The organism is Gordonia sp. 852002-50816_SCH5313054-c, assembly GCF_001665925.1.
GTDB lineage: Bacteria > Actinomycetota > Actinomycetes > Mycobacteriales > Mycobacteriaceae > Gordonia > Gordonia jacobaea.
This window is the reverse complement of the sequence record NZ_LZTE01000009.1, coordinates 1-57,671: the sequence shown is the minus strand read 5'-3', so window position 1 is coordinate 57,671 and position 57,671 is coordinate 1. Positions and strand designations below refer to the sequence as shown.

The 57,671-nt window shown below is 65.4% G+C and carries 43 protein-coding genes and 1 tRNA gene (1 of these 44 running past the window's edge); 14 read left to right on the top strand and 30 right to left on the bottom strand.

Going from position 1 to position 57,671, the window contains the following annotated elements:
• Nucleotides 1–972 carry the 5' portion of a UDP-N-acetylglucosamine 1-carboxyvinyltransferase gene (murA, locus tag A5788_RS00535; protein ID WP_049700971.1) on the bottom strand. It extends 285 nt beyond the left edge of the window, so 972 of the gene's 1,257 nt are visible here — the first part of the coding sequence; its start codon is at nt 970–972; its stop codon lies off the left edge, out of view.
• Nucleotides 973–1,042: 70 nt separating this feature from the next.
• Here murA and A5788_RS00530 point away from each other — a divergent pair, with 70 nt between their 5' ends.
• Nucleotides 1,043–1,639: a cob(I)yrinic acid a,c-diamide adenosyltransferase gene (locus A5788_RS00530; protein WP_064869979.1), complete on the top strand. Its 597-nt coding sequence runs from the start codon at nt 1,043–1,045 to the stop codon at nt 1,637–1,639.
• 37 nt (nt 1,640–1,676) lie between these two features.
• On the opposite strand, the gene A5788_RS00525 is transcribed toward A5788_RS00530, so the two are convergent.
• From A5788_RS00525 to rpmE, 15 genes are all read right to left on the bottom strand, one after another.
• Nucleotides 1,677–2,120, bottom strand: a complete 444-nt coding sequence (locus tag A5788_RS00525; protein ID WP_064869978.1) for a DUF2550 domain-containing protein — start codon at nt 2,118–2,120, stop codon at nt 1,677–1,679.
• A 236-nt stretch (nt 2,121–2,356) separates the two neighbouring features.
• Nucleotides 2,357–2,734, bottom strand: a complete 378-nt coding sequence (locus A5788_RS00520; protein ID WP_005205722.1) for a F0F1 ATP synthase subunit epsilon — start codon at nt 2,732–2,734, stop codon at nt 2,357–2,359.
• A 9-nt stretch (nt 2,735–2,743) separates the two neighbouring features.
• Nucleotides 2,744–4,192 (bottom strand): F0F1 ATP synthase subunit beta, encoded by a 1,449-nt coding sequence (atpD, locus tag A5788_RS00515; RefSeq protein ID WP_064864365.1) that lies wholly within the window; start codon nt 4,190–4,192, stop codon nt 2,744–2,746.
• Between the two features lie 47 nt (nt 4,193–4,239).
• Nucleotides 4,240–5,178 (bottom strand): F0F1 ATP synthase subunit gamma, encoded by a 939-nt coding sequence (locus A5788_RS00510; RefSeq protein ID WP_005179406.1) that lies wholly within the window; start codon nt 5,176–5,178, stop codon nt 4,240–4,242.
• Nucleotides 5,179–5,240: 62 nt separating this feature from the next.
• Entirely contained in the window at nt 5,241–6,869 is a 1,629-nt protein-coding gene (atpA, locus tag A5788_RS00505; RefSeq protein WP_005179408.1) for a F0F1 ATP synthase subunit alpha, read from the bottom strand.
• 78 nt (nt 6,870–6,947) lie between these two features.
• On the bottom strand, nt 6,948–8,300 hold the full coding sequence (locus A5788_RS00500; RefSeq protein WP_064869977.1) for a F0F1 ATP synthase subunit B/delta: 1,353 nt from the start codon (nt 8,298–8,300) through the stop codon (nt 6,948–6,950).
• A 2-nt stretch (nt 8,301–8,302) separates the two neighbouring features.
• Nucleotides 8,303–8,806, bottom strand: coding sequence for a F0F1 ATP synthase subunit B (locus A5788_RS00495; protein ID WP_064862744.1), 504 nt, complete (start codon nt 8,804–8,806; stop codon nt 8,303–8,305).
• Nucleotides 8,807–8,855: 49 nt separating this feature from the next.
• Complete coding sequence (locus A5788_RS00490) at nt 8,856–9,113, bottom strand: F0F1 ATP synthase subunit C (protein WP_005179417.1); 258 nt, start codon at nt 9,111–9,113, stop codon at nt 8,856–8,858.
• Between the two features lie 86 nt (nt 9,114–9,199).
• A complete protein-coding gene (gene atpB, locus A5788_RS00485) occupies nt 9,200–9,970 on the bottom strand; it encodes a F0F1 ATP synthase subunit A (RefSeq protein WP_005205732.1) in 771 nt (256 codons plus the stop codon).
• Nucleotides 9,967–10,383 (bottom strand): hypothetical protein, encoded by a 417-nt coding sequence (locus A5788_RS00480; protein WP_005205734.1) that lies wholly within the window; start codon nt 10,381–10,383, stop codon nt 9,967–9,969. The genes atpB and A5788_RS00480 overlap by 4 nt, the downstream gene beginning before the upstream one ends.
• Nucleotides 10,384–10,722: 339 nt before the next feature.
• Nucleotides 10,723–11,940, bottom strand: coding sequence for an MraY family glycosyltransferase (locus A5788_RS00475; RefSeq protein WP_005205736.1), 1,218 nt, complete (start codon nt 11,938–11,940; stop codon nt 10,723–10,725).
• A complete protein-coding gene (locus A5788_RS00470; protein ID WP_064862745.1) occupies nt 11,940–12,593 on the bottom strand; it encodes an L-threonylcarbamoyladenylate synthase in 654 nt (217 codons plus the stop codon). Before A5788_RS00470 ends, A5788_RS00475 begins: the two co-directional genes overlap by 1 nt.
• 35 nt (nt 12,594–12,628) lie before the next feature.
• Nucleotides 12,629–13,477: a peptide chain release factor N(5)-glutamine methyltransferase gene (gene prmC, locus A5788_RS00465; RefSeq protein ID WP_005205740.1), complete on the bottom strand. Its 849-nt coding sequence runs from the start codon at nt 13,475–13,477 to the stop codon at nt 12,629–12,631.
• A gap of 80 nt (nt 13,478–13,557) precedes the next feature.
• Nucleotides 13,558–14,664, bottom strand: coding sequence for a peptide chain release factor 1 (prfA, locus tag A5788_RS00460; protein WP_064864361.1), 1,107 nt, complete (start codon nt 14,662–14,664; stop codon nt 13,558–13,560).
• A 165-nt stretch (nt 14,665–14,829) separates the two neighbouring features.
• Complete coding sequence (rpmE, locus tag A5788_RS00455) at nt 14,830–15,057, bottom strand: 50S ribosomal protein L31 (RefSeq protein WP_005179448.1); 228 nt, start codon at nt 15,055–15,057, stop codon at nt 14,830–14,832.
• Nucleotides 15,058–15,612: 555 nt separating this feature from the next.
• On the opposite strand from rpmE, the gene A5788_RS00450 reads away from it, so the two are divergent.
• The 4 genes from A5788_RS00450 (at nt 15,613) to A5788_RS00435 (ending at nt 24,527) form a co-directional block, all read left to right on the top strand.
• A complete protein-coding gene (locus tag A5788_RS00450; protein ID WP_442902889.1) occupies nt 15,613–20,883 on the top strand; it encodes a glutamate synthase-related protein in 5,271 nt (1,756 codons plus the stop codon).
• Between the two features lies 1 nt (nt 20,884).
• Nucleotides 20,885–22,756: a sulfite reductase subunit alpha gene (locus A5788_RS00445; protein WP_005205752.1), complete on the top strand. Its 1,872-nt coding sequence runs from the start codon at nt 20,885–20,887 to the stop codon at nt 22,754–22,756.
• A gap of 35 nt (nt 22,757–22,791) precedes the next feature.
• Nucleotides 22,792–23,790 (top strand): heme transporter, encoded by a 999-nt coding sequence (locus A5788_RS00440; RefSeq protein WP_331710798.1) that lies wholly within the window; start codon nt 22,792–22,794, stop codon nt 23,788–23,790.
• A 197-nt stretch (nt 23,791–23,987) separates the two neighbouring features.
• Entirely contained in the window at nt 23,988–24,527 is a 540-nt protein-coding gene (locus tag A5788_RS00435) for a CGNR zinc finger domain-containing protein (protein ID WP_039855515.1), read from the top strand.
• Nucleotides 24,528–24,584: 57 nt separating this feature from the next.
• Here the strand turns inward: A5788_RS00435 and rho are convergent, their stop codons facing one another.
• From rho to A5788_RS00400, 7 genes are all read right to left on the bottom strand, one after another.
• Entirely contained in the window at nt 24,585–26,603 is a 2,019-nt protein-coding gene (gene rho, locus A5788_RS00430) for a transcription termination factor Rho (RefSeq protein ID WP_005205755.1), read from the bottom strand.
• 399 nt (nt 26,604–27,002) lie between these two features.
• Complete coding sequence (thrB, locus tag A5788_RS00425; protein ID WP_174273049.1) at nt 27,003–27,941, bottom strand: homoserine kinase; 939 nt, start codon at nt 27,939–27,941, stop codon at nt 27,003–27,005.
• Nucleotides 27,942–27,960: 19 nt separating this feature from the next.
• Nucleotides 27,961–29,055, bottom strand: a complete 1,095-nt coding sequence (gene thrC / locus A5788_RS00420) for a threonine synthase (RefSeq protein ID WP_005205757.1) — start codon at nt 29,053–29,055, stop codon at nt 27,961–27,963.
• Nucleotides 29,048–30,355, bottom strand: coding sequence for a homoserine dehydrogenase (locus A5788_RS00415; protein WP_039855539.1), 1,308 nt, complete (start codon nt 30,353–30,355; stop codon nt 29,048–29,050). The genes thrC and A5788_RS00415 overlap by 8 nt, the downstream gene beginning before the upstream one ends.
• A gap of 78 nt (nt 30,356–30,433) precedes the next feature.
• Entirely contained in the window at nt 30,434–31,852 is a 1,419-nt protein-coding gene (lysA, locus tag A5788_RS00410) for a diaminopimelate decarboxylase (RefSeq protein ID WP_005205759.1), read from the bottom strand.
• Complete coding sequence (gene argS / locus A5788_RS00405; RefSeq protein ID WP_005205760.1) at nt 31,849–33,501, bottom strand: arginine--tRNA ligase; 1,653 nt, start codon at nt 33,499–33,501, stop codon at nt 31,849–31,851. Before argS ends, lysA begins: the two co-directional genes overlap by 4 nt.
• Nucleotides 33,502–33,583: 82 nt before the next feature.
• Complete coding sequence (locus A5788_RS00400; protein ID WP_064864358.1) at nt 33,584–34,477, bottom strand: class II glutamine amidotransferase; 894 nt, start codon at nt 34,475–34,477, stop codon at nt 33,584–33,586.
• A gap of 69 nt (nt 34,478–34,546) precedes the next feature.
• Between A5788_RS00400 and A5788_RS00395 the strand changes: the two genes are divergently transcribed.
• Nucleotides 34,547–34,930, top strand: a complete 384-nt coding sequence (locus A5788_RS00395; RefSeq protein ID WP_005205762.1) for a hypothetical protein — start codon at nt 34,547–34,549, stop codon at nt 34,928–34,930.
• A gap of 50 nt (nt 34,931–34,980) precedes the next feature.
• Here the strand turns inward: A5788_RS00395 and A5788_RS00390 are convergent.
• The 5 genes from A5788_RS00390 to A5788_RS00370 form a co-directional block, all read right to left on the bottom strand.
• A tRNA-Arg gene (locus A5788_RS00390) sits at nt 34,981–35,053 on the bottom strand.
• A 188-nt stretch (nt 35,054–35,241) separates the two neighbouring features.
• The gene (locus A5788_RS00385; RefSeq protein ID WP_005205763.1) at nt 35,242–38,223 is read right to left on the bottom strand and encodes an AAA family ATPase; all 2,982 of its coding nucleotides are present in this window, start codon (nt 38,221–38,223) and stop codon (nt 35,242–35,244) included.
• Nucleotides 38,220–39,431, bottom strand: a complete 1,212-nt coding sequence (locus A5788_RS00380) for an exonuclease SbcCD subunit D (RefSeq protein WP_064864356.1) — start codon at nt 39,429–39,431, stop codon at nt 38,220–38,222. The genes A5788_RS00385 and A5788_RS00380 overlap by 4 nt, the downstream gene beginning before the upstream one ends.
• Nucleotides 39,432–39,496: 65 nt before the next feature.
• The gene (locus tag A5788_RS00375) at nt 39,497–41,032 is read right to left on the bottom strand and encodes an MFS transporter (protein ID WP_064869976.1); all 1,536 of its coding nucleotides are present in this window, start codon (nt 41,030–41,032) and stop codon (nt 39,497–39,499) included.
• Nucleotides 41,029–41,718 (bottom strand): PadR family transcriptional regulator, encoded by a 690-nt coding sequence (locus A5788_RS00370; protein WP_005205766.1) that lies wholly within the window; start codon nt 41,716–41,718, stop codon nt 41,029–41,031. The genes A5788_RS00375 and A5788_RS00370 overlap by 4 nt, the downstream gene beginning before the upstream one ends.
• A 97-nt stretch (nt 41,719–41,815) precedes the next feature.
• Between A5788_RS00370 and A5788_RS00365 the strand changes: the two genes are divergently transcribed.
• From A5788_RS00365 to A5788_RS00350, 4 genes are all read left to right on the top strand, one after another.
• Nucleotides 41,816–42,925, top strand: a complete 1,110-nt coding sequence (locus tag A5788_RS00365) for a glutathione S-transferase family protein (RefSeq protein ID WP_064869975.1) — start codon at nt 41,816–41,818, stop codon at nt 42,923–42,925.
• Nucleotides 42,922–43,662 carry a hypothetical protein gene (locus A5788_RS00360; protein ID WP_064869974.1) on the top strand — a complete coding sequence of 247 codons (741 nt, stop codon included), beginning with the start codon at nt 42,922–42,924 and terminating at the stop codon, nt 43,660–43,662. The genes A5788_RS00365 and A5788_RS00360 overlap by 4 nt, the downstream gene beginning before the upstream one ends.
• Nucleotides 43,659–47,564 carry an ABC transporter ATP-binding protein gene (locus A5788_RS00355; RefSeq protein ID WP_197494521.1) on the top strand — a complete coding sequence of 1,302 codons (3,906 nt, stop codon included), beginning with the start codon at nt 43,659–43,661 and terminating at the stop codon, nt 47,562–47,564. Before A5788_RS00360 ends, A5788_RS00355 begins: the two co-directional genes overlap by 4 nt.
• A 255-nt stretch (nt 47,565–47,819) precedes the next feature.
• Nucleotides 47,820–51,695 (top strand): multifunctional oxoglutarate decarboxylase/oxoglutarate dehydrogenase thiamine pyrophosphate-binding subunit/dihydrolipoyllysine-residue succinyltransferase subunit, encoded by a 3,876-nt coding sequence (locus A5788_RS00350; protein WP_064869973.1) that lies wholly within the window; start codon nt 47,820–47,822, stop codon nt 51,693–51,695.
• 111 nt (nt 51,696–51,806) lie between these two features.
• Here A5788_RS00350 and A5788_RS00345 read toward each other — a convergent pair whose 3' ends face one another.
• Nucleotides 51,807–52,181, bottom strand: coding sequence for a nuclear transport factor 2 family protein (locus A5788_RS00345; RefSeq protein ID WP_064869972.1), 375 nt, complete (start codon nt 52,179–52,181; stop codon nt 51,807–51,809).
• A gap of 107 nt (nt 52,182–52,288) precedes the next feature.
• On the opposite strand from A5788_RS00345, the gene A5788_RS00340 reads away from it, so the two are divergent.
• The gene (locus tag A5788_RS00340) at nt 52,289–53,161 is read left to right on the top strand and encodes a LysR family transcriptional regulator (protein ID WP_064869971.1); all 873 of its coding nucleotides are present in this window, start codon (nt 52,289–52,291) and stop codon (nt 53,159–53,161) included.
• Nucleotides 53,162–53,214: 53 nt separating this feature from the next.
• On the opposite strand, the gene A5788_RS00335 is transcribed toward A5788_RS00340, so the two are convergent.
• Entirely contained in the window at nt 53,215–53,796 is a 582-nt protein-coding gene (locus tag A5788_RS00335) for a TetR/AcrR family transcriptional regulator (RefSeq protein ID WP_064869970.1), read from the bottom strand.
• Nucleotides 53,797–53,899: 103 nt separating this feature from the next.
• Between A5788_RS00335 and A5788_RS00330 the strand changes: the two genes are divergently transcribed.
• The 3 genes from A5788_RS00330 to A5788_RS00320 form a co-directional block, all read left to right on the top strand.
• The gene (locus A5788_RS00330; protein ID WP_064869984.1) at nt 53,900–55,441 is read left to right on the top strand and encodes a flavin-containing monooxygenase; all 1,542 of its coding nucleotides are present in this window, start codon (nt 53,900–53,902) and stop codon (nt 55,439–55,441) included.
• A gap of 61 nt (nt 55,442–55,502) precedes the next feature.
• A complete protein-coding gene (locus tag A5788_RS00325) occupies nt 55,503–56,333 on the top strand; it encodes an SDR family NAD(P)-dependent oxidoreductase (protein WP_064869983.1) in 831 nt (276 codons plus the stop codon).
• A gap of 190 nt (nt 56,334–56,523) precedes the next feature.
• A partial coding sequence (locus tag A5788_RS00320; protein WP_156525409.1) for a DUF222 domain-containing protein occupies nt 56,524–57,671 on the top strand: 1,148 nt, incomplete at its 3' end.

Below are 57,671 nucleotides of genomic sequence, written 5' to 3'. Positions count from 1 at the left end.
CGTGATCACCGACATCCCCTCGGCAATCGACGCCCAGCCGATCGCCATCGGCTGCAGGTCCGTCGGGAATCCGGGGAACGGCAGCGTCGAGACGTTGACGGCGGTTGGTCTGCGGTCATGACTGACGCGGAATCCGTTCGGATGCGTCTCCACGCGAGCTCCGGTGTCGACGAGCTTGTTCAACACCAACTGCAGATGATGAGGATTGACACCGTTGACCGTGACGTCGCCGCGGGTCATCACCGCGGCGATACCCCACGTCGCGCCGACGATCCTGTCGCCGACGACCCGGTGGGTGGTCGGATGCAGCCGCTCGACGCCGGTGACCGTCAACGTCGACGTACCCGCGCCCTCGATCCGCGCGCCCATCTGCTGAAGCATCACGCACAGGTCGACGATCTCGGGCTCACGGGCAGCGTTGTCGATGACCGTCTCACCCTCGGCGAGAACCGCGGCCATCAGGATGTTCTCGGTGGCGCCGACGGAGGGAAACTCGAGTGCGATCGGGGCGCCGACGAGCGCGTCGGCCTCGGCGACCACACAGCCGTGCTCGATCGAACTATGAGCGCCGAGCGCCCGCAACCCAGCCTGGTGCATGTCGAGGGGTCGGGAACCGATCGCATCGCCACCGGGGAGCGCGACCACAGCGCGTCGGCACCGCGCCATCAACGGTCCCAGCACGCACACCGACGCGCGGAACTGCTTCACGGCGTCGAAATCGGCGTGGTACTTGGGTTCCGCGGGCGCTTCGATCGTGACCGTCTCACCGTTGATCTCGACGACAGCACCCAGACCGCGCAGGACGTCGGCCATCAGCGGAACGTCGGCGATCTCGGGCGAATTGGTCAACGTTGTCGTGCCCTCGGCGAGCAACGACGCAGCCATCAGCTTGAGGACGCTGTTCTTGGCCCCACCGACCGACACCTCGCCGTGCAGGCGTGCTCCCCCGGACACCAGAAACCGATCACTCACGTCAGATACCTTATCCGCCTCACGGCAGTGCTCGACGCACAGCACTGGACCTGCGGTTACATTTGGGTTCATGGCCGTGCATCTGACTCGTATCTACACCCGCACCGGCGACGACGGCACCACCGGGCTCAGCGACTTCTCGCGCGTACCCAAGACCGATGCGCGCGTTGTCGCCTACGCCGACTGCGACGAGGCCAACACCGTCATCGGCGCGGCCCTCGCACTGGGTGGGCAGATCCCAGAAGCGATCGCCGGCGTGCTCACGACGGTCCAGAACGACCTCTTCGACGCCGGGGCCGACCTCTCGACACCAGTGGTCGAGGACCCCAAGTATCCGCCGCTACGCATCGAACAGAGCTATATCGATGCCCTCGAATCGTGGTGTGACGACTTCGGCGCCGACCTGCCCGCCCTGAATTCGTTCGTTCTGCCCGGTGGCACCCCGTTCGCCGCGCTATTACACCAGGCGCGCGCAGTCACTCGTCGAGCCGAACGTTCGGCGTGGGCTGCGGTCGACGCCGACCCCGAGCACACGTCCGTCCTACCCGCCCGGTACCTGAATCGGTTGTCGGATCTGCTGTTCATCCTGTCCCGAGTCGCCAATCGCGGACCGGACGGAGAGGGCGACGTCACCTGGATTCCCGGCGGGGATCGTCACCGCCCCTGAGCGCCGTGCTCGAGCGTCACGGCTCGGGCGTTACCGGTCAGGCGCTCCGACGCCGCTGTGAGCGCTGCGGAGCTCCCGCCTCCAGCCACGCCTGGAAGGCCGTGACCCCGTCGGGGGTCAGCGCGAGTTCGTACTCGCTGGGCTCGTCGTCGTCGTGGTATTCACGCACGTGCAGAATGGTCATCCCGTCGAGGATGACGCCCTCGGTGCCTGCAGCACACCGCCGACCGACGATCTCGATGCTGTGGCGGGGGAAGCGGCGTGACGGACCGGGCCGCAGCGAGCTGAGCCGGAAGTACCGCAGCGATTCGTCGCCGTAGTGGACGGTGCCGTGCCGCCAGCCCTCGTCGAGCTCGGCAGGCAGATCACGCAACAGCGCGGGGGTGCCCGCGCTGCGCAATTGTTGTAGTCGGTATGCCAGCAGGCCGCAGACAACCAGCGCCACCACAAGCAGAATCAGCAGGACGACCACAACGGTCACGCGGCATACCTCCCTCGCGCGGGTTGCATCACCGAGATGTCGGCGGGCTGTCGACGGGCTGTTTCGGTGATGACTCCCCCCAGCATGCCAGTAGACCGTATGACGCAGCCAGCCACCCGCGAAGCGCGGGTGGCCGGCAGACGACTACCGAGTCATCGTGATGACTCGTATTCAATTGTGACGCAACGGTTTTCGTCCAGATCAGGACGTCACCGCACGCATCGGCTCGTTCTCGATCAGGCGATCTGCTCCGCGGCGCGCAACCGTGCATGCGCACGGTTGTACTCCGTGGTACCGGGCTCTGCGGACTCGAGCGCGGACTTCTCGGCGTTGACGTCGACGCCGTCGGCCCATTCTGCGGCCTCGGCGAGAATCGTCACCGACTCGCCCGTCACCGAGATGAATCCGCCTTCGACGGCGGCCGCCTTGCGGGTGCCGCTCTCCTCGACGATCACCACGAACCCGCCGGGGACGAGTTGTCCGAGTAGCGGTTCGTGATTGGCCAGCACACCCATCTCGCCGACCGTGGTCTGCGCGATGACGAATGTGGCCTCACCCGAGTACAGCTCGGCGTCGGCGGATACGACCTCGACGTGGAAGGACTTCTCAGCCATGGCGTACCGCTACTTTCCGGCGAGCTTGGCGGCGGCTGCCTCCACGTCGTCGAGGCCACCGCAGCTGTTGAACGCCTGCTCCGGGTAGGCGTCGAACTCACCCTTGCAGATGCGATCGAATGCCTCGATGGTGTCGGCGAGCGGCACGACCGATCCGGGCTGGCCGGTGAACTTCTCGGCGACGAGGAAGTTCTGACCGAGGAACTTCTGGATACGACGGGCACGCTGGACGGTCACCTTGTCCTCTTCGGACAGCTCGTCCATACCGAGGATCGCGATGATGTCCTGGAGCTCCTTGTACTTCTGCAGGATGCTCTTGACCTCGTTGGCGACGCGGAAGTGCTCGTCACCGACGATCGAGGCCTCGAGGATGCGCGAGGTCGAGGTCAGCGGGTCCACAGCCGGGTAGATACCGAGCTGCGAGATCGGGCGCGAGAGCTCGGTCGTTGCATCGAGGTGCGCGAACGTCGTGGCAGGCGCGGGGTCGGTGTAGTCGTCCGCTGGCACGTAGATCGCCTGCAGCGAGGTGATCGAGCGACCCTTGGTCGAGGTGATGCGCTCCTGCAGCTCACCCATCTCGTCGGCCAGCGTCGGCTGGTATCCCACGGCAGACGGCATACGACCGAGCAGCGTCGAGACCTCGGAGCCCGCCTGGGTGAATCGGAAGATGTTGTCGATGAACAGAAGCACGTCCTGGTGCTTCACGTCGCGGAAGTACTCGGCCATGGTGAGGGCCGAGAGAGCGACGCGCATACGCGTGCCCGGCGGCTCATCCATCTGACCGAAGACGAGGGCCGTGTCCTGGAGGACACCCATCTCTTCCATTTCCATGATGAGGTCGGTTCCCTCACGGGTCCGCTCACCCACGCCCGCGAACACCGAGGTACCGGAGAACTCACGGGCGATACGGGTGATCATCTCCTGGATGAGCACGGTCTTGCCCACGCCGGCGCCGCCGAACAGGCCGATCTTGCCGCCCTTGACGTACGGGGTCAGCAGGTCGATGACCTTGATGCCGGTCTCGAGGATCTCGGTCTTGCCCTCGAGCTCGTCGAAGGCCGGCGGCTTGCGGTGGATACCCCACTGCTCGCCATCGCGACCGAGGCCCGGGCTGTCGAGGCAGTCGCCGAGGGCGTTGAACACGTGGCCCTTGACCTGGTCACCGACCGGGACACGGATCGGGTAGCCCGAGTCGGTCACGATCGCACCGCGGACGAGGCCGTCGGTGGGCTGCATCGAGATGGTGCGGACCAGGTTGTCGCCGAGGTGCTGTGCGACCTCGAGGGTCAGCGTCTTGGCGACGGCCTCGAGTGTCACCTCGGTGTGCAGGGCGTTGAACAGGCCTGGGATCGAGCCGCGGGGGAACTCGACGTCGACGACGGGGCCGATGATGCGGACAACGCGGCCCTCGGTGGTCCCCGCCGACTGCGACGAGGGTGTCTCTACAGTTGCGGTCATGATGCTTGGGTCACTTCCTTTTGATCGAAGTTTGGGTGGGATCGGCGTCAGTTGGCGAGGGCGCTCGATCCGCCGACGATCTCGCTGATTTCCTGGGTGATCTGGGCCTGGCGGAGCTGGTTGGCCTCACGCGACAACGTCTTGGACAGTTCCTCGGCGTTGTCTGTCGCTGCCTTCATCGCCGTGCGACGTGCGGCCGACTCGGATGCGGCCGAGTCCAGTAGCGCCGCGTAGACGCGCGTGGCGACATACTTCGGCAACAGTGCCTCGAGGAGGGTCTCTGCGCTCGGCTCGAAGCTGTAGTTGCGCGACTCGTCGTCGACCTCGACCTCCCCGTGATCCGGGTTGTCGTTCTCGGTCACCACCAGTGGCGCCATGCGACGGACCTCGGGCGTCTGGGTGAGCATCGTGACGAACCGGGTGTAGACGATGTGCAATTCGTCGACGCCCTCGATGGTTCCCTCGCCGTCCGGCAGATCGATGCTCTCCCCCGACCCCGCCACGAAGAGGTCGACAAGGAAGTTGCTCGCCTGCGCCGCGTCCGCGTACTCCGGCGACTGCGAGAATCCGGTCCACGACGTCGCGACATCCATACCGCGGAAGGTGAAGTAGTTCACGCCCTTGGTGCCCATCACGAAGAGGACCGGCTCCTTGCCCTCCTCACGGATGAGCGAGATGAGCTCGCGCGATGACCGCAGCACGTTCGCGTTGTAACCGCCGGCCATGCCGCGGTCGCTGGTGATCACCAGAATCGCGGCGCGTTTGGGATTCTCGCGCTCCTTGAGCAGCGGATGGTCGAGCGACCCGGCGCTGCTGGCCAGTTCGGAGAGCACCTTGGTCATCTCTTCCGAGTAGGGCTTCGCTGCCGCCACCCGGGCCTGAGCCTTGGTGATACGCGACGTCGCGATCAGCTCCTGCGCCTTGGTGATCTTCTTCGTCGATTGGACCGACCGGATGCGTGAGCGCAGCTCACGAATGCTGGCCATGAGCCCTCACCCCTTCTTCCTTGGCACGGATACGCCCGATGCGGGCACGGACGGACACGCGATCACTTCCGGATCTTGATCTGTTCTTGCTCGACGTCGTCGGCGTCCATCGCGGCTGCCTCTGCCTCGTTGACGACGCGCTTGCCGTCGTGGGTGAGGTAGCTGTTCTTGAACTTGTTGGTCTCGGCGACGAGTGCCTCTGCCTGGTCGTCGGTGAGCACCTGGCCGCCCGCGATCGAGTCGTAGACGCCGGTCGCGTTGTGATGCAGGTGGCTCAGCAGCTGGGTCTCGAAGTTCCGGACATCGTCGACCGGGACCGAGTCGTAGTGGCCCTCACCACAGAGGTAGATCGAAACGATCTCGTCCTCGACCGAGTAGGGGCTGTACTGATCCTGCTTGAGCATCTCGACCCACCGGGCACCGCGCTCGAGCTGCGCCTTCGACGCTGCGTCGAGGTCGGAGGCGAAGGCAGCGAAGGCTTCGAGTTCGCGGAACTGCGCGAGCTCGAGACGCAGCGAGCCGGACACCTTCTTGAGGCCCTTCGTCTGAGCGGCACCACCAACGCGCGAGACCGAGGTACCGACGTTGATCGCAGGACGAACGCCCTTGTTGAACAGGTCGGACTCGAGGAAGACCTGACCGTCGGTGATCGAGATGACGTTGGTCGGAATGAACGCCGACACGTCGTTGGCCTTGGTCTCGATGATCGGCAGCGCGGTCATCGAGCCGCCACCGAGCTCGTCGGAGAGCTTCGCCGCGCGCTCGAGCAGACGCGAGTGCAGGTAGAAGACGTCACCGGGGTAAGCCTCGCGGCCCGGCGGACGACGCAGCAGCAGCGAGATGGCGCGGTAGGCCTCGGCCTGCTTGGTGAGGTCGTCGAAGACCACGAGAACGTGCTTGCCCTGGTACATCCAGTGCTGGCCGAGGGCCGAACCGGTGTACGGGGCCAGCCACTTGAAGCCTGCCGAGTCGGAAGCGGGTGCGGCGACGATGGTGGTGTACTCCATTGCGCCGGCCTCTTCGAGTGCCGTCTTCACACCCGCGATGGTCGAGCCCTTCTGACCGATCGCGACGTAGATGCACCGGACCTGCTTACTCGGGTCGCCGGTTGCCCAGTTGTCCTTCTGGTTCAGGATCGCATCGACACACACAGCGGTCTTACCGGTCTTGCGGTCGCCGATGATGAGCTGACGCTGTCCGCGACCGATCGCGGTCATGGCGTCGATGGCCTTGATGCCGGTAGCCAGCGACTCCTCGACCGGCTGACGCTCGAGCACGGTGGCAGCCTGGAGTTCGAGGACACGATTGTCCTCGGCCTCGATGTCGCCGAGTCCATCGATCGGAGCGCCCAGCGGGTCGACAACGCGACCGAGGAACTTGTCGCCGACGGGCACCGAGAGCACCTCGCCGGTGCGGCTGACCTGGCCGCCTTCTTCGAGATCCTCGTAGTCACCGAGGATGACCGCGCCGATCTCGTCCTCGTCGAGGTTCAGTGCCACACCCTGGATGCCGCCGGGGAACTGCAACAGCTCGTTGGCCATTGCGCCCGGAAGGCCGCTGACGTGGGCGATGCCGTCAGCCGTGTCGGTGATCGTGCCGACCTCGTCGCGCGAGGCTTCGGCTTCGAACGACGAGACGTACTGCTCGATCGCTCCCTTAATCTCGTCTGCTGAGATCGTCAACTCCGCCATGGGTTCTCGTCTTTCTTGATGTCGGTCGGTGTGAGTGAGTCGTGGTGGTGAGGTGTCGTTCGCGACTGCGAGACGCGGCTACCTCGGCAGTGTCTCCGCTGCTTTTGCCAGGCGTGTCGCGATGTCGGCCTCGATGACCTCGTCTCCGACACCGATACGCAGTCCGCCGATGATCGACGGGTCGATCTCGGTCTGCACCGAGATCTTGCGGTGGTAGATCTCGGCGAGCACGTCACCGAGACGTTGCTTCTGAGCATCGCTCAATTCGGCTGCAGACACCACATGGGCGACTGTTTCGCCACGCATGGCCGCGGCCAATTGCGCGAGCTGGTCGACAGCGGACTCCGCGGGCTGCCCGTTGAGGAGGCTGATCGTCTGGGTGAGCAGGTGCGCGGTGTAATTGCCGATCTGGCTCCCCAGCAGCCCGGTGAGCAGGCCGTTGCGCTTCTCCGCGGGCTTGGTGAAGTCGGTCAGCAATGAGGCGAGCGTGGGATTCGCCTCGAGTAGACGGCTCACCCGGAACAGTTCGTCCTCGACCTGTTCGATCTGACCGTCACGCTCAGCCGCAGTGAGTACCACCAGCGCGTTCTGTCTGCGCAGCGCGACCAGGATGTCGTTGGGCTGCGACCAGTGCTGAGCAACGGCGGACGCAACGACCTCGACCGCGATCGGCGATGCCTTGCCGTCGAACAGACTGTGCACCAACTGCTTCTTGAGGGCCGGGAAATCCTCGTCCTCGGTGAACTTCTTCCGCAGCACCGGGTTGTGCTGGAGGAAGTCGATGATCTGCGTGAGATCCTCGCTGGCCGCGAGCAACTCCTGCGGAGACTTACCCTCGGTGTTGGAGCTGAACTCGCGCGCGACCGCACGTGCCGCGTCACGGCTGGCGGCGTGCATCGAGTGCAACCCGATCAGTTCACTCGAACTCGGCACCCCGGTCGAGGGCTGTCCGCCCCGCGACATGGCCGCGAGCTCGTCGATGACCCGATCGACGGTCTCCGACTGGTTGGCCGGGTCGGCGAGGTGATCGCGCACGATCTTGCCTGCGCCATCGACCGCGGTGAGTCCGAGCTCGCTACGCAACTGGCGGACCATCGACGTGCGAATGAGTTCGCCCTGCGCCTTGCCGTGCTCGGAGATGCGCTTGACCTCGACGTCGGCCTGCTTGTGCAGGTCGTCGGCGATGCCCTTGGCATCCTCGATCGCACCCTCGTGTAGTTGTTTGGCCTCGACCTTGGCCTGCTCGATCGAGCGCTCGTATGCGACCTTGGCGTCTTCGAGGCGCGCCTTGGCCGCATCGCTCTCGGCCACCTGCTGGTCGACGACGTCCTGTGCGCTCTTCACGGTCTTCCGCAAGAACGGCACGACGAACTTCCACAACAGCGCAATGATGAGCAGAAAGCCGACAAGCTGTCCGATAAATACGTCCACTGCTACTTCACCGTCTCAGTCTCTGGCGAGGCGGTCGTCGCCCCTGAACTTTGCACGCCGGCACCCTGTGTGCCGAGAACACGGTCAGCAAGCGTCCGCGACAGTGAGTCGACGTCGCGCTTGGCCTCGGTCACGGCGTTGTCGGCCTCAACCTTGAGGTCTGCGGAGATCTTCGCGAGAGCGGCGTCGGCCTCATCCGTCGCACGCCGCTTCGCATCCGACAACTCCTCGTTCCCCTTGGCCCGCGCTTCGTCCCGGATTCGGGTCGCGTCGGCGCGGGCTTCCTTCATTCGGGCCTGATACTCCCGGTCGGCGTCCTCGTAGCTCGCCGCAGCGGCATTGTTGTCCTCAGCAGTCTTCGCGACCCGTGCCTGCCGTTCGTCGAGCACCTTGACAATCGGTTGCACGATCCACGCGCGGATCACGATCAGCACGACGACGAAGATCAGCAGACACGCGAAGAACGTGCCATTGGGGATCAAGAAGTTCTCTGCGGCGAGATTCATGGTTCAGATGTCCCTTGTTGTTCGAGGAACCCGACTAAAACCGGGAAGATCAGGACTGGCCGGAAATCGGGGTGGCGAACACGAACAGCGCCATGAACGCGAGGTTGATGAAGTACGCGGCCTCGACCAGACCGACGGTGATGAAGAACGGAGTGAACAGACGGCCCTGTGCCTCCGGCTGACGTGCGATGCCGGAGATCAAGGCGGAACCGGCGATACCGTCACCGACGCCGGCACCGATTGCGCCGCCACCCATGATGAGGCCGCCACCGATCAACGCGCCCAGACCAATCAGATTCGGATCCATTGAGAACTTTCCTTTCGGGTGATACTGGCAATCGGATTGCCAGGTCTAAGGTCCGACCGACGCGGTGCCGGCCGGGGTCGGACTAGCTAGTGGTCTTCGTCCGTCTCCATGGCCTGGCTGAAGTACAGCACGGTCAGCAGGGAGAAGATGAATGCCTGGATGAGGCCGACGAACAGGTCGAACGACTTCCAGATCGCGTTCGGCGCCCACATGATGTAGGCGGGGAACAGCGCGATCAGCGCGACCATGATGCTGCCTGCGAACATGTTGCCGAAAAGACGGAGGGAGAGCGAAACAGGCTTCGCGATCTCTTCGATGATGTTGATCGGGGCCAGGAATGCGACGTGACCCTTGACCAGACGCTTGAAGTGACCGATCGGTCCGCGGCGTCGGATTCCGGCAGCCATGTACCAGACGAAGACGAACAACGCGAGGGCGTAACAGAAGTTGACATCGCTGGCCGCGGGCGCGAACACCTCGGCGCTCTTGCCCTCGGAGTCGGCGTACTGCAATGGCAGCACCGACAGCCAGTTCGCGATGAGGATGAACGTGAAGAGGGTGACGGCAAGGGGTAGGACGAAGCCGCCGACCTTCATGCCCATCGAGTTCTCGATCTGGCTGCGCATCTGTGTGGTGACGGCCTCGAAGAACAACTGCACCGAATTGGGACGCTTGGAGGTCATCCGCGAGCGCACGAAGAACGCGAGCGCGATCACGATCACTGCCGCGATGGCGGTGGCGATGATCGTGTCGATGTTCCACGTCATGCCCAGCCATTCCACCTGCTTGTGGTGGCCGACCTCGATCTGGGCCTCGGCCAGCACGAGGGTATCGGCGCCGTAAGTCGATGCGATCATAGCTGCTTACGAAGTCCTTTCATCACCGGAATCACCGTGTTCAGCACCAGGACAACCTGGCCGAGAGCGAGTCCGAACATCACGCCCAGCCCTTCGGGCCGGAACAGGAACGCCGCCGCCAGCGCGAGCACAGTGATGGCTCCGAGGCGTGCGGCAGAGTTGACGGCGAGCAGTTTCTTGCGAGGATTCTCTTCTGCCGCAACACGTTCGACGGACATGATGACCATCTTGGTGTTGATGAAGACGGCGACCACGCCGATTGCGAAGAACAGCGGGAACAACCAGCTCCCGAGGAACACCGCGATGATCGCGACGATGACGGTCAGTACGGCGGCGATGATCGCCGGTCGTCGGAGGCCGGTCGGCGCGGGCGGGTAATACACGGGAGCCGAGTCAGGGGCGGACGTCGCCATTGCCTCTCCTCACGTGAACACCTCATGCCAAAGGCATCAGGCGATGAGCGTGCGTCCTCGCGGCAGGTGCCGCCGAGCGTACGCTCTGCATTTGCAGTGACCTTATCAACACGGTTTGCCGCGGTCACCGGGGGGTGTCTTCGCAGTTTGTGTTGACTTACCGAGGTGGGGCACGTCGCGCCAGCGGCGCATCATATGCGTCCCCCTCAAGTACTACAGCAGATAGTACACGATTTTACTGTCCGGTTACCTAACCGGTGGGTCAACCGTCACCCACCCCGCTGAATCGGCCCCTACCTGGTCTTTCGAGCGCAGCACTTGCCTCAGCGAGGGTGTCGGTCAGCGCAGCGCTCGCGCGGTCCGCAGCTCCGCGATGCGCCGCTGCAGCCGGGGCGCCATCGTCGCAAGCATCGCGACCACGAGACCGGCTGCAAACGCAGGCACGACCACCGACATCGGGAAGATCGTGCTCGCAGCCACCGAGAACGCCAGGATGCCCACCCAGAGGTAGATGATCAGCGCAACGCGACGCTGTGAATGCCCCAGTTCGAGCAGGCGGTGATGCAGGTGCAGCTTGTCGGGCGTATAGAACCCGACGCCTGCCCTGGTGCGTCGCACCACCGCCATCAGCATGTCGAGCATCGGAATGAAGACAACCGCCGCAACCAGGATCAGGGGCGAGAGCAGTGTGAACACGTCGGCAGGACCGTACGCATTCACCGCGATACGGCCCGACGCACTCGTCGACGCCGCCGCGAGCATCAAGCCGATGAGCATCGCACCCGAGTCCCCCATGAAGATCCTCGCAGGCGAGAAGTTGTGCGGAAGGAACCCGAGGCAGGCGCCCGCGAGTGCGACCGAGATCAGCGCGGGTGGGTAGTAGCTGACGTCGCCCCCCTGATCGCGAAGCAGCCCGAGCGAGAACATGCAGATGGCCGACGCGGAGATGAGTCCGAGTCCCGCGGCGAGACCGTCGAGTCCGTCGATGAAGTTGACGGCGTTGATGGTGGCGACGGTGATCACGACTGTCAGGAGTCCTGACTGGAACGGGTCGAGGACGATGGTCCCGATGTTTCCGAACGGGACGGGCACCTGCAGCCAGCTCACTCCCATCACCACCATGACGCCCGCCGCGGTCAGCTGACCGACGAACTTCGTCAGTGCGTCGAGTCCCCACCGGTCGTCGATGATCCCGACGATGACGATGACCGCCCCTGCGGTCACCACCGCCCCCATGTCGTTGGTGTAGGCGAAACCCCGGTTGAGCGCAGGGAGATTGGCGGCCAGGACGATAGCCGCGACCACGCCGGCGAACATGCCGACTCCGCCGAGTCGCGGGGTGGGGATGGTGTGCACGTCTCGCACACGGGGCACAGCCACCGCACCCACTCGGATCGCGATCACACGGACCAGCGATGTCAGCAGGTATGTGATGGCCGCCGCGGTCAGCCCGACCAGCAGCAACTCGCGCAGCGGAACACCGGCACCGCCCGAGCCGGAGTCGGCAGACAGCATGTCCGCGACGACCATGCTGGTACCGGTGACGGGCTCGAGCATCAGTTGACCAGGCTGGCCGGATCGACGTCGAGCACCTCTGCCACCTCGGCCGTGGTCACTGCCCCCTCGCGCAGCACGCGGGGTGTGGATCCGGTGATGTCGACGATGGTCGACGGCTCCCCCTTGGGCGCCCTCCCACCGTCGAGGTACACCGACACCGAGTCGCCGAGCTGCTCGCGGGCATCGTCGCACGTGATGGCGGGAGGCCTGCCCGACACGTTGGCACTCGAAACCGCCATTGGCCCGACCTCGCGCAGCACCTCGATGGCCACCGGATGCAGCGGCATCCGCAACATCACGGTGCCCGACGTGTCGCCGAGATCCCAGGCGAGCGACGGAGCCTGTTCGACGACGAGACTCACGCTGCCCGGCCAGAACGCCTCGACAAGGCTGCGCGCCACGGCCGACACCGACAAGACGAGACCGTCGATGGAATGCCAGGAGCCAACCAGAACCGGGACCGGCATGTCGCGTCCCCGGTGTTTCGCGGCCAGGAGATCGGTGACGGCCTCGGCGTCGAACGCGTTGCAGCCGATGCCGTAGACGGTGTCGGTCGGTGTGACGATCAGGCGTCCCGCCTTGGCTGCCCCCACGGCCGCCTGGATTCCGGCGGAGCGGGTTGCCTCGTCAGAGCAATCGAAAACGGTACTCACCCGTTCATCCTTTCACGCGACACGTCTGGCCCGGATCAAGGTCGACGGCGCGCGGTCACGACCCGCGGCCGACCAGCGAGGTCGAGGCGCGCAACGACGTCGTCGAATCGCCCGGTCGTCTCAAGTGCCCCGACCACCTGGGACGACGTCGAATCGTCATGTTCGACGGCGATGCGCCCGTCGACTGCCAACAGTCGCGCGGCGACGTCGGCGAGCGGCGTGATCACGCTCATGCCGTCGTGACCGGCGAACACGGCTTCGGCAGGATCCGCTTCGACCTCGGGCGAGACGTCGGTGTCGGTGGGCACATAGGGCGGGTTCGCCACGATGAGGTCGAGCGAGCCGTCGGGGATGTGATCGCGCAGTTGCGCGTGGTCGGTGACATCGGCGCCGAGAACTGCCACCCGATCGCCGACACCGAGGTTCTCGACATTCCGGCGTAGCCACAACAATGCCGACGCCGACTTCTCGACCGCCACCACACGGGCCGACGGCACCGACTCGGCGATCGCGATCGCAAGGGCTCCGCTGCCGCTGCACAGATCGGCGACGAGCGGGTGTGGGATACCGCGAAGATTCTCGACGGCCCATTCGAGCATCAGCTCGGTCTCGGGCCGCGGCACGAACACCCCGGGGCCGACGGCCAGGTCGATGGGGCCGAACGCTGCGCGACCGATGATGTGCTGCAACGGAATTCGACGCGCACGCTGCGCAACGAGTTCGCGATACCGTTTCCGGTGACCCGCGTCTGGTCCGTCGGCGAAGGCCAGAGAGCCCCGACCGACGTCGAGGACGTGCGCCAACAACCACTCCGCGTCGCTTCGCGCCGAATCGATCCCGGCCTCCGCGAGCAGCGATGTCGCCGCAGATATCTCCGACGCCACAGATGACTCTTGGGCCGCAGATGACTCTTGGGCCGCAGACACCGCTGGCGTCAGCCGGTCACTTGTCACGACGATCGACCTCACTCGGCCTCGAGCCGCGCCTGACGATCCGCGGCCACGAGTGCGTCGAGCAGTGCGTCCATGTCGCCATTCAGCACGGCATCGAGATTGTTTGCCTTGTATCCGATCCGGTGATCGGTGATCCGGTTCTCCGGAAAGTTGTAGGTGCGGATGCGTTCGGATCGATCGACCGTCCGGATCTGCGCAGCCCTGCCCTCCGCGGCCGCGGCGTCGGCCTCCTCCTCGGCAGCGGATTGCAACCGCGCAGCGAGCACCTGCATGGCACGGGCTTTGTTCTGAAGCTGCGACCGCTCGTTCTGGCAGGTCACGACGATCCCGGTGGGTAGGTGGGTGAGACGAACCGCCGAGTCGGTGGTGTTGACGCCCTGCCCACCCTTGCCCGACGACCGGTAGACGTCGATCCGCAGGTCGGACTCGTCGATCTCGACCTCCTCGACCTCCTCGGGCTCCGGATAGATCAGCACGCCCGCGGCCGACGTGTGGATACGCCCCTGCGACTCGGTCACCGGGACACGTTGCACGCGGTGCACGCCGCCCTCGAACTTCAGTCGCGACCACACACCGTCGCGCGAGGGCTCGCGGCCCTTGATCGACAGCGTGGCCTCCTTGTAGCCCCCGAGATCGGACTCGGTGACACCGAGGACCTGGGCCTTCCATCCGTGCCGCTCGCAGTACTTGAGATACATGCGTGCCAGGTCGGAGGCGAACAGCGCCGACTCCTCGCCGCCTGCACCCGACTTGATCTCCAACACGACGTCGTCGGAATCGTGCGGATCGCGCGGTGCGAGCAGATCGGTCAGCGTCGCGTCCAGAGATTCGACCGCAGCCTCGAGAGCGGGAATCTCCTCGGCGAACGCCGCGTCGTCTGCGGCGAGTTCCTGTGCGGCGGCGAGGTCATCGCGCGCGGTCTGCAGCTTCGAATACGTCGCCATGATCGGCGCGAGCTCAGCAAATCGCTTGCCCACCCGTCGCGCATGCGACGGATCGTCGTGCAACGAAGGGTCGGAGAGCTGCTGCTCGAGCCCGGCTTGCTCGGCCAGAATGTCATCGATGGCTCCGCCGTTGGCGCCGCCTGAAGCGTCGCGCGTCTGCGCGCTCTTGTTCACCGCTCGTCCTCCTGATACTTCCTCGCCCGACGAATCGACGCCTGACCACACCAACCGACGCCTGGCCCAACCAAAACGACGCCTGGCCTGACAAATACAACGCCTGGCACAACGAAAACGACGCCCGACCCGGTCTGTCTGACCGGGCGGGCGTCGTCGGGATAGCTACTTGGCGTCTGCGTTCTTGGTGCGCTTGCCGTAGCGCTTCTCGAAGCGCGCGACGCGGCCGCCGGTGTCGAGGATCTTCTGCTTGCCCGTGTAGAACGGGTGGCACTGCGAGCAGACTTCGACGTTGATCCGACCGTTCTCGGCGGTGCTGCGGGTCTCGAAGGTGTTGCCACAGCCGCAAACGACCGTGGTCACGTGGTAGTCGGGGTGAATTCCCTGCTTCATTCTGGTGTCCCTTTCTATGGTCGCCGGGTCACCGCCGCGATTCGGCGGTGTGAACCGGTACCGGACTCGACCGATCAGTATGCCATCGCCCCAGGCCCAGACGGAAATCGCAACCTGCTGGTTGGCGACGACCGCGGGCGCCGGAACCGACTCGACTGCCTGTCACCCGCCTCAACACGGCCCCACCCGTATTCATTCCGGCGCAGCTCTCACTCCGCCGAAAGCGCCACACGCTGCGTAAACGTGCATACGTGACGCGTCGAAGACGTGCGTCGACGCTTCTTGTGAAGGTAAGCCTTAGTTTACTGTGCCTTACCTAAGTTATAGTCGTGCGAGCCGCTCCAACGCCGCAGCGGGTTGCATTCGCATCTAGAACCCACATCCCTACGAGAGGACCTGCGTGCACGCGATCCGGAGACCACACCTGGTGTGGGATCACAGCGACGAAAAGAGCAGCTGCGGCGTCGGCTTCATCACGCGCAAAGACGGCAGGGCAACGCATGACGTCATTGACATGGCACGTGAGGCGCTCTGTCGGTACCCCACCGAGGTGGAATGTCGGCGCTCGGCATCGGCGACGGTGGCGGCGTGTCCATGGATCTGTCCCGACGCTTCTTTCGTTCGGTGACCGGCCGACCCGACCTCGAGCTCGGCCGATTCTGCGTCGGCAACTTCTTCCTCCCGCCGTCGCCGGCCGCAGCAGCGAGAGCCACGCGACTCATCGAGCGCACGATGCACGACCGCGGATTCACCGACCTGTGCGTGCGCGATGTTCCCGTCGACCCCTCGGTGCTGCGGCCCGCATCCGCGGCAGCGCAGCTCCCGATCCGGCAATGGGTGTTCGCCGCACCCGTTCCCTGCCCCGATCCGGCCGATCTCGACCACCTTGTCCAGCAGGCACTGCTGCACATCGAGTCGATCGCCTACACCTCAGACGAGTTCGCGGGCCTCTATCCCCTGTCGCTGTCCGCACGCACGCAGGTCCTCAAGGGCAGGCTCTCGTCGAACGAGGTCGTCGACTACTTCACCGACCTCGCCGATCCGGACCACCGCGTCCACACGCTGTATTTCCACACGCGCTTCTCCACCAACACCGACCCGCATCCCACGATGGCCCAGCCATTCCGGCTCCTCGCACACAATGGCGAGCTCAACACCGACAAGAAGAACCGCATCGCGCAGGTCACCGCGGCCGCGGCATCCGGGAAGACCATCTCGCGACCGCCGGGCCAATCCGATTCCAGCAGACTCGACCAGACCGTCGCCGCGCGTGTCGTGTCCGAGCGCGTCGACCTCGTCACCGCGATCGTGTCGATGATGCCGCCCGCCTGGGAGAACGACACGACACTCGCCCCCGAGGTTCGGGCGATGTTCGAGTACTTCTCTCTCTACGAGGAGAAGAACGATGGCCCGGCGGCCGTGGTGTTCGGCGACGGCACTGTCATCGGCGCACGCCTGGACCGACTCGGACTACGCCCCCTGCGCACCGTCGAGACCGCCGACTACCTGTGCGCGTTCTCTGAGGCGGGACAGATCTCGTTCCCACCGGAGCGCGTGATCGCCCGTGGGCGTGTCTCCGCGGGCGGGATGATCTACTACGACCATCGCGAGCACCGCAGCTACACCACCGAACAGGCGTACGCGAAGCTCGCCGCGGCACGCGACTACCCGGCACTCCTGGATGCCGCGCGGGTCGAACTGACAGCGCTTGCGCCACAACACTCTTCACGCAGTCCCGAGAACGGCGATTCGCCGACCCTTCCCTGCGACGATCCGACGCTGACGGACCATCAACGCTTCCGCGCGTATCACCTCGACCAGGAAAGCCTGCGGTACTTCGTCGACCCGATGATCGACGACGGTGTCGAACGCGTCTCCGCAATGGGTTTCGGCAACGCGATCAATGCGCTCACCAATCGGGAGCCCAGCGTCGCCCGTTACTTCTCGCAGCGATTCGCGCAGGTCACCAACCCACCGCTGGACAGTATCCGTGAAGCGGACGGGATGTCGCTGCGCGTTGCGCTCGGCGCCCGACCCCAGATCAGCAAGATCGCCACGGCAACAGCGCATTCGAACCGTCAGATCATCATCCCATCACCGATTCTCGACGCTGCCGCACTCGACGTGTTGCTCGCACAGGCCGAATCCCCCGTCCGCGTCTTCGACGCCACTTTCGCATTGCCGGAGGTAGCCGAGGGTGCCAATACGGCAGGCGACGACACCGCTGCGGTCGTCGACGCCGTCGATCGGGTGTGCACCCAGGTCGTCGAGTTCGCCTCCGCCACCGGCGGAATCGCCGTCCTCAGCGACCGTGCGGTCAGGGCCGATCGTGCCGCTTTGCCGATGATCTTCCTCGTCTCTGCGGTCAACCAGCGCCTGATCGCCTCGGGCACACGGCTACGCGTGTCCCTGGTGGCGGATTCGGGCCAGATCGAGTCGTCGCATCATCTTGCCGCGATCCTCGGCTTCGGAGCCGCTGCGGCACATCCACATTCGGTTGCGCGGCGCGCCACGCGCTCCGGTGATCCACAGGATGCGGCGACGGGATTCGCTCGCTGGGCCGCGGCAGCCACGAAGTCACTCATGAAGACCATGGGCCGCGTCGGATTGTGCACCGTCGAGAGCTACATCGGTGGCGAGTTCTTCGAGCCGAACTTCCTCGACACCTCCGACCCCATACTCGCAGAATGGTTTCCGACGATGCGCTCGCCTGCCGGTGGAGCCGCGCTTGCCGACGTCGTCGACGCCATCACGGGTGCTCACCGAGCCGCGATGGCCACACCGGCCGCGTCGTCGGACAAAGACCTCCCACTGCTCGGGCTCTTCAAGGAACGCGCCGACGGCGCAGGCCACTCCTTCGGCGTCGCGGCTGTCCGCGGCTACGGCCAGATGACCTCGGAGAAGCTGCAATTCGCCACGGCGACAGTCGACTCCGTTCGCGCCGACGAGGCCGGTGCCACGGATCTTCTACGACTGCTCACGCTCGGCGACCTCGACGACGCGTTCGGCGAGACCGCGCAGTTGTACTCGTCGAGCAGCTACGACAGGCTCAGCGATACCGAAATCGACGCATTCTCCATCACCGACGCCTACCGCGCATTCGCCGACGACCTCGCGCGGACCCGGGCGGAACGCCCGAGCGCCGTGCGCGACGTCCTCGACCTTCGTCGTGCCGAGACACCCCGTGGGCTGACAGATGTGCAGCCCGCCCATGAGATCACCGCAACCTTCGCGTCCGGAGCCATGAGTCATGGCGCCCTCGTAGCCCAGGCACACGAAGCAATTGCCCACGGCACCAACATGGTCGGCGCGTTGTCGAACAGCGGCGAAGGCGGCGAGCACTTTTCGAGATACGGCACGCTGCGTGCGTCGAGGATCAAGCAGTTCGCGTCGGGAAGATTCGGAATCTGGGCGGGGTACCTCGCCGACCCCATGCTCACCGAGCTCGAGATCAAGATCGGTCAGGGCGCGAAACCAGGTGAGGGAGGACAACTTCCGGCACCCAAGGTCACCGTCGAGATCGCCGCGGCCCGCGGTGGCACTCCGGGCGTCGAACTCGTCTCTCCCCCACCGCATCACGACACGTACTCGATCGAGGATCTCGCGCAACTCATCCACGACTGCAAAGCAGCGCGGGTGCGTGTGATCGTGAAGCTCGTGTCGTCGGAGGGCATCGGAACCATCGCCGTCGGAGTCGCCAAGGCAGGCGCCGACGTGATCAACGTCGCCGGGAACACCGGCGGCACCGGCGCGGCGTCGGTCACCAGCCTGCGCTACGCCGGACGTGCAGCCGAGATCGGCCTCGCCGAAGTGCACCAGGCGCTCTGCGCGCACGGTCTCCGCGACAAAGTTGTCCTCCGCGCGTCGGGGGCTCATCAGACAGGTCGCGACGTCGTGGTCTCGGCACTACTCGGCGCCGACAGCTTCGAGTTCGGCACCGCCGCCCTGATGATGATGGGCTGCGTGATGGCCAAGAACTGCAACATCAAGTGTCCGGCTGGCCTCACGACCAATCCCGAACTGTTCGACGGGGATCCGCGCGCCATGGCGCAGTACCTGCTCAACGTCGCGCACGATGTGCGGGAGATTCTCGCCGACCTCGCACTTGGAGATCTGCGCGCGGCACGCGGTCGCACCGACCTACTCGTCGGAATCGACCACCCTGCGATCGTCGGGCGCCTCGACACGGCGCCGCTCCTCGCGCGCGTCGACGGCGAAGCCATCACCGATCCGGTCTACCTCGAGGCCGACTTCTCCGTCGACGACTCGCTGCTGACCCAGGTGCGCGAGTCGCTCTTCGACGCCGGGGCCACCAGTGTCGTCACCACCCCGACGATGCTCGGCAACCGGAACAAGAGTGTCGGTGCGCAACTGGCCGTCGACATCGAGCGCATGCTCAACTACACCGCACCCGACGACCCCGCTTCCGAACACCCCACTTCCGAACACATCGACCTGGCGCCGACCGTCTACGTCGACGAACGCGGGCGTCGTTATCTCGCACCCGATTCCGTCACCATCCCCACGTCGGGGTCTGCAGGGTTGTCCTACGGCGCCTTCTGCAACGACGGCCTGCGCCTCGAGCACACCGGTACGTGCAACGACGGTGTGGGAAAGTCGATGTCGGGCGGCGCGGTCGTGGTGCGTTCTCCCGGTGGAGGTTCGCCCGCGGAGGGCGGCAACGTCCTGGTCGGCAACTTCGCACTGTTCGGGGCCACCGGTGGACGCCTGTTCGTCGAGGGTGAAGCCGGAGACCGCTTCGCCGTACGCAATTCGGGTGCCACCGCAGTGGTCGAGGGCATCGGCGAGTTCGGTTGTGAATACATGACCAACGGCGCCGTCCTCAACATCGGCGGATTCGGCCGAGGACTCGGCAACGGCATGAGCGGTGGCTCTCTCTATCAATACGATCCGGCCTGTGTGCTCGCCGACCGGATCAGTTCGGACTCGGTGCTCGTCGGGGCGATCACGGGGGTCGACGACCCGCTCGCCCCGATCCATCACCACGCGGTCCATCTACTCCTCGAGATGCATGCGGAGGCAACCGGTTCCGCGCTCGCCACCCGGCTCCTCGAGAACTGGGAGACCGAGCGGCACTACATCAGCTACGCGATGCCGCGCGCCCTGGTGACTCATCAGGACGCCCCGACGCTGTTGGCCACGCTCGGTCACCGCGCACTCGTCGACGAACTGTCCGGGTCCATCGCCACCGACCAAATCAGGACTCTCAAGCGACATGTCAAAAGCCAGACGCCGATACTCGACGGCCGCGTCCCCGACTACGGTCACACCGATGACGCCACGATGTACCGGCTCCTCAACGCGTTCACCGTGTTCCATCTCGCCCGCGAGATCGCCCAGACGCGTCTACGTCGTTCGAGATCGACGGTCGTCGGTGCGGATTCGCGGTCGGAACACCTCGTCGCGCGAGCCGCACGCAACCTCGTCCTGACCGAAGACTTCGACCTCATCACACGCGTGGGCACGTTCGTCCGCGACATCCTCGCCGACTACGACGAACAACAGATCGCCGCGCTCATCTCCGCCAAACGGATCGACGACTACAAGCGGGCGCTCGCCGCCCGCAACGTGCGCTCCGTCGACGCGCCGGCGACCTACGGCTGGATCATGCACCAGGACAACCACATCCGTGACGTGTTGGGTTCACTCCCCGACTTCGACGCCCTGTTCGCTTCGCGGACCGTGCCGACGGTCGTCGAGGCACTCGCGGCTGCGGAGCCGCACAGCCCCGTCGCGGCAGCGACACCACACAGCCCCGTCGCGGCAGACGACATCGCACCTCTCTCACACCCGAAGGCGGGATGACATGCAACTGCCCTATATTCCCACCGACATTCCCTTCACGGGCGACCAGAAAGCTTGGCTTGCAGGCTTCCTCGCGGGCCTGAACACGAGAATGACCATGCCGCAACCGGCCTCTGCGCTCGGCGTCGGACACACGCAGGCCGAATCGACGTCGGCCGGACAGTCCCAGCCATTGCTCATCGCCTATGGCACCCAGACCGGAAACGCGGAGATGCTCGCCGAGAAGGCGAAGGCGAAGGCCGCGGAGATCGGCCTCGATGCACGAGTCAGCGACCTTGCCGACCTCGACCTCGCCACGCTCGGCACGACGACTCGACTGCTCGTCGTCACGTCGACCTACGGTGAGGGCGACATGCCAGACGACGCCGAGGACTTCTGGCAGGCACTCGCCGCGCCCGAGGTCGGTCGACTCGACGGGCTGACATTCGGCGTTCTCGCACTCGGGGATTCGATCTACGATGGCTTCTGTCAGGCGGGCAAGAATGTCGACACGCGGCTCGCGGAACTAGGTGCGACACGGGTCGTCGAACGTGTCGACTGCGATGTCGACTATCAGCAGACGGCCGACGAGTGGCTGGCGCGGGCACTACCCCTGTTCGCGCAGGCCACATCTGAACCCGAATCGTCGACCGATGCGCAGGCGGGCGAAACCGGAGCCGCGACGACCGTCGCCGAGATCACTGACGTCGAGATCACTGGGACCGGCAGATCCGACGCAGCGAAGTCGCCGAAGCCGGCACGCCAACGCAAGTCGACGTGGGGTCGCAAGAATCCCTACCCGGCGACGGTGATCGCCAACAGCGTTCTCTCCGGCACCGGTTCGGCCAAAGAGGTTCGGCACCTGGTGATCTCGCTGGGCGACAGTGGCATCACCTACGAGCCCGGCGACGGACTGAGCGTCGTACCGCGCAACGATCCCGCGCTCGTCGACCGCATCATCGACAGGCTCGGTGTCTCACCGCAGACACCGGTCGTCGATCGCAAGGAGCAGCGTCTGCTGCGCAAGGCACTGCTGCACCGCTACGAGATCGCGACAGCGTCGAAGTATCTCGTCGACTACATCGCAGCTCGTAGCGGCGATGCCGAACTCACCCATCTCGCCTCCACCGGCGACCGCGAAGCGCTCGACGCGTGGCTGTGGGGTAAGGACGTGCTCGATCTGCTCAACGTCGACGAGTCGCTGACAATCACCCCCGACGAACTCCTCGCGGAGTTGCAGCCACTCGCCCACCGCGTCTACTCCATCTCGTCGAGCCCGCGGGCACACGCCGGCACCGTCCACCTGACGATGGCGACGGTCCGCTACCGGTCCGGCGAGCGCGACCGCGGTGGGGTGTGCTCGACGCACCTCGCAGACAGAATCGCCGACGACGAGACGATCGGCGTGTTCGTGACACCCAACAAGTCGTTCCGCCTCCCACCCGACGACGCGAAGGTCGTCATGGTCGGACCGGGTACCGGCATCGCTCCGTTTCGCGCATTCCTGCACGAGCGGGCCGAACGCGGTGCGGCGGGCAGCAACTGGCTGTTCTTCGGCGATCAACACGAGGCGTGCGATCACATCTACCGCGACGAAATAGACCAGTTCGTGGCCGACGGACTGCTCGACCGCCTCGACCTCGCGTTCTCACGCGATCAGGAACACAAGGTCTACGTGCAGGACAAGATGCGCGCTCACGGAGCCGAACTCTTCCGCTGGCTCGACGACGGCGCGTACCTGTATGTGTGCGGCGATGCGACTCGAATGGCGCGCGACGTCGACGATGCGTTGCACGAGATCATCGCCGAGCACGGCGGACACAGCGCCTCCGGGGCGCAGGATGTGGTGTCTCAGCTCAAGAAGGACAAGCGGTACATGCGTGACGTCTACTGACCTCGCCTCGATAAGCAGTTGAAAGGATGGCAACGATGCCAGCCAACCCGCCCGATCCCCGACAACCGACAACCGGCTCCGCGCGACGTTGCGCACGCGACGGCGCATGCCGCTGCAACCGGGCAGCACATGCCAGCGAGCTCGACGCATTGCTCGCCGACCCGCAGTTCTCGGGACATCTGTTGCGGGGCAACGCTTCCGCTATCGGGCCACACCTACCGCTGCTCGATCAGATCGTCGGTGTGACCGTTGCGGGACCTGTCATCCTCAACGATGTCGGCGTCCACGAGACGCCAACGGTGATGGGCGGGCCGATCCGCTGCCGCCCCGGCAGGGTGTCGTTGCGCCTGCACCCCGATCATCTCGGCGCCGCTCTCGTCAGCGAACCCGCCGCGCAGGCGCCGCCCATGCTCCGACTCTTCGACACCGACGGAAACACTGCCCACGCAACGTATCTGACGGAGGCGTCGGACAGATTGGCATTCGAGGCCATCGGACTATCTACCGACACGTTCTCGTCCGACGGCCCGCCCGACGTCGATATGGCGAACGAGGCGCCGGAGGTCGTCGTCTGTTCCGACGACTCGCTCGACGATCAGGTTGCCCAGCTCGACAGCATCCTCGTCGACGGAGGGGTCTCACGCCTTGCCTCGATGCCGGCACGAGAAGGCTTCGCACGCATCGAATCTCGCCAGGCCGTCGCTGCGCTCGAGCATGCGGCGCTACACGGTGTGGAACTGACGATGGCCGCGACGGCCCCCGGTTGTGTCCAGTTACATCACGATCAGCTCGACGGCGCACGCGAACACGAGGGACAGATGCTATTGGCGTCTGGCCGCGGACGGGCGATGATCAACTTCAATCTCGTCACCGAGTGCTGGGTGACCTGGTCGCAGGGTGTGTGGGGTCCGACCGGGTCCATCGAGATCTACGACCGCCACGCGCGATGCGGAATGGTGATCACGCAGACCGGCGCGGTACCGCCCGCGATGTTCGACGCGTGGGATCACCTGATGGCCGAACTGGCTGCCTGAACCGACCCTGCCCGACGACCCGATCGGTTGCTGATGGTGTGGCCGCGAGGTCATGTTCGACGACACGAAGCGCTCCGCACGAACACCGTTGGTAGACAACCACACCCGTCGAGGTGAGGTGGCGCGACTGAACGGTCCAGTGGTGTGCATGGTCGAGGTGTGTGAGTGACATGCCTCCACTGTGATGTAATGGCATTGTGCATTTCAACCATTACGGACGGGATGCAGTTGCGCTGGCCGTCGACTTGGCCAATAGCCCTCCGAGGGACGCGGACGAGCTCGTCGCCAGATGCGACACAGCAGGTTTCGTGTTCGACGCCGAGGACATCGGTCCCGACGACCTAGATCAGACGCTCGACTATCTCGAACACTGGCGGAATGTCGCGCGCGCCACCGACGAACAGACGCGCGCAGACCTCTTGAACGACTTGCTGTTACAGCACGCTGCCGCTCCCCGACTCACCAACCACGCGCAGACCGGGTGGCATCTACACTTCCGCGACGACGACGTCGCGGGCTGGCAGCAGATCTGTGTGCTCATCTCTGCCGCGACCGCGCTGCACCTCACCGGACGCGGCATCGACCGCATGGGTGCATGCGAACTCGCCGAATGCACACATGTCTTCGCCGATACGTCGCGCAACGGGCGGCAGCGCTACTGCTCACCGGCGTGCGCGAACCGAGCAGCTGTGCGACGCCACCGCGCCGCACATCCCAACGCAGGCCAGCGACGCTGACCCGCCAGTGGCCTTACTGTGTGTCAGTCGTCCTGCTGCGTCAGTCGTCCTGCTGCGTCAGTCGTCTTTCATGGCGCCGGGGGCGTTCGACTGCACCTGGAGCAAGAACTCGTAGTTGTTCTTGGTCTTCTTGAGCTGGCTGATCAGCAGGTCGATGGCCTGCTGCGAGTCGAGTCCGCTCAGCACGCGACGGAGCTTGTGCATGATGGCGAACTCCTCGGGAGACATCAGCAGTTCGTCCTTACGGGTGCTCGACTGGTTGACGTCGACAGCCGGGAACACACGACGATCCGCGATCTTGCGGTCGAGCTTGAGCTCGGCGTTACTGGTGCCCTTGAACTCCTCGAAGATCACCGTGTCGCCGGTCGAACCGGTCTCGACCAGCGCAGATGCGATGATCGTCAGCGATCCGCCGTTCTCGATGTTGCGAGCGGCGCCGAGGAATCGCTTCGGCGGGTAGAGCGCCGTCGAATCGACACCACCGGACAGGATGCGTCCCGAAGCGGGCGACGCGTTGTTGTACGCACGGCCGAGGCGGGTGATCGAGTCGAGCAGCACCACAACGTCTTTGCCCTGCTCGACGAGGCGCTTGGCGCGCTCGATCGCGAGCTCCGAGACCGACGTGTGGTCTGACGGCGGACGATCGAAGGTCGAGGCGATGACCTCACCCTTGACCGAACGCTGCATGTCGGTGACCTCTTCGGGTCGCTCGTCGACGAGGACCACCATGAGGTGACATTCGGGGTTGTTGATCGCGATCGCGTTGGCGATGTCCTGCAGGATCGTCGTCTTACCTGCCTTCGGAGGCGACACGATCAGTGCGCGCTGCCCCTTGCCGATCGGCATGATGAGGTCGATGACGCGGGTGTCGAGTTGCTCTTTGGCGGTCTCGAGACGCAGTCGCTGGTTCGGGTACAGCGGTGTCAGCTTGTTGAAATCCGGTCGCTTACGGGCGGATTCGACATCTGACCCGTTGACCGAGTCGAGACGCACCAACGGATTGAACTTCTGTCGCTGATTCTGCTGCTCGCCATCACGCGGCACCTTCACGGCACCGGTGATCGCGTCGCCACGACGCAAACCGTTCTTGCGAACGAGATTCATCGAGACGTACACGTCGTTGGGACCGGCGAGGTAACCCGAGGTCCGCACGAAGGCGTAGTTGTCGAGAACGTCGAGAATGCCTGCGACAGGCTGCAACACGTCGTCTTCGGAGATCTGCGGCTCGCCGCCACCCGATCCGTCACGGTCACGTCCACGGCGACGTTCACGGAAGCGACGACCGCGGCGTCCGCGACCACCTTCGCCATCGTCGTCGCGATTGTTGTTGTCGCGATTGTTGTTGGGGCCCTGGTTCTTGCCGCTGTTCTGGCCGCCCTCGCTGCTTTGGTTGCTTCCGCCCTGCTGAGCCGAGTTCGAGCCGTTCGAGTTCGAACCGCCCTGCCCACCGTTGCGGTTGCGGGTGCGGTTGCGATTGTTGCCGCCCTGGTTCGACGCGTGGTCGGACTCGCCGCGCCCGTTGTCACCGCGATCGTTGTCACCGCGCCCGTTGCCACCACGGTCGTTGTCACCGCGGTGATTGTTCGACTGGTCGCTGTCGGTCCGAGTGCTCTGCGCGCTCGACTCCACCGACGCACCGTTCGCCGAGTCGGTAGCAGCACCGTCGGCATAGCCACTGCTGGCAGGAGTACTGCCGGCAGACTTCTCCGACTGCGGGCTCGCAGTGGTCTCGGAGGTGATCGTCATCTGCTCCGGCGCAGCCTCGGCAGATGTCGCGGTCTTCGTACGGCGGGTCGCGCTGCGGACCGCCTTGGGAGCCTCACCGGCAACAGCCTCGGCCTTGGGTGCGGTTGCCTTCTGTGCGTCGGCGGCAGGTGATCCTGCGCCCTGGCGCTCCTTGATGGCGGCGATCAGATCGCCCTTGCGCATTCCGGACGTGCCCTTGATGCCCAGCTCACCTGCGAGTGAACGGAGTTCGGTCAGCACCATGCCGGAGAGGCCTGCGCGCGGCTTGGTCTTGGGTGCGCCTTGGTCGTCGGCGACGCTTGGCGCGGTGATCAGGTCCGTATCAGTCACGGATGTCCTTTCGTTCCTCCGCAGTCAGATGCTGCATGAGGTCGTGATATCGCCTACTGAGGTGTCCGACGCCGCTCGATCGGCTCGACGCGTCGTCAACCTTCAGAGGAAATGACCGCCGTCCGTGGTGGACGGGCGGACAAGATTGTGGTCCGGCTGCGGTATGTCACTCCTGAACTGCTGTGCTCTCGACAAGAATCTGCTCTCGACAAGAAGTGCCGACTCGCGGATTGCGCGATGCCCCAGATCGGTGACTGCTCATGTGCACACCCGGGAGCCGACCGGATGTTGATCAGAGATCGGTGAGAAGCACGGCGGAACGAGCCTGCGCGGCTAGACCAGTTTATGATAACCCCCCAGGCATGGTACCGGCAACACGCCGAATCCGCATGAGGAGATTCAGCCGATCTGGACGCCGCCGGCAATCTCGAGTTGCTGCACGCGAAAGCCCTGTTCGCCTGCCAGTTCGCGGGTCGTCGAATCGACCGATCGCGTGTCGAGGACCAGCACGCTAGGGCCTGCCCCGGAGACTGTTGCCGCGTATCCCCGCGCCCGGAGGGCGGCGACGAGCCGCGCGGTCTCGGGCATGGCGGCCGCGCGATAGGGCTGATGCAACCGGTCGTCGGTTGCTGCAAACAGACAACTCGGATCGGACGTCAGGGCTACGACGGCGAGCGCTGCACGACTGACATTGAAGATCGCGTCGGTACGCGGGACGTCGTCGGGCAGCAGCCCACGGGTGAACGACGTCGACGACTCGGTCGACGGAACGAAGGCTGTCGCGCGGATCGCGGGGTGGACATCGAGCCGCCGCGCGCCATAGCGGGCATGCTCACCGGGTTCGATCCAGGTCACGACCGCGGACCCCAGCACGCTTGCCGCGGCGTTGTCGGGGTGCCCCTCGAAGGCGCTGGCCAGTTGCACCAGGTCGGCGTCGGAGATGGGGTCGCCGAGGCCTGCGGCGACGACAAGCCCCGACGCTGCGGCGAGTCCTGAGACCGCGGCCGAGGCCGACGATCCGAGGCCGCGCGAATGCGGGATCGCGTTGACCGTCTTCAGGTGCAGCCCAGCGGCCGACACCCCCGCGTGCGCGAGTCCTGCGAGGAGCGCGCGGACGACGAGATGGTTGGCATCACGCGGCACGTCGTCGGCTGCCTCACCCACGACGTCGACGTCGATGCCCGCGGGTGTCGTCGATGCGACGACCTCGTCGTAGAGGCCGAGCGCGATGCCGAGCGAGTCGAACCCCGGTCCGAGGTTCGCACTCGACGCAGGCACGCGCACCTTGGTCGAAAGACCTTCCGGCAGTTGCCTATACACCGTATCCGGGCTGACCATTCGTCGGGCCGTCCCAGCTTCAGGCGACGCCGAGTGCATCGGCAACAGCCACGGGATCGACGGGAATCGCCTCGACTTCCGGCATGCCGAGGAGCGCGGTGTCGGGGTCCTTGAGGCCGTTTCCGGTCACGGTGCACACAACCGTCTGGCCCGGAGTGATCCAACCGTCGGCGTGGGCCGCGAGCAGGCCCGCCACGCTGGCAGCGGACGCGGGCTCGACGAAGACGCCCTCTTTGCCCGCCACGAGGCGATACGCCTCGAGCAGCTTCTCGTCGGTGGCTGCGCGGAACTGGCCGCCCGACTCCTCCTTGGCCGCGACGGCCTGGTTCCAGCTTGCGGGCGACCCGATGCGGATCGCGGTGGCGATGGTCTCGGGATCTTTCACCGGCGCTCCGTTGACCAGCGGAGCAGCACCGGCTGCCTGCACACCGAGCATGCGCGGAAGATCGCTGATGCCGTCGGCGTGGTACTCGCGATAGCCCTTCCAGTACGCGGTGATGTTGCCCGCGTTGCCCACCGGGAGCACGTGCACGTCGGGCGCGCGACCGAGGACGTCGACGATCTCGAATGCCGCGGTCTTCTGCCCCTCGATACGCGCCGGATTGACCGAGTTGACCAGCTCGATCTCGGTGAACTCCGCGGTGGCCTTGCGCGCGAGTTCGAGACAGTCGTCGAAGTTGCCCTGCACCTGGATGATCTTGGCGCCGCTCATGACCGCCTGGGCGAGCTTGCCCATCGCGATCTTTCCTTCGGGAATCAAGACGGCGCAGGTGATACCGGCGCGGGTGGCGTAGGCAGCCGCCGACGCCGACGTATTGCCCGTCGACGCGCACAGGACTGCGGTCTTGCCGTTGTTGACCGCGTTGCTCACGGCCATGGTCATGCCGCGGTCCTTGAACGAGCCCGTCGGGTTGAGGCCCTCGACCTTGAGGTACACCTCACAGCCGGTCAGCTCCGACAGGTATGGCGCCGGTACCAGCGGGGTCGCACCCTCGAGGAGGGTCACGACCTTCCAGTCGTCGCCGACGGGCAGTCGTGAACGATAGGCCTCGATCAGCCCCGGCCAGCCTGCGTGCACAGGCGCGTGCGCGGGTGCGTTGGTCGCGTCAGTCATCGGTTCCTTCCAATCGCAGAACGCTGGAAACCGTGTTCACGGAGTCCATGTCCTCAAGTGCTGCAACGCATTCCGACTGAGCTCGATCGGGTGCGCGGTGTGTGACGACGATCAGCCGGGCGTCGTCGCCCGCGCCTTCCTGACGGACTGCGGCAATACTCACCGATCGCTTCGAGAATTCGTTGGCGACCTGCGAGAGTACACCGGGCTTGTCGGCGACTCGCATGGAGACGTAGTAGCGGGTGGGCACTTCGTCGATCGACGCAATCGGCAACGACGCGTAGGTCGATTCGAGTGGTCCGCGACCACCGTGCACCTTGTTTCGCGCAGCCATCACCATGTCGCCGAGCACCGCCGATGCCGTCGGCGAACCGCCGGCACCCTGTCCGTAGAACATGAGCCTTCCCGCGTTCTCGGCCTCGACCACGACCGCGTTGAACGCCCCGTTGACCGTTGCGAGTGGGTGCGACAACGGGATCAGCGCCGGGTAGACACGCGCCGACACACGCTGCGCACCATCGTCACCCCGCACACGCTCACAGATCGAGAGAAGTTTGACCGTGCAGTCGAACTTCTTCGCCGCAACCAGGTCGTCGGACGTCACGTTCGTGATGCCCTCGCGGTAGACATCGGCCGCGGTCACACGAGTGTGGAACGCGATCGACGCGAGGATCGCGGCCTTGGCTGCCGCGTCGTAACCCTCGACGTCGGCCGTCGGATCGGCCTCGGCGTAACCCAGACGTCCTGCCTCTGCGAGGGTTTCGGCGTAGTCGGCACCGGTCTCGGCCATTTCCGAGAGGATGAAGTTGGTGGTGCCGTTGACGATTCCGGCGACTCGCTCGACGGTGTCGCCCGCGAGGGACTGCATCAGCGGACGCACCACCGGAATTGCTCCGGCGACGGCCGCCTCGAAGTACAGATCCACTTTCGCGTCGGCGGCCGCGGTGGCGAGTTCGCCCGTGTACTCGGCGAGCAGCGCCTTGTTGGCAGTCACCACAGACTTGCCCGATTGCAGTGCGGTGCGGATCAATTCGCGTGCGGGGTCGATTCCGCCCATGAGTTCGACGACGATGTCGACATCGTCGCGTGCCACGAGTGCCGCGGGGTCGTCGGTGATCAGTTCCTGAGCGATCTTGCGTGGTCGAGTCAGATCACGCACCGCGACGCCGCGCAATTCGACGGGCGCACCGACCCGAGCCCTCAGGTCGGCGGCGTTGTCCTCGATGATCCGCACGACCTCGGAACCCACGTTGCCCATACCGAGGACCGCGACGCCGATCGTCTTGTCCTGCGCTGTCATGTCTTGTCCCGCCGATTGGTCTTGCCCTACCGAGTTGTCTTGTCCTGCTGATTCTTCTTGTCCTGCACCGTTGCTCATTCAGCTCACCTCTAGCCGCAGATAGTCGTCGAGTGTCTCGCGGCGAAGAATCACCCTCGCCGTACCGTCGGCCACCGCGACCACAGCCGGCCGCATCGCCATGTTGTATCGGCTCGACATCGAATAGCAGTACGCACCGGTCGCCGCGACGGCGATCAGATCGCCGGGTTCGAGGTCGCCGGGTAGCCAGCAGTCCTTGATCACGATGTCGCCACTCTCACAATGCTTTCCGACGACGCGGCTGACCACCGCGTCGTCGTCGGACACCCGTGAGACCAACCGCACGTCGTACTCGGCCTGATACAGCACCGTTCGGATGTTGTCGCTCATGCCTCCGTCGACGGACACGTAGCGACGCACCGACCCGCCGCCGAGTTCGACGTCTTTGATGGTCCCGACCCGGTAAAGCGTGATGGTGCCCGGCCCCGCGATCGCGCGACCGGGTTCGACGGCGATGGTCGGCATCGGCAGGCCAACCGCTTCCGATTCGCGGCGGACGATGGCGGCGAGTGTCTCGGCGACGTCGGCGATGGGCAGCGGACGTTCGTCGGGAAGGTACGAAATACCCAGTCCCCCACCGAGATCGACGATCGACATCTGCGATGTCTTGTCGACACCGAACTCGTCGACGACGTCGTGCAGCAATCCGAGCACGCGATGTGCCGCGAGCTCGAAACCGTCCATGTCGAAGATCTGGGAGCCGATGTGGCTGTGCAGCCCCACCAGTCGCAGGTTGTCGGTGGCGAAGACGCGTCGAACCGCTTCCATGGCGACGCCGCCCGACAGCGCGAATCCGAACTTCTGATCCTCGTGCGCCGTGGCGATGAACTCGTGGGTGTGGGCCTCGACGCCGACCGTCACGCGGATCAGTACGTCGGCAACAACGCCGCGCTCGCCCGCCAAGCGGTCGAGGCGCTCGATCTCCATCATCGAGTCCAGCACGATGTGACCGACACCGGCCTCGAGTGCCGCGTCGAGTTCGTCGAGGCTCTTGTTGTTGCCGTGCAAGGCGATTCGCTCGGCCGGGAAGCCCGCGTGAAGGGCGATCGCGAGCTCACCACCCGAACAGACGTCGAGTGACAGACCCTCCTGGTCGACCCAGCGCGCAACCTCGCTGCACAGGAACGCCTTCGACGCGTAGTGCACACGTCCGTAGGGCCCGAACGCGGTCATCATGTCGCGGCAGCGGGAGCGGAAATCATCCTCGTCGAGCACGAACAGCGGGGTGCCGAATGTCTCGGCCAGCTCGCCTACTCCGACGCCCGCGATGGTCAGCTCACCGGACTCGGCACGAACAGCATTGCGCGGGAAGACGTTTGCGGGGATCTGCGCCACCGCGGCAGGGTCATTCGGCTGCTGGGCCAACTGCGGTGCCGCTTGGGTCTCGGCGTGGCGCGGTCCCGCCGGATGCGCGTTCACATCCGCTCCGGAGCGCTGACGCCGATGAGATCGAGTCCGTTGCGCAGCACCTGACGGGTTGCCGCGCTCAGCGCAAGGCGCGCGCCGTGGATGTCACCGGGTTCCTCATCGCCCTGTGGCAGCACCCGATTATGGGCGTAGAACCGGTGGTAGGCACCCGCGAGCGACTCCAGGTAGCGCGAGATGCGGTGCGGCTCACGCAGTTGCGCCGCCGTGGCCACCACCTCGTCGAAGTCGCCGATCGTGCGGATCAGATCGCCCTCGGTGTCGGAGTCGAGCAGGTCGAGGTGTTCGAGTCGGGGCTTGAGGCCCAGTTCGTCGGCGTTGCGAGCGATCGCCGACAACCGCGCGTGTGCGTACTGCACGTAGTAGACCGGGTTGTCGTTGGACTGCTTGGCCAGCAGGTCGAGGTCAATGTCGATGTTGACGTCGATCGACGAGCGGATGAGTGCGTAGCGCGCGGCGTCGACTCCGACCGCGTCGACGAGATCGTCGAGCGTGATCACGGTGCCGGCACGCTTGCTCATCCGCACGGGCTTGCCGTCGCGGACGAGGTTGACCATCTGGCCGATGAGGACCTCGACGGTGTCGGGATCGTCACCGAGTGACGCGGCCGCAGCCTTGAGTCGCTTGATGTAGCCGTGGTGGTCGGCGCCGAGCATGTACATGCACAGGTTGAAACCGCGGTTGCGCTTGTCGCGGTAGTAGGCGATGTCGCCCGCGATGTAGGCGGCCTCGCCGTCGCTCTTGATGACGACGCGATCCTTGTCGTCGCCGAAGTTCGTTGTGCGCAGCCACCACGCGCCGTCGGATTCGTAGAGGTTTCCGTTTGCGCGCAGCTCGGCGATGCACTCCTCCACGAGGCCCGAGGTGAACATCGAGTTCTCGTGGGTGAACACGTCGAAGTCGGTTCCGAACTCGTGCAGGCTCGACTTGATGTGGTCGAACATCAGCTCGACGCCCACCGAGCGGAAGGTCTCGCGACGCTGCTCCTGCGGCTGCTCGAGTACGCCCGGTACCGCCTCGACGACCTGATTCGCGATCTCGACGATGTACTCGCCCGCGTAACCGTCCTCGGGCGTCGGCTCACCGAGTGCCGACGCTTCGAGTGACCGTGCGAACTTGTCGATCTGCGAGCCGTGGTCGTTGAAGTAGTACTCGCGGGTGACCTTCGCCCCGCGTGCGGCCAGCACCCGCCCGAGCGCGTCGCCCACGGCGGCCCACCGGGTGCCACCGAGGTGGATGGGGCCGGTCGGGTTGGCGGAGACGAACTCGAGGTTGATGGTCTTGTCGGAGAACTCGTCGCCCCTGCCGTAGTCGACGGTGTTGGTGAGGACGGTCTCGATCACGCTGTTCTGAGCGGCCGCTGCAAGCCAGATGTTGACGAATCCCGGGCCCGCGACCTCGGCTTTGTCGATTCCGTCAGCCGCGGAGAATGCGTCGGCGAGCCAGCCGGCGAGCTCACGCGGGTTGACGCCGAGCTTCTTGCCGAGTTGGAGTGCGACGTTGGTCGAGTAGTCGCCGTGATCAGCGAGGCGCGGGCGCTCGACGACCACGGAGTCGGGCACCAGAGAAGCGTCGAGTCCGTGGTCGGACACGACGGTCCGGGTCACGGCACTCAGCAATGCAGCGAGGTCGGCGGGAGTCACAGGTCACCATCCTATTGGCCTGCATTCTTCGGGCGACAACGCCCCTGGTAGGTGGCGTCGGTGTACGGGTAGCCGAAAGCCTCTAGGAGGCGTGCTCGTGAGGGAGCACGGTCGGTGTGAAGGGTTCGATCGTGGGTTCAACCCCTGAACGAACGGTCACGATCGACCACTCCGGAATCTCGACCCACTTGGTATCGCGGTACTCGAGTTCCAATGGTTCGGACACCACGATGCGCCCGTCAGCGGGGAGTTCGATATCTCCCCCGCGGTCGCCGGCGGTCAATCGCATCGTGCCTACCGAGTGATAGAGCGAATTCGACGCCCGATTGCTCGAGTAGCGCACCGCGTAGATCTCCTCGCCGTTGGCGGCGCAGATCGTGGCACTGAACGGGGCGTCGACGCCGTTGTCGGTGCGCGCCTGCTCCACACGCCCGACCAGGCGCGCCAACGCACCCTTGGGATCGGTGTCGAGTCCGTAGGTCAACGCGAGGTAGAAGCAGAGTTCGGTGTCGGCGTTGCCCTCGATGAACGGATACAGCTCGGGCGCCACGTCGAGTGTGAGGTCGCGCTTGAGCCGGAAGAAGTCGCCGATTTCGCCGTTGTACTGAAACAGCCACCGCCCGTACTGGAATGGGTGACAGTTTGCTCGATCGATCGTGCCTCCCAGCGCAGCCCGGACGTGGGCGAGGAACATCGGCGAGGAGACCTGTTCGGCCAGCCGATGCAGATTTGCGTCACTCCATGCGGGCCCTACATCGCGGTATTGACCCGGGAAGCTGCGATCACCCCACCATCCGACACCGAATCCGTCGCCGTTGGTCGGCCACGCGTGGTTACGGAACATCGACGTCATCGGCGCACCGGGAAGGTACAACTGCCGCGCCTCGAAGCTCTGATCGACCAGTGAGTGTGAGGGCCTGGTGAGAAGGTCTTCGATGCGAATGGGAGAACCAGCGTAGGCAAGCCAGCGGCACATGGTTTCGACGCTAACAGGGTGCGCCGTTGCGCGCGGGAATCACGGCGACGAGCTCGTAGAGTTCATGGCATGATCTCGGCGATTCGACTCTTCAACGACGACGGCGGCCGATCCCACGTCGAGTACGGCACGATCTCTCTCGACGCCGGCACGTTGCGGTCGTCCGATACGGCGACGACTACGGCGGCTTTTCAGGAGACAGCGCAGGGCGGATCGTTCGCCTGGCACACCGCCCCGCGTCGGCAGTACGTGATCACACTTGCTGGAGTCCTCGATTTCATCACCCGCGACGGCGAGCGCTTTCGGCTCGAGCCCGGCGTCGTACTTGTTGCCGAGGACACCGACGGCAGCGGTCACCAGTGGGAGCTGATCGGCGACGATCCGTGGCGGCGCCTGTACGTCGGCCTCGCCGACGACGCGGCGTCGGGCTTCGTGGCGGGGGCTGAAGGCTAGGCCTGTCCGGGGAGCGATGCCCACGACGGGAGGCCGGGAGAATATAACTGTGCCCCCGGCAGGATTCGAACCTGCGGCCTTCTGCTCCGGAGGCAGACGCTCTATCCCCTGAGCTACGGGGGCTCATCGGGCGCAGCAAGCCTAACCCACGGCGACAACAGATCCCAACCCGGTCGGTACGCGTGTCAGAACCGTGGCGGACCGTCGGTGCTGGGATGGCCGGCTGACGTGCGGGGCCGAGCGCTCCAGATGTGTGTCGTATCGAAGGATGTGGGTGCTGCAGCGCCCACATCCTTCGATACGACACACATTTACGGGGCGGTCAGCGTCCGGACGGTGACGGTGGAGCCGGATTCGCCGCGCAGCACGTGCAACTGCGACGGAATACGGGCACGCAGTTCGTCGACGTGGCTGACCAAGCCAACAACTCTGCCGCCCGAACGCAATTCGTCGAGCACGCCCATCACCAGGTCGAGGGACTCCGGGTCGAGGGTGCCGAACCCCTCGTCGATGAACATCGTGTCGAGCACACGGCCGCCCGCTTCGCTCGACACGACGTCGGCAAGTCCGAGTGCCAGCGCCAGGGACGCGAAGAACGTCTCGCCACCCGAGAGGGTTGTCGCCGCACGCGTGACACCCGTGTACTCGTCGCGCACCTCGATACCGAGACCGCCACGACGCCCCCGCGGCCCTCCGGCATCGGAGTGTGCGAATTCGTAACGGCCAGAGGACATGTGCCGAAGTCGATCCGACGCCGCGACCAAGACTTCTTCGAGGCGTGCCGCGAGGACGTACGAGCGCAGTGTCATTCGCTTCGCGTTCTGCCCTCGTCCACTCACCAATTCGGCGAGATCGTGGATCTCCTTCTGCCGCAGACGAATCGGCTCGAAATCGGTCAGCGCCTCCCAGTAGAGGGTGACGTGATCGGCCAGCCCGGTCGCTCGCCGCGTGGAGACGGCCGCAGCGCCGGACGCGGCGTCGCAGCGGGCGCGCACCGTCTCGAGCGTGGTCTCGAGGTGAGCCAGGCCGACGGGCTCGGTTGCCAGCGCCGAACGCACGTCGTCGTCGTCGAGCGTGCCCTGCGCCTCGACTCTCAGGCCGTGCGCCTTGCGCAGCGACGACTCCCAGACCCCCATCTGCTCGTCCGTCGCCATCGCCGCTCGCACCGCGGTCTCGTCGGCGAACTGCGCTTCGTCGCACGCGGACGCGGCGCGGCTCGCCGCCTGTGTCGCCCACTCTCCGGCACGGCGCACCTCCGCACGCGCATCTCGCAAAGCCGTCGCGCAGCGACACAGTTCGGCCAGTTCGGCCCGGCGGCCGCTGACATCGCCCCGGCCTCCGGTTGCCGTCGAGACCTCCGCGTCGAGCGACTCGAGTTCGCCACGCAGGGAGTCCAGACGCACGGACGCCGCAGCCCGCCGCGCCTGAATCTGCGATCGTTCGGCCTGCCATGTGCTGGTCCGCCCGTCCAATTCGTCGACGACGCGCTGCAGCTTGTCGACCGACGCCGCGGCGTGTTCGGCTTTCGTGCGCCGCTTGACCGTATCGTCGCGATCGGAGCATACGGACTCGCGCTCCGCATCACCGATCATCTTGTCCAGATTGGCTTTTCGCTCGCGATAGGTGTCCAGCGACGAGCGCGCACGCGTCAGCTCGGCGGAGGCGCGGTGTTCGATGTCAGCAGCCGCCGCCTCGTCGGCGTCGCCCACATGATCGCCTGGATCGCTCGTCGTGGGTGCGGGGTGCTCGCGCGAGCCGCAGACGGTGCACGGCTCGCCGTCGACGAGTTGGGACGCGAGTTCGGCCGCCATCCCGGCAAGGCGACGTTCGCGAAGGTCGAGCAGTCTGGTCCGTGCGTCATTGTGCGCCGAGTGTGCGTCGGCGACAGCGCGCTCGGCACGACTGAGTACAACCTCGAGTTTGTCGCGCTCATCGATGGCCTCGAGAATCGACGTCTGCTGTGCCTGCTGATTGCGCAGCGTCTCGATCCGGGCACGCTGCTCATGGGCATCGTGCAGGGCAGCGATAGCTGCGGTCCGTTGCTCCGGCAGCGCCGCGAGCGCGTCGTCGAGTTCGACGGTGCGGGTGGCGGCAGCCGAGACCTCGGCCTCAGCTGCGCCGATCGCAGCGATCAGCGTGGGACGTTCGAGTGTCCTGCGCACCAGCGGTTCGAGCCGACCCGACTCCGCCGCCCAGGTGTCGATCGCGCGGGCCAACTCGGTGTCGTCGCACTCGCGCGCCCACGCCGCCTCCACCTCTTCGGACACCGCATGCTCGGACACGGCCGATTCCGCTGCCGCACGGAGTGCATCGGCAGCACGGGCGTTGGCGATCGCCTGCTCGTGATCGGCGAGCACGGGGACCACGGGCGCCGCGCGACGCGCGGCGGCGAGTGCCTTCTCGGCGACATCGAGTTCGGGCTCGGCGGCGTCGAGTTGTTCGATGCGTGACCGCGCGGCGAGTCCACGCTGCCTGTCGTGCATCATCTTTCTGCCGCGGTCGTATGACTGCTGCGCGGCGTCGAGTACGTCGCGCGCCTCCGCCAACGCCGTGGCGTCGCGGCGTTCTGCCTCGCGAGCGTCGTCGAGGCATTTCTGCGCCCAGGCCATGTCGGGCTCAATGGGTGCCTCGACGTCGGCCAGGGCCCCGATCTGTGCGGCGATGCGGTCGATCGACGCCGCCTTTGCGTCGAGCGCCGCTGCACTCTCTCGCGCACGCTCGCGCAGCCACTCCTCGACGTCACCGAATCGCTCGGTGTCGAAAAGTCTCTCCAACAACGCTTCTCGCTCTTCGTTGGGTGCGCGCAAAAACCGCGAGAAGTCGCCCTGCGGGAGAAGCACGACCTGGAAGAACTGCTCGGCACTCATGCCGAGGAGCTCGCTCACGGTCTCGCCGATCTCGGGCAACCGGGTGAGTGCCACCCCCGACCCGTCGACCCACTCGAGCGTCGCCTTCGCCTGGACCTTTGTTGTCCCCGTCCCCCGCTTCTTGGGGCGCTGATACTCGGGCGACCGGATGATGCGGAATCGGCGGCCGTTGATCGTCGCTTCTACCTCGACCTGCGGAACCTGTTCTGCCGGAGCGTGATCGGAATGCAGACGTTTGGCCTCGTTCCGGGCGCCGGGCACCCTGCCGAAGAGCGCGAACGCGACGGCGTCGAGCACCGTCGTCTTGCCTGCACCCGTCTGCCCGTGCAGCAGGAACAGGCCGTCGGCTCCGAGCGCGTCGAAGTCGATCGCCGTATCGTCGGCGAACGGCCCGAACGCGCTCATGCGCAACCGATGAAGTCTCATGCCGACTCTGCCACCCGGTGGCCGTCTGCCGGCGCGTCGATCTCGAAGAGCGCCAACGGCTCGCAGGATGCGACCTGCTCCGGCTCGCCGACGACAGCGCGTAGCGCGCTTTCCACAAGCGCCCGCTCACGGGTAGTCGGCTTGTCGCGTACATCGGTGACGAAGGATGTGATGATCTCCGCATCGCTGCGACCGCGCACCCGAGAGCGGTAGTCGACGCTGTTCTCGGCGTCGGGACGCTGCCACTGCACGTGCACGGCATGCGGAAACCGTTGTCGCAGAACACGCATCGCGTCGACCGGGCGGACCGCATCGGTCAGCGTCGCTTCGACGTAGTCGTCTTCGGCAATCGACAGCGACTCGTCGGTCAGCAACTCGTCGAGCGTGCCCCGCAGCGACGTGAGACCGCGCACGATCGGCAGATCGTGGCGACGGACGTCGGACACACCGTCGGCGTCGAGGTCGATGAGCCACACCGCTTTGTGGTGTGTGTTCTCGCCGAACGAGTACGGGATGGGCGACCCGCTGTAGCGGACTGTCGGCGTGAGTTCCTGCGGCGAGTGCAGGTGGCCGAGTGCGACGTAGTCGACCCCCGAGAACACCTCGGCCGCAACGGTTTCTACTCCCCCGACGCTGATCGAACGTTCGGACCCGGTGGCGAGACCACCGACGACGAACGCGTGCGCGACGACCACCGAACGCGCATCGCGTGCGGCGAGATCGGCGCGGATGCGTTCCATGGCCGCAGTGAGCACATCGGAGTGTCCGCGCGCGTCGTCGACGCCGAGTTCGGTTCGCGTGACCTCGGGTTCGAGGTACGGGATTCCGTAGATCGCCACGTCTCCGTGTTCGTCGGAGAAGACGATGGGGTCGGCGATCGACGCCACCGAGGTGCGCAGATGCAGACCACCGGCTGCGGCGAAGCCCGATCCGACACCCAGACGTGTCGGCGAATCATGATTGCCGGAGGTCACGACGATCGCGGCACCGGCGGCCGCAATCGCGGCAAGGCCGTCGTCGTAGACGCGGACGGCGTCGGCCGAGGGCACCGACCTGTCGAAGACGTCGCCCGCCACCACGACGACATCGACCGATTCCGCGGCGACGACGTCTGCGAGGTGACGCAGCGACGCGCGCTGGTCATCGAGCAGGTCGGCGCCGTGGAAGGTTCGGCCGATATGCCAGTCGGAGGTGTGCAGGATTCGCATGGGAAACACCGTACGATCTGCCACCGACAGATCCGGGGAGGCGCGTCAGCCCGCCCCGGATGCCGTCACGCTGCCCCGGCCTCTTCCACCGCACCTTCGGCGGCCGCTGCGGCCTTGGCTTCTGCCGCAGGCGGATACGAACGCTGCGTCGCCGGCCGCTTGAGGAACAGCGTTGCGACGACGCCGATCAGCAATGCCGCCGCGGGCAGATAGAGGGTCTGTCCCATTGCGAGCGCGAACGGCTCACGGACGGGGTGACCGAAGACCTCGATCGGCAACTGCTTGGCGCTGTCGTTGTTCGACGCGGTGTCCATGCCGGGCAGATTCGCGGCCAGTCTCGTCTGCATCAGTGCGCCGACAGCAGCCGCGCCGATCACCGAGCCGATCATTCGCGTGGTGTTGTAGACGCCTGCTCCCGCACCAGCCTGGTACCAGGGGAGGTCGCGGGTTGCGGTCGCCGCGAGCGGCGCCCAGATACCCGCCGACGCGATGCCCATCAGCGCCAGCGGCAGGATCAGCTGCCACACGGGGGTCGCCGACCGCGCGATGCTGCCCATCCAGAACAGCGAGATCGATGCCAGGAACAGACCCGTGGAGATGATGAGGCTGGGATGCACGCGGTCGAGAACTCGCCCGACGATCGGTGCGAGGATGCCGGTGAAGATCGCCATCGGCACCATGACCAACGCCGATTGCGTGGGCGTCATGCCGCCGACGAGCTGCAGGAAGAACATGGCCGGAATCATCTGACCGGAGATCGCGAAGCCCATCGAGGCGATACCGATGTTGGACAACGAGAAATTGCGCTGACGGAACAACGAGAGCGGAACGAGCGGTTCGGTCTTGACTCGCGACTCCCAGAAGATGAACAGCGCGAACACGACGACGCCCACGATGATGAGCGCCCAGATCCACGGCGCCCAGTCGTACTTCTCACCGTCTTGAATACCGAACACCAAGGCGGACAGACCGATTGCCGACAGTACGACTCCGACCCAGTCGAAGGAGTGGTCGTGCTTCTCGACCTCGGGCACGAGCACGGCCGCGAGGATCAGGCCGATGATGCCGACGGGGAGGTTGACGAAGAAGATCCACTCCCAGCCGAGGTTGTCGGTCAGCACGCCGCCGAGCAGCGGGCCGACCAGCGTTGCCACACCGGCGACGGTGCCCCAGACACCCATTGCCGCACCACGCTTTTCGGGCTGGAAGATACGCGTGATCATGGCCATCGTCTGCGGCGTGATGAGTGCGGCTCCGACGCCCTGCAGTCCGCGCGCTGCGATCAGTTCGCCGATCGAGCCGGAGAACCCGCACCAGACGCTCGCGGCGGTGAACACCACAAGGCCCACCTGGTAGACGGTCTTGGGTCCGTACTTGTCGCCCAGCCTGCCCGTGATCAGCAGCGGCACAGCGTAGGTCAACAGATACGCGCTGGTCACCCAGACGATGCCGTTGACGTCGGTATCGAGCGCCGCACGGATCTGCGGCTGTGCGACGGCGACGATCGTCATGTCGACGAGGATCATGAAGAAGCCGACGCACAGGGACATGAGCGAAAGCCACGGTCGGTTGGTCACCGACTTGAATGCCGGAGCGGTCATGAGTTCTGCACTTTCTGAGGTGTGGACGAATCCTGCGCTGGGGACGAGTTCTGTGCTGGGGAGGATTGAGGTGGTGACGGCGTGGTGGTGTGCTTCGTGCGCCACGTCGAGCCGGGGTCGTCGATCCACTCGATGTCGTTGTGACGCAGACGCCCGACGAGATCGACAAGCCAATCGATCTGCGTTTGCAGAGTTGCCAGGCGGCACCCGACGTCGAGGTAGAACATCTCGACCGCTCCGCGTGCATGCGCTGCCTCTGCCGCCACCTCGACCCGTTCACGATCTGCGCGCATCGCATCGATACGTCGTTCAAGCAGTTCGACAACCCGCTGTCGCGGCAACGAATGCGCTTCGGACAGAGCGAGGTAGAGCTCGGGATATTCGACGGGGTGACGTTCGAGAATCGCCTCGAGGCTCGCAGCGAGCGCGGCCCTGCCCGCTTCGGTGATCGCGTAAACGGTCCGCTGCGGTCGGTTGCCCTCCTGACGGACCTCGACGACCTCGATGAGTCCGTCGGCGGCCAGGCGGTCGACGGTGTGATAGAGCGTGCCGGGACGAATCTTGGTGAGGCGGTCTTCTTCGCGCTCGATCGTGGTCTGGAACATCTCGTACGGGTGCATCGGCCGTTCGGCAACCAGGCCGAGCACCAGGATCGCCTGCGGAGCCAACGGTCGCGTCACAGTCACGGCGTGGCCCCCTTTCTCGCTGCCAAATATTCCGGGTGGAATATACCGCGCCGAATAACGGGTGCCAACCGTCGGTGGCGATCACTACTGTGGAGTCATGAGCCCCGCCAAGTCAGGCACACAAGCCGAGTCAGGCACACAAGCCCAGTCAGGCAAAGAAGCCCAGTCAGGCAAACAAGCCCAGTCAGGCACGCAGGCGTCCTATGTCACCAGCGGACAGGAGTTCGTCCGCGACACGCAGTACATCGAGACCCGCATCACGCGCGATGGTCGCGACGGCTATCCGGTCGAGGCAGGCCGGTATCGACTTGTGGCGGCGCGCGCGTGCCCGTGGGCCAACCGCACGCTGATCGTTCGACGACTCCTCGGTCTCGAGGATGCGATCTCGTTGGGACTGTGCGGTCCCACTCATGACAAGGACTCGTGGACGTTCGACCTCGACCCCGGCGGCGTCGACCCTGTCCTGAAGATTCCACGTCTCAAGGATGCGTACGAGAAGCGGTTCCCCGGTTATCCGAAGGGCATCACCGTCCCGGCGATCGTCGACGTCCCCAGCGGTGAGGTCGTGACCAACGACTTCAAGCAGATCACCGTCGACTTCGAGGTCGAGTGGTCCGACTATCACCGCGAGGGGGCGCCCGACCTCTACCCCGAGCACCTACGCGACGAGATCGAATCCGTCAGCAAGGGTGTCTACACCGAGGTCAACAACGGCGTGTACCGCTGCGGATTCGCCGGCAGTCAGGACGCGTACGACAAGGCCTACGACAGGCTCTTCACCAAACTCGACGAACTGACCGAACGCCTGGCATCTCAGCGTTACCTGGTGGGCGACACCATCACCGAGGCAGACGTCCGGCTTTTCACGACGCTTGCGCGATTCGATCCGGTGTATCACGGGCATTTCAAGTGCAATCGGAGCAAACTGTCGGAGATGCCGGTGTTGTGGGCGTACGCGCGCGACCTCTTCCAGACTCCGGGTTTCGGCGACACCGTCGACTTCACACAGATCAAGCAGCACTACTACCTGGTCCACCGCGACATCAATCCCACCGGGATCGTGCCCGACGGCCCGGACCTGAGGAATTGGCTCACTCCTCACCATCGCGACGAGCTCGGGGGCAGCCCCTTCGGAGACGGAACGCCACCACCCCCACCGCGACCGAATGAGGTCGTGCCAGAACAGGATTGGGTACCACTGCCATGACCGAAGCCAAACGAACCGAACAGAAGCCTCCCGCGAAGGCGGTCGAGGTGACCGGGGGCCTGCTCGACAAGGCCCAGCGCCTCCAGGCTCCGGCGGTCAAGAAGTACGTGGACGCGCTGCGTAAGGCGCATCCAGACGAGTCGCCGGAGCAGATCATCCGGAGGCTGGAGAAGCAGTTCCTGCGGACCGTCATGGGTACGGGTAGCGCGGTCGGCGCAACCGCGGCGATCCCCGGGGTCGGCACCATGACGGCGCTGACCGCGATGACGGGCGAGACCGCCCTGTTCCTCGAAGCCTCAGCGTTGTTCGCACTGGCCGTCGCCGAAGTACACGGCATCGGCGTCGAGCAGTCCGAACGACGAAAGACGCTCGTCCTGGCGGTGGCTCTCGGTGAGGAGGGCGTCGCAGCGCTCGGCCGCCTCATCGGCACCCGAGGTGGCGCACTGCGTCGACTCGGAACCGCAGCCATCCCCGGTGGTGGCCTCGGGAAACTGAACACCACTTTGATGAACAAGATCGTCAAGAAGTATGCGATCAAGCGCGCGCCGCTCATCTTCGGCAAGCTGATGCCTGCAGGTATCGGAGCCGTTGTCGGCGGTGCCGGAAACCGCGCACTCGGACGCCGCGTCGTCGTCAACGCACGCGAGGCGTTCGGTCCGGCGCCGAAGTCGTGGCATGGCGATGTCGTCGACGGGAGCGTCGTCACCGAACCCGGCCTGCCCGCCGGGGATCGGTGACCGGCTCCCTCACGGACAGCCCGGCCCCGATCCGAGATGCCCTACCCACCAACAATCCGACTCCCGCGCAGCACACCGGCTGGATTCGTCGACTCTCCACTGAATGCTGGCGACATCGCAGATTGGTGGTCGTCACTCTTGCGGTGACCCTGGTTGCCGTTGCCGTCGACCTCGTCGCGCCCCTGCTGGCCAAGGCTGCGATCGATCACGCGACCGGAGCGCAACGCGGCGGTGCGACGATCTCGGTGATCGTCGCGGCGCTGCTCGCGTTGGCGGTCGTGCGTTACGCCTGTCAGTTCGGGCGCAGGCTCACCGCGGGACAACTGTCGATCAGCGTGCAGAATGCGTTGCGGCTGCGCCTGATGCACACGCTGCTGCATCTCGACGGCGCCGCTCAGTCACGCATCAGCACGGGACAGGTTGTCTCGCGGTCGATTTCGGACCTGCAGATCGTGCAGGGACTGCTGGCCGTGGTCCCGTTGTCGGCGGGTGCCGCGGTCCAGGTGGTGATCGCGATCGGGATCATGGCCTATCTGTCGCCGCTGCTGACGGTCGTCGCGTTGAGCATCATCCCCGTCGTCGGAATCGTCGTCTTCACCACGCGCAGAAAGCTTTTCGCCGCCACCTGGTCGGCGCAGCAATCCGCGGCCAACGTCGCACAGCACGTCGAGGAGACCGTGACCGGCGTGCGGGTGGTCAAGGGATTCGGTCAGGAGTCGCGCGCCGTCGACGAACTCGTCGGCCTCGCGCGCGACCTCTATTCAAAACGCCTGCGCGCGGCCAAGATCAACGCGCGCTTTGCCCCGACGATGGCGGCGATACCCCAGTTGGGCATGGTCGCGGTCATCGCTCTCGGCGGGTGGCTGACGTTGCGCGGCACCATCACCGCGGGCACCTTCCTCGCATTCGCGACCTACGTCGCCACGATGACGTCACTGGCACGCCTGCTGACCAACGTCGTGGTCAGTGGCCAGTTGGCCCGCGCGGCCGTCGACCGTGTCTACGACGTCATCGACGAACCCACCGACCCCGGCGACCGACAGACCGGCACACTGCCCGACGGCGCTCTCGGACTTCGCTTCGACGACGTCGACTTCGCATTCGGCGACAAGTCCGTCCTGCACGAGATCGACCTCGACATCGCTCCCGGCGAGTGCGTCGCGATCGTGGGACCACCCGGCTCCGGGAAGTCGACCATCGCGGAACTGACCAGCCGCTACCTCTCCCCGACCGCCGGTACGGTGTCACTGGTCTCGACCGATGGCACCCACGATGTCGCCACGCTCTCCCCCGAGAGTCTGCATTCCGCGGTCGCCGTCGTCTTCGACGAACCGTTCCTCTACTCCGACACCATCGCCGCCAACATCGCACTCGGCGTTCCCGCGGATGCACGCACACTGCCGGACGGCTCGCCACATCCACGCCTGGTCGACGCCGCGGCCCGCGCCGACGCGCTCGAGTTCATCTCGGCACTGCCCGACGGATTCGACACCATCGTCGGCGAGCGGGGCCTGACCCTCTCGGGCGGCCAACGACAACGCATCGCGCTCGCCCGCGCACTGTATGCCGACCCGCGTGTGCTCGTGCTCGACGACGCGACATCTGCCGTCGACGCCGCGACCGAATCGCGCATCCTGCGTGACCTGCGCAGCGGCGGCGATACACGGCCGACGATGCTCGTCCTCGCGCATCGCCGGTCGACGCTGATGCTCGCCGACCGTGTGGCCGTGCTCGACGACGGGCGGATCACCGACATCGGTACCGTCGCCGAACTCGATGCCCGCAGTCCGCGCTTCCGAGCTCTGATGACCGGCGTGGTCCCCGAGGCGTACACTGCACGGGCCGCGCTGCACGACACTGCTCCTCGGGTGGCGGCACCTGTGGTGGTGGATGACTCACTCATGACCCGGCTGTGGCCGCCCGTCGATCCGGGAGCGCCGCCCGCAGACGACAGCGCGGCGTCGACGATGTCGCGCATCGCCGCACCACCCGGTCGCGGACCGAGTGGTCGCGGGGGCGGTGTGGCGAGCGCACTCGGTTCGATGCAGGCGACGCCCGCGTTGCTCCAGGCCGTCGACGCCCTGCCACCAGCCGATGAGGATCCCCGGGTCGACACCGCGTCGGTGCGTCGCGAGAACCGAGAGTTCAGCCTCTGGGGCATCCTCTCGCCGGTACGCCTCCTGCTGATCACCGCGATCGTCTGTATCTCGCTGGACACGCTCATCGGACTCGCCTTTCCGTCGTTGGCCCGCGCGGTCCTCGACGCTGCGGGCCGCGCGGACGAAGCGCGCATATGGGAGGTCGCGGCCTTCGGTGTGGGACTGGTCGCGCTCGGCTGGATCGTCGGCGCCGCGATGACGTTGACATCGACACGCGCAGGCGAGCGCGTCCTGTTCGGCCTCCGGGTGCGCAGCTACGCGCACCTGCAGCGACTGGGTCTCGACTACTACGAGCGCGAACTGTCCGGCCGCATCATGACGCGGATGACCACCGACGTCGACGCGTTGTCGACGTTCCTGCAGACGGGCCTGACCTCGGCGATCGTCGCCGTGCTGACACTCGTCGGCGTCACCGTCGCGCTGCTGCTCACCGATATCGAACTCGGGCTGATCATCCTGCCCGTCTTTCCGATCTTGATCGCCGCGACCATCGCGTTCCGACGGGTTGCCGCCGACGCGTACACGCGCTCGCGGGAACTGGTGAGCGTCGTCAACGCCGACTTCCAAGAGAACATCGCGGGGATCAGAACCACACAGACCTACCGCAACAGCGACATCGCCATGACCCGCTTCACCGATCGCACCGTCGAATGGGTGCGCGCACGAATGCGTTCACAACGGGCCATCTCCGTGTACTTCCCGTTCATCACGCTGATGTCCGACGTCGCGGCGGCCGTGGCGATCGCCGTCGGCGCACATCGCATCTCGACCGGAACGATGCAGGCGGGCACACTCGTCGCCTTCATCCTCTATCTCGCATTGCTCTTCGGTCCGGTGCAGCAGCTCTCGCAGGTCTTCGACGGCTATCAGCAGGCAGTCGTGGGGCTTCGACGCATCGCGGACCTCCTCCGCACACGCAGCTCCCTCGAATCACGCGAGGATCGGATACCGGTGCCCGCCAACGGTTTCGACGGCGACATCGAACTCGACGACGTCGGGTTCCGGTACACCGGCGCTCACGCCGACGCCCTGCGCGACGTCGAACTGACCATCCCGGCAGGCTCATCACTGGCGCTCGTGGGACGCACAGGGGCGGGCAAGTCGACGGTCGTCAAACTGCTCGCCCGCTTTTACGACCCCACCAGCGGCGAGGTCCGCATCGATGGAACCGACATCCGCGACTTCGGACTGCTCGACTACCGACATCGGATCGGCCTCGTACCCCAGGAACCGCACCTGTTCACCGGGAGCGTCGCCGAGAACATCGCCTACGGCCGACCCGACGCCGACCGGACACAGATCGCGGCCGCTGCACTCGCTGTCGGCGCCACCGATGTCATCACCGGACTCGACGGTGGGATGCGCCACCAGGTCGGCGAACGCGGCGGCGGATTGTCGTCGGGCCAACGTCAACTCATCGCGCTCGCGCGGGCCGAACTCGTCGATCCCGACCTCCTGCTTCTCGACGAAGCGACCGCGACACTCGACCAAGCGACCGAAGCGCTGGTGCTCGCGGCGGGCGAAACCGTCACACGTCGACGCACCTCGGTGATCGTCGCCCACCGCCTCGCGACCGCGGCGCGCGCCGATCGGATCGCCGTCGTCGACAACGGGCGGGTCGTCGAGTTGGGAACACACGACGAGTTGCTGTCGTTGGGTGGAAGGTACCGCGCGTTCTGGGATGCAGGTGTCGATCCGGACGTCGACGGTATCGAGCCTGCTCACGGCGACGATCGCGTCTGACGATCGACGTTGCTCACCAGGGTTGCGGGTCGGGGCCGCAACCAGGTGTGACGTCGGCGCGGTCGGTACGCGGGGCGCAACGTCGCGCGCGTAGCATGAGCAGGTGGTGCGTCGTAGTCTTCACAAGGGACTCGGTCTCCACAAGGGACTCCACGACGCGAGCGAGCGACCCGACACCAGAGGGAATTGAGGCGAGATACCGCTGTGAGCAGTTCGATATCAGATTTCGGACAAAACACGTGGCTGGTCGACGAAATGTACCAGCAATTCAAAAAAGACCCGAACTCGGTCGACCCGAGTTGGCACGATCTGCTGAAGGACTACAAGCCCGGCGACGACGGCTCGTCCAACGGCACCTCAGCTTCGTCTGCGGGGGCATCGTCTGCGGCCAAGTCCACAACCGCGGCGACCAAGACCGCATCGACCAAGACAGCGCCTGCGAAGAACACGGCGTCGGGCAACGGGTCGGGAACCGCACACAGCAACGGTGCGTCGAACACGGCAGCCCCGAAGAAGCCCGCACTTGCGAGCAGCAATGGCAGCGCCTCGTCCAACGGCAAGCCCGCACCTCGACAGGTCACTCTCGACCAGGAGCCGACCCCGCGTCCGGCCACCACCAACTCCCACGCCCGCGAATCGACCGCCACCAAGGCCGCGTCGGGTCATAGCGTTGCGAGCCGCGACGGATCTTCGCGTTCGCAGAAGGCGCCCGCGTCGGCCAAGGCTGCGTCGGCAACTGCGGACGCAGCACCCGCCGAGGACACCGAGAAGGTGCTTCGCGGCGCGTCGGCCGCAGTCGCCAAGAACATGACGGCGTCGCTACAGATCCCGACCGCGACCTCGGTTCGTGCGATCCCGGCCAAGCTGATGATCGACAACCGCATCGTCGTCAACAATCATCTGGCCCGCACCCGCGGCGGCAAGATCAGCTTCACCCACATCCTCGGCTATGCGATCGTCCAGGCGATCAAGGCGTTCCCGAACATGAACCGCCACTTCGCCGAGATCGACGGCAAGCCGAATGTGGTCACCCCTGCGCACACCAACCTCGGACTGGCGATCGACCTCGTCGGCAAGGACGGCAACCGCTCGCTCGTCGTCGCCGCCATCAAGAACTGCGAGACCATGGGTTTCGCCGAGTTCTACGCCGCGTACCAGGACATCGTGCGCCGTGCCCGTGACGGCAAGCTCACCGCGGAAGACTTTGCGGGCGTGACCATCTCGCTGACCAACCCGGGCACCATCGGCACCGTGCACTCCGTGCCGCGCTTGATGAAGAACCAGGGTGCGATCGTCGGCGCCGGAGCGATGGAGTACCCGGCAGAGTTCCAGGGTGCCAGCGACGAGCAGATCGCCGAGCTCGGCGTCGGCAAGCTGATGACGCTGACCTCCACCTACGATCACCGGATCATCCAGGGCGCCGAATCGGGCGACTTCCTGCGCAAGATTCACGAACTGCTGCTCGACGACGCGTTCTACGATGAGCTGTTCACGGCGTTCCACATCCCCTACGAGCCGATCCGCTGGCGTCGCGACATCCCTGCGGGAGTCGTCGACAAGAACGCCCGGGTGCTCGAACTGATCGCGGCCTACCGCAACCGTGGCCATCTGATGGCCGACACCGATCCGCTCATGATGGACAGCTATGCGCGGACGTCGCATCCGGATCTCGACATCCTGACCTACGGCCTGACGCTGTGGGACCTCGACCGCACCTTCAAGGTCGGTGGCTTCCACGGCCAGGACACGATGAAGCTGCGCGACGTCCTGTCGATTCTGCGCGATGCGTACTGCCGCCACGTCGGCGTCGAGTACACCCACATCCTCGAGCCCGAGCAGCAGCGCTGGGTTCAGGAACGCGTGGAGATCAAGCACGTCAAGCCGCCGGTCGCCGAGCAGAAGTACATTCTCTCCAAGCTCAACGCCGCCGAGGCATTCGAGACCTTCCTGCAGACGAAATATGTTGGGCAGAAGCGCTTCTCACTCGAGGGTGCGGAGTCGGTCATCCCCATGATGGATGCCGTGATCGACCAGAGCGCCGAGTACTCGCTCGACGAGGTCGTCATCGGAATGCCGCACCGCGGCCGCCTCAACGTGTTGGCCAACATCGTCGGCAAGCCCTACTCGAAGATCTTCACCGAGTTCGAGGGCAATCTGAATCCGTCGCAGGCCCACGGTTCCGGCGACGTGAAGTACCACCTCGGCGCCGAGGGCAAGTACTACCAGATGTTCGGCGAGAACGAGATCAACGTCTCGCTCACCGCCAACCCGAGCCACCTCGAGGCCGTCGACCCGGTGTTGGAGGGCCTCGTCCGCGCGAAGCAGGATCTTCTGCCTGAAGAGCGCGAGTTCTCCATCCTGCCGCTCATGCTGCACGGCGACGCCGCATTCGCAGGCCAGGGAGTCGTCCCCGAGACGCTCAACCTCGCGATGCTTCCGGGTTACCGCACCGGCGGCACCGTGCACATCGTGGTCAACAACCAGGTCGGCTTCACCACGGCGCCCGAGCACTCGCGGTCGAGCGAATACTGCACCGACGTCGCGAAGATGATCGGTGCCCCGATCTTCCACGTCAACGGCGACGACCCCGAGGCGTGCGTGTGGGTGGCCAAGCTGGCCGTTGACTACCGCGAGATCTTCCACAAGGATGTCGTCATCGACCTCGTCTGCTTCCGCCGTCGCGGACACAACGAGGGCGACGACCCGTCGATGACCCAGCCTGCGATGTACGACGTCATCGACACCAAGCGTGGTGTGCGCAAGTCCTACACCGAGGCTCTGATCGGTCGTGGCGACATCTCGACCAAGGAGGCCGAGGACGCCCTTCGCGACTACCAGGGTCAGCTCGAACGTGTCTTCAACGAGGTCAAGGAACTCGAGAAGTTCACTCCCGAGCCCAGTGAGTCCGTCGAGGACGATCAGCCTCTGCCGCAGAAGCTCGTCACCGCCGTCGACAAGACGGTTCTCGAGCGCATCGGCGACGCGTTCTACGACACACCGGACGGCTTCACGCCGCATCCGCGCGTCAAGCCGGTGCTCAAGCGTCGTCATGAGATGAGCCGCGACGGCCACGTCGACTGGGCGTTCGCCGAGTTGCTGGCTTTCGGTTCGCTCGTGCTCGAGGGACGTACCGTCCGCCTGTCCGGTCAGGACTCGCGACGCGGCACGTTCAGCCAGCGACACTCGGTCCTCATCGACCGGGAGAACGGCTCCGAGTACACACCGCTCAATCACCTCGCACCGCTCGACGGCGACGCCGATTCCGAAGGCCGCTTCATGGTCTACGACTCGCCGCTCTCGGAGTTCGCGGTTGTCGGTTTCGAGTACGGCTACTCGGTGGGCAACCCCGACGCACTCGTGCTGTGGGAAGCGCAGTTCGGCGACTTCGTCAACGGCGCACAGTCGGTGATCGACGAGTTCATCAGCTCCGGCGAGGCCAAGTGGGGTCAGCGCTCCGACGTCGTGCTGCTGCTGCCGCACGGTCACGAGGGACAGGGCCCCGACCACACCTCGGGACGTATCGAGCGGTTCCTGCAGTTGTGCGCCGAGGGTTCGATGACTGTCGCTCAGCCGTCGACGCCCGCGAGCTACTTCCACCTGCTGCGTCGGCACGTGCTCGACGGGATCAGCCGTCCGCTGATCGTGTTCACGCCCAAGTCGATGCTCCGCAACAAGGCTGCGGTCAGCCCCGTGGAGGACTTCACCGACGACAAGTTCCGCTCGGTGATCGACGATCCGAAGTTCTTGAAGGACAGCGGTGATCGCAGCAAGGTCAAGCGTGTCCTACTGGTGAGCGGCAAGATCTACTACGAGATCGCCGCCCGTCGGGACAAGGAGAGCCGCGACGACATCGCCGTGGTGCGCGTGGAGCAGCTCTACCCCGTGCCGCATCGTCGTCTGCAGGAGACGCTCGAGAAGTATCCGAACGCCGACGATTTCGTGTGGGTCCAGGACGAGCCCGCCAACCAGGGGCCGTGGCCGTTCCTCGGACTGTGGCTGCCCGAGATGCTGCCGAACCTCCTCAAGGGGTTGCGCCGCATCTCGCGTCGCCCGATGTCGGCACCGAGCTCCGGCTCGTCGAAGGTGCATGCCGTCGAGCAGCAGGAGATCCTCGACGAGGCCTTTGCCTGAGGCGTCGAATAGCAACGAGCGAGGGCCGCACCCGATTCGGGTGCGGCCCTCGCTCGTCTTTCGATCAACGTCGAAAACTCACATAGGTCCCAGCGGAAGGACTGCGCGCGGTCAGCCCTCCGAGAGCGGACGGGGATCGAATGTCACACGAATCCGCGTGATCAGGCCGTTCTCGACGTGACTCCAGTTCGCTGTCGGGAGTGACGCGTCGTCGGTCACCAGGTCGAACCATGTGATCGCATCGGCACCGTCGACGACACGCGCGTGCAGGACGAGATCGCGCATCAGGTGCTCCGACATCCCGCGGAGACCGGCAATGCACTCATCGATTCCGCGTGCCGTCCCCATCACACCGACGAAGTCGATGTCGGGCGCGAGAACAGTACGCAGCAGGTCGAAATCGCCTGCGTGCCAAGCGTCGAAGTAGGTCGTCACCGCAGCCCTGGTGTTCGCCGTGTCGGCCTGTGCAGTCGTGTCCACAGTCATCTCTGTCCCTTTCGAAGCTTTGGTCAACGGGTGTACGAACTCCAGACTGCGCGCCAACGATTAATCTGTCCAACATCTACTTCGTATGGCATTTATCATTCTGAGTCATGGAACTGCATCAGCTCCGCTATCTTCTCGCCGTCGTCGACACCGGATCGTTCACCGCTGCGGCGTCGACTCTGCACATCAGCCAATCGGGTGTGAGCACCCAGATCCGCAAGCTCGAGAACGAGCTGGGCATCGCGCTGCTGCAGCGCACCACCCGACACGTGACGTTGACCAGCGATGGAGAGCGAGTGTTGCCGGCCATCCGCGCGGCCATCGAGAGAGTCGACGCCGTGGTGACTCTGGCCGACGACCTGCGCGGCCTCACCACCGGAACGCTGCGGGTCGGCACCGTGAGTGGCCTCACCTGGCAGCCCATCTTCGACGCCATCGCTGCGATGCACCACGATCACCCGGGGGTCGATATCTCTGTCCGCGAAGACATTTCGACGTCGCTCATAGACGCCGTCCACTCCGGAACACTGGACGTCGCAATCGCCGCGTGGTCGGGAGAACCGCCCCAGCACGTGCACGCCTCCGTCATCGTCGACGACGCGCTGCACGCCGTCGTCGCACGAGATCATCCGTGGGCGACGCGTACCGATGTCGGAGCCGATGAGATCGCCGACGCCGACCTCATCTCGCTCACCCGCGGCACCGGCGCTCGCACGGCACTCGACGCCCTGCTGGCGCGGGAGCGAGGCGGGCGGGTTCCGCGCTGGGAGGTCGCAACGCCCTCACTTGCGCACATGCTGACCACCCGTGGACTCGGCGTCGCCGTCCTCAGCGAAAGCACCGCCGCTGCGTGGCGAGACACCGTCAGTCTGCCGATCACCGACCCTGCCGCAAGATCAACACTCGGCATCATCTGGCGTGACCCACCGTCTCCGGCGACCACTGCGCTGCTCCGCGAGATGCGACGTCACGCGGGGTGACGAGCTGAGCTATCCGCGATATCTGAAGTTGCCGGCCCAGCGACCGTCGACTCTCAGCGCGCCGGAAGATCGGTGAGGCTCGTGACGAGCGCAGGCAGAGACGTGGAGATCATGGCGAGCAACTGGTCGCGGGTGATCTCCTCGTCGGTCAGCCAACCGATCGTGACTTCCTCCACAAAGGCGATCCACCCGAATGTGGCCAGCCGAACCGCCGGGGTGACCTCGACACCGAGGGCAGGCGCGTGGTCGAGGATGCGCTCGGCCATGACCGCTCTGGTGCCGTCGATCACGGCCCGCATCGCCGGGTCGGTGCTCGACGCACCGCGCAGGAATACGGTGTAGGCGCTGCGATGCTCGCTGACGTAGTCGACAAACGCCGACAATGAGCTCGACAGAATCGCCAGCGGATCGTCGAGGGTCTCATCGGGCGCCGTCAGCCGCAGCATCTCCTCGCCCTGCGCCTTGGCGATGGCGACATGGAACTCTTGCTTCGACGCGAAGTAGTGGAACAGGAGCGCGCGCGACACGCCTGCGACCTCGGCGATCGCGTCGATGGACACCTCGTCGAGAGGCCGCTCCGACACCATCTGCAGCCCGAGCGCGATGAGCTGGTCGCGTCGGGCCTCCGGGCTCATCCTCGTGCGCTTCGTCTGGGTCACAGACACAGTCTAGGCGACTTATTGACCGGTGCTCAATAGCCTATTGACTAATGTTCAATAGGCTCCTAGTGTCATGAGCATGACAACGCACAATGTTGAGGTTGCCATCGTCGGCGCCGGATTCTCCGGCCTCGGCGCGGCGATCAAGATGAGCCAGAACGGCTTCACCGACTACGTCATCCTCGATCGCGGACCCGATTTCGGCGGCACCTGGCGCGACAACACCTACCCCGGCGCCGCGTGCGACGTCGCGTCGAACCTGTACTCGTACTCGTTCGCCCCCAATCCCGAATGGTCGCGCTCGTACTCCCACCAGCCGGAGATCCACCGCTACATCAACGACGTCGCGGATCGTTTCGGCGTGCGCGACAAGGCCAGGTTCGGTGTCGAGGTCACCCGCGCCGCGTGGAGCGAGTCGCAACAGCGCTGGCTGATCGACACCGTGCCCGCCGGAACCGATCCGAGCGCCGCTGCCGTGACGACGTACCGGGCACAGCACCTCATCGGCGCGGTCGGGCCGCTGTGCGAACCCAACCTTCCCGACATCGACGGAATCGAATCGTTCGGCGGCACGGTCATGCACTCCGCACGCTGGGACGACGACGTCGAGCTCTCGGGCAAGCGCGTGGCCGTGATCGGCACCGGCGCGTCGGCCATCCAGATCGTCCCCGAGGTGGCCAAGCGCGTCGCCCACCTCGACGTCTACCAGCGCACGGCGCCGTGGATCGTCCCGCGTACCGAGCGGCCGTACACTCCCGTCGAGCACTGGCTGTTCAAGAACGCACCCATCGTGCAGAGCGCCAGCCGCGCGGGGGTGTACGCATTCAACGAGTTCATCGCCTTCGGCCTTACCCACTCGCGTAAGGCACTCAAGCCCGTCGAGATCGTCGCCCGCGCCAACATCGCACGCGGAATCCGCGACCGAAAGCTGCGCGACAAGGTCACTCCCCGCTTCCAGGTCGGCTGCAAGCGAATCCTGCGATCGAACGCCTGGTACCCGGCACTCGATCGACCCAACGTCGACCTCGTCACCGACCCCATCGCACGCGTGACACCGTCGGGCATCGTGACCGCGGACGGCACCGAACGCGAGATCGACGTATTGATTGTCGCGACGGGCTTCCACGTCACCGATTCGCCCGTGTTCGACTGCATCGTCGGCGCCGAGGGACACTCACTCGCGCAGGCGTGGGACAAGAACGGAATGCAGGGCTACAAGGGGTCGTTCGTCCACGGTTTCCCGAACATGATGCTGATGGTCGGGCCAGCGACCGGCCTCGGTCACACCTCGATGGTGTACATGATCGAGTCGCAGCTCAACTACCTCGTCGACTATCTCAAAACCGTTCGCGCACAAGGAATCACGCGTGTCGACGTCGACGAGAAGTCGCAGCGCGGGTACAACTCCGGTATTCAGCACGCGCTGCGTCACAGCGTCTGGGTCAATGGTGGCTGCGCCTCCTGGTACGCCGACGACAACGGCAACATCACCACACTGTGGCCGGGCTTCACATTCAACTTCCGCAAGCAAACCCGACGATTCGACCTCGCTGCATACGACGTAGCTCGCGATTCGTCGGCGGCCGACACGCCGGCCGTGCTCGCGAGCACCCGCGCCTGATCTCGACTTCATCCGCGTGCACGCCGGATCTCGCACGCATCAACACACACAGGAGAACACCATGAAGAATTTTCGCGACAAGGTCGTCGTCGTCACCGGTGCGGGCTCGGGCATGGGCCGCGAACTGGCGGTGAAGCTGGGCCAACAGGGCGCCAAGCTGGCGATCTCCGACGTCAACCCCGACGGCCTCGCAACGACGGAAAAGCTCGTCGCCGAGACCGGCGCACCGGTCCACGCGCAACTGCTCAACGTCGCAGAGCGTGAGGCGGTTCTCGATTACGCCGACACGGTCATGGCCAACTACGGCAAGGTCAACGTCGTCTTCAACAACGCGGGCATCGCGCACCACGGCGAGATCGAGCGCACAGAGTTCAAAGACATCGAGCGAGTCATGGATGTCGACTTCTGGGGCGTCGTGAACGGAACGAAGGCCTTCCTGCCACACATCATCGCGTCGGGCGACGGCCACATCGTCAACACGTCGTCGCTGTTCGGCCTGCTGTCCGAGCCGGGCCAGGCGGCCTACAACTCGGCGAAATTCGCGGTTCGCGGATTCACCGAATCGCTCAACCAGGAGATGCTGATCGCCAAGCACCCCGTACGCGTCACGTGCGTGCATCCCGGTGGCATCAAGACCGCGATCGCTCGCAACGCGACGGTCGCAGACGATTACGACCAGGCGAACTTCGCCCAGTTCTTCGACAAGTACCTCGCGCGCACCTCGGCGTCGTCGGCTGCCGACACCATCATCAAGGGCGTGAAGAAGAACAAGGCGCGCGTCCTCATCGGCGCCGACGCCATCGTGCTCGACGCCTGGGTGCGGCTCGTCGCCTCGAAGTATCAGGGCGTCGTGGCGGGCGTGACCAAGCGCGTCACCACCTCGTTCCGCTGACCGCTGTCGTCATTGCTCAGTTCGTGCGATAGACGACGTAGTCGACCGCACGAACTGGGCGACGCGCTCCTCTCCGATCGAGCGGTATCCACACGATCGAAAAATTGTTCGAGATTTCCTCGCCGTTGTCCGTATTGTCGGGTAGTGTAGAACACATATTCGACATGACGTGGGGCGGGGGTGGCGGCACGTGAACAGCAATCGCAATGACGTTGGGGCCAGTGGTGCGCCTTCGGCTTTGGCTACTGCTGCGGTGGGTTCTGCGGATGCGGTGGTGGCGGAGAAACTGTCACGCCTCGCTGGGGTGTTGGATGAGTTGGCTGCCGTCGATGTGTCGCTGGTATCCGATGACGCTCTGGTGGAAGCCACTATGGAGGCCGAACGCCTGGCGTTGCGGACTGCCGGTGCGGTGACGGATCGCTTGATTGTGGAAGCCTCCGACCGCGACCTGCCCCGCGCTCTGGGTTTCCGCGACATCCGCAACTTCATGGGGCATGGTCTGCATATTGGCGATCCGGCTGCGCGGCATCGGGTGATCGCCGCGACCGGATCGTTCACCACGATCTGCGGCGACCGCCTACCACCCGCATGCCCCACCCTGGCCGGCTACGTGGTCGAGGGTCGCGTCGCGGGCGCGCACGTCCGGGCGGTGTTGGAGGTGCTCGAAGCGATCCCTAGTGAGGTGTCGGCCGAGACAAAAGCCGCCGCCGAAGCACAGATGGCCGGCTACGCGGTCCAATTCACGCCCGCTGAAATCACCAACCTCGGTTCGCGGTTGTTGGCGCATCTCGATCCGGATGGGACGCTGACCACCTCGAAGGATCGTAAACGTCGACGTCGCCTGTGGGTGAACCGACAGAACGCGCAGTTGATGTCGCGGTTGACCGCCGATCTCGATCCGATCGCCCGCGCCCGCCTCGACACGGTGCTCGATGCGTGGGCCAAACCGGGCATGAACAACCCGGACGACCCGGGGTCGCCGGTCGGGCCGATCACCATGGCGAATGCCGAGCAGGTCGCGGCCGCGGCGCTGCGTGATCAACGCTCACCCGCCCAACGCAACCACGACGCCTTCTCCGCACTACTCGGGCAGGTACTCGAGTCAGGGATGTTGGGTAACACGCATCGCGGGTTACCGATCCAGGTCATCGTCACCACCAGCCTGCACGAACTCGAAGAGCAGGCAGGGATCGCACAAACCACGTCGGGAACACTCCTCCCGATCAGCGATGTGATCGAGATGGCCGCCTCCACCGGGGCCAGCCAGTATTTGGCGGTGTTCGGTGAGCACACCAGCATCCCGCTGTATTTGGGTCGGTCGAAGCGGATCGCGTCGCT

Coding starts and splice junctions, on each gene's coding strand:
- A5788_RS00530 (WP_064869979.1), top strand. CDS start 1,043: ATGGCCGTGCATCTGACTCGTATCTACACCCGCACCGGCGACGACGGC.
- A5788_RS00520 (WP_005205722.1), bottom strand. CDS start 2,734: ATGGCTGAGAAGTCCTTCCACGTCGAGGTCGTATCCGCCGACGCCGAG.
- atpD (WP_064864365.1), bottom strand. CDS start 4,192: ATGACCGCAACTGTAGAGACACCCTCGTCGCAGTCGGCGGGGACCACC.
- A5788_RS00510 (WP_005179406.1), bottom strand. CDS start 5,178: ATGGCCAGCATTCGTGAGCTGCGCTCACGCATCCGGTCGGTCCAATCG.
- atpA (WP_005179408.1), bottom strand. CDS start 6,869: ATGGCGGAGTTGACGATCTCAGCAGACGAGATTAAGGGAGCGATCGAG.
- A5788_RS00495 (WP_064862744.1), bottom strand. CDS start 8,806: ATGAATCTCGCCGCAGAGAACTTCTTGATCCCCAATGGCACGTTCTTC.
- A5788_RS00490 (WP_005179417.1), bottom strand. CDS start 9,113: ATGGATCCGAATCTGATTGGTCTGGGCGCGTTGATCGGTGGCGGCCTC.
- atpB (WP_005205732.1), bottom strand. CDS start 9,970: ATGATCGCATCGACTTACGGCGCCGATACCCTCGTGCTGGCCGAGGCC.
- A5788_RS00480 (WP_005205734.1), bottom strand. CDS start 10,383: ATGGCGACGTCCGCCCCTGACTCGGCTCCCGTGTATTACCCGCCCGCG.
- A5788_RS00475 (WP_005205736.1), bottom strand. CDS start 11,940: ATGCTCGAGCCCGTCACCGGTACCAGCATGGTCGTCGCGGACATGCTG.
- rpmE (WP_005179448.1), bottom strand. CDS start 15,057: ATGAAGCAGGGAATTCACCCCGACTACCACGTGACCACGGTCGTTTGC.
- A5788_RS00450 (WP_442902889.1), top strand. CDS start 15,613: ATGTCGGCGCTCGGCATCGGCGACGGTGGCGGCGTGTCCATGGATCTG.
- A5788_RS00445 (WP_005205752.1), top strand. CDS start 20,885: ATGCAACTGCCCTATATTCCCACCGACATTCCCTTCACGGGCGACCAG.
- A5788_RS00440 (WP_331710798.1), top strand. CDS start 22,792: ATGCCAGCCAACCCGCCCGATCCCCGACAACCGACAACCGGCTCCGCG.
- thrB (WP_174273049.1), bottom strand. CDS start 27,941: ATGGTCAGCCCGGATACGGTGTATAGGCAACTGCCGGAAGGTCTTTCG.
- thrC (WP_005205757.1), bottom strand. CDS start 29,055: ATGACTGACGCGACCAACGCACCCGCGCACGCGCCTGTGCACGCAGGC.
- A5788_RS00415 (WP_039855539.1), bottom strand. CDS start 30,355: ATGACAGCGCAGGACAAGACGATCGGCGTCGCGGTCCTCGGTATGGGC.
- A5788_RS00400 (WP_064864358.1), bottom strand. CDS start 34,477: ATGTGCCGCTGGCTTGCCTACGCTGGTTCTCCCATTCGCATCGAAGAC.
- A5788_RS00395 (WP_005205762.1), top strand. CDS start 34,547: ATGATCTCGGCGATTCGACTCTTCAACGACGACGGCGGCCGATCCCAC.
- A5788_RS00385 (WP_005205763.1), bottom strand. CDS start 38,223: ATGAGACTTCATCGGTTGCGCATGAGCGCGTTCGGGCCGTTCGCCGAC.
- A5788_RS00380 (WP_064864356.1), bottom strand. CDS start 39,431: ATGCGAATCCTGCACACCTCCGACTGGCATATCGGCCGAACCTTCCAC.
- A5788_RS00375 (WP_064869976.1), bottom strand. CDS start 41,032: ATGACCGCTCCGGCATTCAAGTCGGTGACCAACCGACCGTGGCTTTCG.
- A5788_RS00365 (WP_064869975.1), top strand. CDS start 41,816: ATGAGCCCCGCCAAGTCAGGCACACAAGCCGAGTCAGGCACACAAGCC.
- A5788_RS00360 (WP_064869974.1), top strand. CDS start 42,922: ATGACCGAAGCCAAACGAACCGAACAGAAGCCTCCCGCGAAGGCGGTC.
- A5788_RS00350 (WP_064869973.1), top strand. CDS start 47,820: ATGTACCAGCAATTCAAAAAAGACCCGAACTCGGTCGACCCGAGTTGG.
- A5788_RS00345 (WP_064869972.1), bottom strand. CDS start 52,181: ATGACTGTGGACACGACTGCACAGGCCGACACGGCGAACACCAGGGCT.
- A5788_RS00340 (WP_064869971.1), top strand. CDS start 52,289: ATGGAACTGCATCAGCTCCGCTATCTTCTCGCCGTCGTCGACACCGGA.
- A5788_RS00335 (WP_064869970.1), bottom strand. CDS start 53,796: ATGAGCCCGGAGGCCCGACGCGACCAGCTCATCGCGCTCGGGCTGCAG.
- A5788_RS00330 (WP_064869984.1), top strand. CDS start 53,900: ATGACAACGCACAATGTTGAGGTTGCCATCGTCGGCGCCGGATTCTCC.
- A5788_RS00325 (WP_064869983.1), top strand. CDS start 55,503: ATGAAGAATTTTCGCGACAAGGTCGTCGTCGTCACCGGTGCGGGCTCG.